The following is a 57,121-nucleotide window of genomic DNA, read 5'->3' as shown; positions in this document are numbered from 1 at the left end:
GGGCCGCTGGATGACGGCGCGGGCCAGGGAGAGCATCTGCTGCTCCCCGCCGGAGAGCAGGCCCGCGAGCTGCGTGCGGCGCTCCGCCAGGATCGGGAACAACTCGTAGACCAGGGCCTGCTTCTCGGCGATCGCGCGCCGCACGGCGCGCCTGCTCAGCCGCATCGCGGAGATCTGCAGATTCTCCTCGACCGTGAGCGGGCGCAGGACGCGGTGCCCCTCCGGCACGATCACGATCCCCTTGCGGACGCTGGCGGCCGTCGAGAATCCGTTCATCCGCTCGCCCTGGAAGGAGACCTCCCCCGACCTGGGCTTGAGGCCGCCGCTGAGGGCGCGCATCAGGGTCGTCTTGCCCGCGCCGTTCATCCCGACCAGGCCGAGCAGTTCGCCCTCGGCGAGGGTGAAGGAGACGTCGTGGAGTACGGGTTGGTGGTCGCCGTAGCCGGCCGTCAGGCCGGTGACGTCGAGAAGCGGCGTGCTCATCCGGGAACCCCCAGGTAGGCGGAGATGACCTCTTGCTGTGCGAAGACCTCGTCGGGCGGGCCCTCCGCGATGACCTGGCCGTGGTCCAGGACGTAGACGCGGTCGCAGGCGCTGGTGATCAGCGGAAGATTGTGGTCGACCAGGACCACCCCGAGGTCGCGGGCGCCGAGCGCGCGGACGGTCGCGGCGATCTCCTGGCGTTCGAACTCGGTCAGTCCCGCGCCGGGTTCGTCCAGCAGCAGGAACGCCGGGTCGAGCATCAGATTGCGGGCGATCTCGACCAGGCGGAGCACGCCGTACGGCTGGTCCGCGGCCAGGCTCCTGGCGCGGTCGGCGAGGGCGAGGTCGGTGAGCAGGGTCATCGCCCGGTCGCGTCCGGCCAGCGCCTGCTTGCGGGCGGCCGGGCTCAGCAGCGACTGGCGGAGCCAGCCGACCCTGCCGATGCCGTCCCCGGCGAGCATGACGTTCTCCAGCAGGGTCAGTTCGGGGATGACCTTCGGGCTCTGGAAGGTCCGGCCGATGCCCGCCCGTACGAGGTTCTGCGCGGGCGTGCCGAGGATCTCGTCGTCGCCGAGGCGCACGGAGCCGGTCGCCCGGACGTCCCCGGTGATCGCGTTCAGGAGCGTGGTCTTGCCCGCGCCGTTGGGGCCGATGAGTCCGATGACCTCACCGGTCGCGAAGGAGAGCGAGACATCGTTGACCGCGGTGTTGCCGCCGAAGGCGACCGACACTCCGCGCACCTCGACCCGTGCGTCCCGGTGCACGGCCCTGACCGAGTCCGCGAGGCGGTGGGTCACCTGGGTCACCGTCTCGGCGACGGCGAGGCCCGGTTCCCGCGGCTCCAACTCGCCGGTGGGTTCTGCCGCTTCGTCCGGCCGTCGGCGCCTGAGCAGCCACTTCACGAGGTTGTCCAGGCCGCCCGCGATGCCGCCGCGGGTGAGCACGACGAGCACCAGGATGCCCACGCCGTAGACCAGGTCCTGGGCCTGGCTGGTGGCCAGCGACAGCTCGTCCATCACCAGGATGGCGACGACGCCGAACACCGGGCCGAGGAAGTAGCCGCTTCCGCCGAGGATCGCGGCGAGCAGCAGCGCCACCAGGCGGGTGAAGCTGAAGGTCTCCAGGTCGATCACGAGCTGGAAGTGGGCGAAGAGCACCCCGGCGAGTCCGGCGAGGCCGCCGGAGATCGCGAAGGCGACCAGCCGCGTGGAGTCGGGCGAGACCCCCACCGAGGCGAGGACGCGCGGCCCCTCGCGCAGCGCGGTCAGTTTGCGCCGCATCGCCGACAGGTGGATGCGCAGGACGAGTTCGTACGTGAGCCACGCGAAGAACGCGGCGAGCCAGTAGTACGAGAGATAGCCGCTGATGAGCTGGTGGCCGAAGAACGTGGGCAGCGGAATCGAGTAGATGCCGATCGTGCCGCCGCTGAACTGGTGCCAGTTCACCATGACTTCGGCGAGCGCGAGCGCGAAGGCGAGCGTCTGGATGGCGAGGAACAGCTCGTTGAGCCCTCGGGTGGGTACCGCCACGAGAACGGAGAGCACGGTGGTGACCGCGACGGAGATCAGCAGCGCGGGCCAGAACGGCATTCCGAACCGGACTTCGAGATAGACGCTGGTGAAGGCCCCGACGCCGTAGGTGATGACGACCGAGAGATTGAAGATGCCCGCGTAGCCGTAGACGATGTTGAAGGCCGTCGTGAGGATGTACGCGATGACTCCGGCGGACGCCAGGTGGACGTAGTAGTCGTTGCCGCCGGCGACGAGTCCGACGATCACCAGGACCAGTGGGCCCGCGACGTGTTTGGCCCAGACCGAGGTCAGTGCCCTGCGTATTCCTTCGGGTCTCTTCGGGGCGCCGCTCACCTCGCGCGGTGCGGCCTTGTCCAGTCCGATGGTGCTCATACGCGCTCAGCCGTTCCGCGGAAGGTGAACAGCCCTGTCGGCCGCACGAGCAGCACCAGGGACAGGATCACGAAGAGTGAGGTCAGGTGGTAACTGGCGGCGATGTGCTGGTCGGTGAAGGTCATCACGAAGCCGGCCACGACGGCGCCGCCCACCGCGCCGAAGAGACTTCCGAGGCCGCCGATGACGGCGCCGACCAGGCTCAGGACGAGGAGGGTGGGCGCGACGTCGACCGAGACGCTGCCGAGCGAGGCCTGGAAGATGCCGCCGATGACCAGGCAGGCGCCCGAGACCACCCAGGCGAGCAGTTCGAACCGCATCGTGCGGACGCCGTAGACCTGCGCCAGTTCGTGGTCGAAGGAGACGGCGGACAGGTGGTGCCCGATGAGCGTCCGGTCGAACAGGAACCACATCACGAGCAGCAGGAGGAGCGACAGGCCGATGACCAGCAGCCGTTGCTTGGAGGTCTCGTAACTGCCGATCGAGACCGAGCCGTGGATCCAGGGCTGCACGATCGAGGGCTCGCCGCCGAACCACGTGCGGGTCAGGAAGTTGAGCAGGAGTCCGAAGCCGAGGGTGGCGAGGGTCAGGCCGATCACCGGCACCTTCTTGCGCTGCGCGGGCACGATCGCGATCGCGTAGCAGGCGGCGCCCAGGACACCGCCGACCACGATCGTCAGGACGACGCCGAGACCGCTGTTGCCGGCCCCCCAGGAGGCGCACGCGGCACCGGCGAAGACGCAGAAGTTCCCCGCGCCGAAGTTGACGACGCCGCTCACACGGAACACCAGACTCACCGCCAGGACCAGCGGAATCAGCACCGCCGCCTGCGAGAGGCCGGTCACGACCAGCGAGATCATTGCGCACTCCCTTGTGCCCAGGAACGGTCCGCACCAGAATCTTTCACATGGCTAACTGCTATGAGACTGAGGTCGCGGATCACCCCTGTCAAGGGGTCGTCGGAAACCTTCCGCGTCGGCTCGCGTCGGCCCGCGTCGGCACTGCCGGATTTACTTAGCATGATGTAACGTTCGTCGCCCGACCACAGAGAGGGGCCCTTCATGAGCACCGAGCCGCTGCTCCGGCTGTACCACACCGGCATGATCGTGGACAGCCTCGACAAGGCGATGACGGCCATGGGCGACGCCTTGCGTCTGGACTGGGCACCGCCGCTGACCTCGACCGTTCCGCTGGAGTGCCCCGACGGCGTCGTCGGGCGCGAGGTCCGCTTCACCTACTCGCTCCAGGGCCCGCACTTCATCGAGCTGCTGGAGCAGATCGACCCGGCGCCGTACCTCAACGTGACGGGCGGGCGCAGGGTCCACCACCTCGGCTACTACACCGACGACCTGCGCGCCGCGGCGGCGGCGCTGGAGGCCAGGGGATACCGGCGCGAGCTGAACGGCGTCGCCGAGGACGGCGGCATCGGCCGCGCCACCTTCCACTACAACCCCGAATCCCCCGGCATGTGGATCGAGTTGGTCTCGCACGAGGTGGCCGAGCAGATCGACGGCTGGATCGCCGAGGCCGCCGCCGCCAAGAACATCCCGTACGTCTCCCCGTTCGCATGAGCGGGCCGCTGACCGGACTCCACGTCCTCGACCTGTCGACGTACGTCGCGGGCCCCTCCGCGACGATGACGCTCGCCCAACTCGGCGCGGACGTCGTACGGGTGGACCCCGTCGGCGGGGCCACGGACACCCGGCGGCTGCCGCGCGGCGCGGACGGCACCAGCCTGTACTGGGCAGGGCTCAACAAGGGCAAGCGCTCGGTCGAGGTCGATCTGCGGTCGGAGTCCGGGCGCGACGTGGTGCGCGAGCTGCTGGCCGCACCGGGCGGCGGCCACGGCCTGCTGGTCACCAACGCGGTCGGCCAGTCGTGGCTGGACTACCAGGAACTGCGCCGCGTCAGGCCCGATGTCATCGTCGCCCACATCGGCGGGCGCGGCGACGGACGTCCGGCGGTCGACTACACGATCAACTCCGAGGTGGGCCTGCCCTGGCTCACCGGACCCGTGGACTCCTCGCTCCCGGTCAACCACGTCCTGCCCGCCTGGGACCTGCTCACCGGTCTGCACGTGGCGCTGGCCCTGCTGGCGGCGCACACCGAACGCGCCGCCACCGGCCGCGGCCGGCTCGTCGAGGTCAGCCTCGCCGACGTCGCCGCCGCGACCATGGCCCACCTCGGCTTCGTCGCCGACGCGGTGGTGAACGGCGCGGGACGGCTGCGCGACGGCAACTACCTCTACGGCAGTTACGGTTGCGACTTCGCGACCGGCGACGGCCGCCGGGTGATGGTCGTCGCCCTGACCGCCAGGCACTGGGACAAGCTCGTCGGACTGACCGGCACACGTACCGTCCTCGACAGCCTTCAGCGCACGCTCGGCGTGGACTTCGGCGACGAGGCGGCGCGGTACGAGCACCGGGACCTGATCTCGGCGATCCTCGCGCCGTGGTTCTCCGCGCACACCCACACCGAGGCCGTCGCCGCGCTCGACGCCGGGCACGTCCTGTGGGGCGACTACCGGACCGTCGGCGAATTCGTCCGCGATCCGCTCGTGACCGCCAACGGCCTGTTCCACCAGGTGGATCAGCCGGGCGTCGGCGTGTTCCCCGTACCGGGTCCGGTCACGCGGTCGGCCGGATGGGGGCAGGACACGCCCGCCCCCGCGCCCCGGCTCGGCGCCGACAACGACGCGGTCCTGCGCGAGTGGTCGCGGGCACCTGCCGAGAACCCGCGGGCCGAAAGCCGCCCGATATGAGCACCGACCGGCTCTTCCTCACCTTCACGCACCTCAACGACGCCACCCGGCACGCCGAGTACAACGCGTGGCACCAGCTCGACCACCTGCCGGAGAACGCGCTGCTCCCCGGCGTCGCCTGGGGGGACCGCTGGGTCCGCACCCCGCGGTGCGCGGCGGCCGGCCATGTCGGCGACGACGCCTACGCACCCGTCCAGTACGCCGTCGCCTACGGGTTCCGTGCCCCTCTGGAGTCCGCGCTGCGGGAGTGGACCGACCTCAACCAGCGCGCCCTGTGGTGGGGCCGCCGCCCCGAACTGCCCTGGACCGAACGACGCCCGGTCGGCTTCTTCCACCCGGTCAAGGAGTACGCGGCCCCGCGCGTCCTCGTCGCGGCGGCGGCGCTCCCGCACCGCCCGCACCGGGGCGTCCACCTCACGCTGTCCAGGACGGCCGCTCCCGCCGAGCCCGCGGGCGCGGCCCGTTTCGCCGCGCTGGACCGGGAGTTGATTCCGGAGGTGCTCGCGGTGCCCGGTGTCGCGGGCGCGGCGACGTACCGGTTCGCCGAGGGCGCGGGCGGGTTCGGGTCACCGGCCGGGAGCGCCGACGACGGTCTGACGGTGCGCGTGCTGTACCTCGACGGCGACGTCCTGGAGACAAGCGCTCGCGTCGAGGACGCGCGGCCCGACTGGATCGGGCGGGACAGCGCGCCCGGCGACGCGGAGCACGTCCTGCTGAGCACGCCGATGCTGTCAATCCGCCCGTGGGAGTGGGACTGGTTCGACGGCGGCCGGCCGCGGCTCTGACCGGCGCGCGCGGCGGCTCGGCACACAGCAGCTGACCACGACCGAGGCCGCGCAGGTGGCGGCGCAGGCGAGCGCGGCCCAGGTCAGCCCGGTCGTCGTCGCCTCCCCCGCCGGTCCGTGGGCCGCGCCGATCAGCGCCGCGGTGACCGCGCTGCCCACCGCGCCGCCGACCGCCCGCAGCAGGATGTTGACGCTGGTGGCGCTGCCGGTCTCGCCCGGTTCGACCGAGTCGACGATGAGGCCGGGCAGCGTGCCGAAGGTCGCCCCCGCTCCCCAGGACGTCAGGACGACCGCCGCCACCAGCAGCGCCAGGTGTCCGTCGACCTCGATCAGCATCAGCGGCCCGAGCGCGCCCACGACGCCTCCCGACGCCAGCGCGACCCGTCGGCCCCTGACCCGCGCCAGCGCCGTCGCGGTGCGGCTGCTCAGGTAGTTGCACAGCGCGATGGGGACCATCACCACACCGATCGCGCTGAGGCTGAGCCCCACGCCGTACCGCGTGTCGCGGGAGGCGAGACCGATGCGGGTGATGAGGACGGGCGTGTTGTACAGGCTCACGCCCATCAGCAGGCCGGTGAGGTGCGCGGCGAGGACGTCGCGCCGGGCGAAGAGCCGCAGTTGCACCAAGGGGTGGGGGGCGCGCAGTTCGAGCCGGATCCACCACAGCGACAGGCCGAGGGCCGCTGCGCCGAGGACGAGCACCCCGGCGCTCGACCAGCCCCAGGAGTTGCCCTGGCTGACGGCCAGCAGCGCGCACGCCGTGGCGGCGATCAGGACCACCGCGCCCGGCACGTCCAGCGGCGCGTCGCGGCCCACCGGCACCGTTCGCGGCAGACCGGCGGCCACCGCGAGCGTGACGAGCAGCGCGAGCACCGTGGCGCCGCCGTACGCCGCCCGCAGGCCGAAGTGGTCGGCCACGAACGTCGTGAGCGGGTAGGCCGCCCCGGCGCCGAGCGCCGTGGTGATCGACAGCAGCGCGACCAGGCGGGCCGTCGCGGGACCGGAGTACAGGTCGCGGGCGCACGCGATGGTCATCGCCACCAGCGCCACCGCGACGCCCTGGAGCGCGCGTCCCGCCAGGAAGACCCCGAAGTGGGTCCCGGCGGCGGAGACCGCGCATCCGAGGGTGACCAGCGCGCACACCACGACCATCGCGGGTCTTCGCCGCCGTCCGTCGGCGAGCCGGCCGAGCAGCGGGGTCAAGGTGGCGCCGACGAGCAGGGTGATCGTGTACGACCACTGGGACGCCTCGGTGCCGACGCCGAAGGTCTGCTGGACCCGCGGCACGAGCGGGGCGCCGAGGGTGACGACCGCCGCCGAGACCAGGGCGGCGGACACCAGCAGTGCCGACAGGGCACGCCCGCTCGCCCCCGGCCCCGGCGGCCGGTCGTTCAGAGGGTCACCGTCAGCCTGTCCACCGACCGCATCTTCAGGCCCGACCACGCGGGCTCGAACCCGTCGGCCAGGCGCATGTCGGGGAACCGGTCGAGCAGGACGTTCGAGGCCATCTCCAGCTCGGACTTGGCGAGCATCGCGCCGAGGCAGAAGTGCCGCCCCGAGCCGAAGGCGAAGGTGTCACCGGCCGCGGTGAACGTCTTGGCGTGGTCGAGGTCGGGCCGGTGGAAGTCGAAGGTGTCCGGGTCGGAGAACCGGTCCTCGTCGCGGTTGGCCGAGGCCATGAGGAGCATCACCAGGGTGCCCGCGGGCAGCAGGGTGCCCTTGACCTCGACGTCCTGGGTGACCTTGCGGCCGTTCATCTGGGACGGCGGGCTGATCCGCAGGGTCTCGCTGATCGCGGGGACGACCTGCGAGCGGTCGTCCCGTACCTCCTCGAACAGCGTCCGCTCGCGCAGCAGATAGGCGAACATACTGGCCAGCGCCTTGCCGGTGGTCTCGGACCCGGCGTTGAGCAACTGCGTGACGTGGGTGAGGATTTCGAGGTCGTCCAGGCGCTCGCCGTCGATCTCGGCGGTGATCAGCCCGGAGATGAGGTCGTCGCCGAGGTGCGAGCGGCGGTCCTCGATCACGGGGGCGAGGTACTCCCAGAGTTCCTTGGTGGCCCGGCGGCCGAGTTCGTCGATCTCCGGGTCGCGGGCGAGGTTGCCGAGGAAGGCCACGTGCCTGCTGTACCAGTCGAAGAACCGGTCGTAGTCGCTGTGCGGCAGGCCGAGCATGTCGGTGATCACGTAGACCGGCAGGTAGTAGCCGAAGTCGGCCAGCAGGTCGACGGTGTCGCCCGGCCGGAAGCCGCGGGTGAGGTGCGCGGACGCCGACGCGACGGAGCGGTCCAGGATCGTCGCGACATTGCGCGCGATGACCGGCGCCCACTTCTCCAGGCCCTTGCCGCGGAAGTACGGGGTGACCAGGGCCTTCTTGCGGCTGTGTTCGGCGCCGTCCATCTGGAGCATCGAGCGGCCGAAGACGGGCTGGAGGCTGACCTCGTAGTTCTGGGTGGAGAACAGCGGGTTGCGGTAGGCGGCGCCGACGTCGGCGTGCTTGCTGATCAGGTAGCCGCGGTAGCCGTCGTCCCAGTGCACGGGGGCCTCGGCCCGCAGCCGCCGGTAGAAGGCGTCGGGGTCGGCCGCGACCTCGGAGGAGAGGAATCCGGGCAGCGTCCCAGCGGTGGTGTCGGTCATCACGACGTCGCCTCCTGCGCGATCTCGTCGAGTCGGTATCCGGGTGTGCCCCCCGTGAGCGGCATGACGGTCAGCGACAGGCCGCCGTCGACGGGCAGGTCCACGCCGGTGACATGCCCGGCGCGCGGACCCGCGAGGTAGAGCACGGCCTCGGCGATGTCCTCGGCGCGCGCGATCTTCCGCATGGGGGAGACCGCTTCGCGGTAGCGCCGGTTCGCCGCCGCGGCCGTGTCCTCCGCGTCGCCGAACGATTTACGGGTCAGGCCGGTGTCCGTCGGGCCGGGCGAGACGCAGTTGGCCCGGATTCCGTACCGGCCCCATTCCACCGCCATCTGCTGGACCATCATCTTCAGCGCCGCCTTGCTCGCGCTGTACATGCCGAGCGGCGGTGTCGGATGCGTCGCGGAGATCGACGCGGTGGCGACGATCGCACCGCGCGACGCGCGGAGCGCCGGAAAGGCCGCCCGTGCCAGCAGGAAGGTCGCGCGGGTGTTGACGTCGAACGTGCGCTGGAAGGTCTCCAGGCTGAGGTCTTCGAGCGGGTCGGCCGAGCTGATCCCGGCGTTGCTCACGAGGGCGTCGAGGCCGCCGAAGGCGGAGACGGCCTCTTCCACCGCCTTGCCGACCGCCGCCGGGTCGCTCAGGTCGACGGCCAGCGGCACGCATACGGCGCCGGTCCCCCGGAGTTCGGCGGCGACCGCCTCGATGGCCCCGGCGTCGCGGTCGAGCAGCGCGAGCCGCGCCTGCCTGGCTCCTTCGCTCCCGGCCGCGCGCGCGGCCAGGGTCGCCACCGCACGTCCGATCCCACTGCCCGCGCCCGTGATGAGGTAGCGCACCGGAACCTCCCGATCATTCATTTAGCAATGTGAAATAACACGATAGGAGTGCTGCCCGCCACCGTCAAGGCACGGGATCGGCCGCCGTCACGGCATCCGATCAGCCCAGCAGTCGGACCGGCATGGCCAGTGGCGTACGCAGTGAACGGCCGCCCCAGCGCAGGTCGGCCTCGACCGGCCGCGCGCCGGGGAACCTGCGCGCGATCGTGCCGAACAGCGCCGTCGCCTCCATCCGCGCCAGACCGGCCCCCAGGCAGAAGTGCGGCCCGAGGCCGAGCGAGACGTGCGCGCGGCTGTCGGAGCGGGCGACGTCCAGCTCGTCCGGCCGGGCGAAGACCGCGGGGTCCCGGTTGGCCGCGGCGAGCACGCCGATGACGGTGTCGCCCGCCTCGACCGCGACGCCGTCGACCTCCCGCCCCTCCTTCGCGACGTACGGCAGGAAGTGCGCGGGCGTGACGAAGCGCAGCAGCTCCTCCACCGCCGCCGGGACCCGCTCGGGCTCCGCGACGAGCAGGTCCCACTGGTCCGGATGGCGCAGCAGTTCGAGCAGCCCGATGGCCAGCAGATTGCTGGTCGTCTCGTGCCCCGCGAAGATCATCAGCGCCATCATGGCCATCGCCTCCTCGTGGGAGACCACGCCGCTGTCCTCCGATTCCAGCAGGGCGGCCACGAGGCCGGTCTCGGAGCCGCTCGCGCGCTGGCGCGCCACGAGCACGTCGATGTACGTCATCAGGTGCCGGTACGCCTCGTCGGCCTCGACCGCCGCCCTCTCGGAGTCGGCGTTGAACTTGTTCTCGGCGATCTTCTGGGCCCATGAGTGGACCATGTCGAGGTCGTCGATCGGGATGCCCAGGAGGTCGCCGAGCACCTGGAGGGGAAGGGAGTACGCGAACTTCTTGAAGTCGGCCTCGCCGCCGCCCGCCGCCAGCGCGGTCAGATTGCGGTCGACCCGTTCGCTGACCTTGTCCTGCATCTCACGGGCCAGATTGCGCGCCGAGAACGGCGGCTGGACCGCCCGCCGCACCCGCGGGTGGTCCGGCGGGTCCATCCGCACCAACTGGTGGAACTCCTGGTCGAGGACCCGGCCGAAGGCGGCGCTGCCGTGCGGGCTGAACTCCCGCTTGGCGCGCTCGTAGCGCGCGGAGGTCTTCGTGCCCTGACGGCTGTAGAGGATGTTGTTGTCCCCGAGCAGTTGGTGCACGTGCTCGTGCCGGCTCAGGATCACCACGTCGCCCTGCTTCCAGACGGGGATCTCCTCGCGCAGCCGGTTCCAGGTGGGGTACGGGTCCGCGAGTCTGTCGCCGTCCCCGGCCAGCAGGGCGAGTACGTCGTCCCGCAGGGCGTCCGCGCCCGCGCTCGTACCGCTGCTCATGCCCGTACCTCCGCTCGTTCCCGCACCGCTGCTTGATCCCGCACCGTCACTGACTCCCGCACCGCCGCGTGATCCCGCACCGTCACTGACTCCCGCACCGTCGCTCACTCCCGCACCGCTACGACGAGCTTGCCGACGACGTGGCCGGTGAGCAGGTCGGCGAAGGCCGGGCCCGCGGCGGCCAGGCCGGGCGCCAGGTGGATCTCCTGGTCGAGGGCGCCCGAGGCGATCATGTCCGCGAGCGCCCGGCGCGCGTCGGCGTTCTCCGCGGCGAAGTCGGCCGCGCGGAAACCCTGGACGGTCAGCGAACGGGTCACCAGCCGGAACCAGTTGTCCAGCGGCAGCGGCGGGACCACCGCCTCGCCGATGCCGGACATCTGCCCGCACAGGGCGACGCGGCCGAGCGGTCGCAGCCGCTCGACCAGCCGCGCGGACGTCTCGCCCCACACGTTGTCGAAGACCGCGTGCAGCCCTTCGGGCGCCCAGCGGTCGACCTCGGCGGTCCAGTCCGGAGCCCGGTGGTCGACGGCGGTGATGCCGAGCCGCTTGAGGCCGTGCGCCTTGTCGGGGCCGCCCACGACGCCGAGGACGTCGGCGCCGCTCGCGGCGATGAGCTGCGCGGCGACCTGGCCCACTCCCCCGAAGGCGCCAGTCACGACGATCTTCTCGCCGCGACGCGGGCGGAGCACCCGCCGTACCCCGAAGTAGGCGGTCAGACCGGTCAGTCCGAGCAGACCGACCGCGTGGTGGAGGGCCACACCCTCCGGGGCGTCGTACCGCTCGGCGCTCGCGGCCGGGACGCGGACCGCGGTGGCCCAGGCGCCCGGCGCGGTCACCGTGTCCCCGACCTCGAACGCGTCGCTCCGGGACTCCACGACGGTGCCGACGACTCCGGCGGGCGGGACGAAACCGGCGCCCTCCGACCGGAGCCGGATCCGCTGCGAGGGATCGAGGGAGGCGTACCGGACCTCGACGAGGATCTCGCCGTCGACCGCCGGGGGCAGTTCCCGTTCGGCCACCTCGAACGAACCGGCGGTGAGGGGTTCCGCGCCGTCGTGGGTGAGCCGGGCTTCGTGTGTGGTGACCGACCCTGCCATGGGGGCCCCTTTCGGATTGCGCAATAAATTAGCATGGTTAATGGATTGTCGACAGAATCCACCGGCTCATCGGACGACTCGTCCGCCGACTCGTCCGTCAGCTCGTGCGGCGGCTCGTTCCTCAGCTCCTGCGGCGGCCGGGCGCCGGCTATTGCAGCGGGTTCACGGCCCGGTGGTCGCCGACCGCCGCCGCCAGGCGGGAGAGGTGGTGGCGCCGGTCGCCCAGCAGGTGCTCGATGGCGGTGAGCCGCATCGCGTAGTGCCCGACCTGGTACTCCATCGTCATGCCGATCCCGCCGTGCAACTGGATCGCCTCCTGGCCGATGTGCCGCCCGGACTCGGCGGCCCGGAGCTTGGCGCGCGACGCCGCCTCGATGCCTTCGGCCGCGCCGCTCTCCGCCTGACCGCCCTCCCGCTCCCTCTCGTCGCTTTCCGCGAGCACCATCGACGCCCACAGCACCGTGCTGCGCGCGAGTTCGAGCGAGACGTACATGTCGGAGGCGCGGAAGGTGAGGTTCTGGAAGGCACTCAGCGGTTTCCCGAACTGGCGGCGGTCGCGCAGGTAGTCGCGGGTGATCTCCAGCGCGCGCTCCATGGCGCCGAGCGCCTCGTGGGCGTACGCCACCTGCGCGCGGGCCCGGGCGTACGCGATCACGCCGGTCGCGTCGGCGGCCGGATCGCCCAGCGGCTCGGCGGCGGTCGCGCCGAAGGTCACCCGGGCGGCGCGTCCCCCGTCGTACGTACCGAACGGGGTCCGCTCGCCCCCGGCCGTCGTGAAGAGCGCCGGTGTTCCGCCGACGTCGGCGACCACCACGAGCAGGTCGGCACGGGCTCCGTTGAGTACGGGCGAGGCGCCGCCGTCCAGCACCCAGCGCTCGCCGTGGCGCCGGGCCGTGACGCCGGGACCGCCGACGTACGCCGGAAGGAGGGTGCCGTCCGCGATGCCGGACACGTCGCCGCCCGCCCGCGCGAGGAGGCCGCCGCACAGGACGACGGCCTCGACGAAGGGCTCGGGGGCCAGTACGCGCCCGATCTCCTCGGCCACCACGCCGACTTCGACCGGGCCCGCGCCCATGCCGCCGGCCTCTTCCGCGAACGGCAGTCCGAGGACGCCCATCGCGGCCAGCCGGGACCACATGGTCTCGTCGTATCCCGGTTCCTCGGCCGTGGCGTCACGGCGGCCCTGGACCGTGGCGTAGGCCGTGCCCAACAGACCGCGTACGGCGTCCCGCAGGGCGCGCTGCTCGTCGGTGCGGTCGAAGTCCATGTCTCACAGCCCCAGGATCGTGCCGGCGATGATCTGTCGTTGCACCTCGTTGGAGCCGCCGTAGATGCTCGCGGCCCGCAGGTGGAGATAGGCCGCGGCGGCCGGGCGGGTCCACGGTGGCGCGCCCGCGGCCGGGTCGCCGGAGAGCCCCTGCTCGCCCGCGAGGCCGAGGACGAGTTCGGTGACGGCCTGCTGGAGTTCGGATCCGGCGAGCTTGAGGACGGACGAGGCGGGCTGCGCCTTGCCGTCCGCCGAGTCGGCGGCGACCCGGATCGAGGTCAGTTCGACCGCCAGCAGGTCGTTCTCCAGCCGCGCGAAGTCCGCCGCGAGCAGCGGATCCTCGCGCAGCCGGTCCCCGGCCCATGTCTTGGCCTGCGCCAGCAGCCACTTGGTCCCGCCCACGCCCGCGATCCCCACCCGCTCGTTGCCGAGGAGGAATTTGGCGTAGTCCCACCCGTGGTTCTCCTGGCCGACGAGGTTGTCGACGGGGACGCGCACGTCCTCGAAGAAGACCTCGTTGACCAGGCTCCCGCCGTCGATGAGCTGGATCGGCCGGACGGTGACGCCCGGCGAGGCCATGTCGATCAGGAGGAAGGAGATGCCGGCCTGCTTGCGCGGGGCGTCCGGATCGGTGCGCACCAGCGTGAAGATCCAGTCGCCGTACTGGGCGTAGGAGGTCCAGGTCTTCTGGCCGTTGACGACATAGTGCGCGCCGTCGCGTACGGCCGAGGTGCGCAGAGCGGCCAGGTCGGAACCGGCGTCGGGCTCGGAGAAGCCCTGCGACCACCAGATGTCGACGTTCCGGGTGGGCGGCAGGAAGCGCTCCTTGAGCTCCCGCGAGCCGAACGCGGCGATGACCGGGCCGACCATCGAGGCGTTGAAGGTGACCGGCGGCGGAACGCAGGCCGCCTGCATCTCCTCGTGCCAGATGTGCCGTCGCAGCGGCGTCCAGTCCCTCCCGCCCCACTCGACCGGCCAGTTGGGCACCGCGATCCCGGCCGCGTCGAGCGTCCGCATCGACTCGACCATCTGCTCCTTGGTCAACTCCTCGCGCGCCGCCACCGTCTCCCGAATGTGCCCCGGCACCCGCGTGGTGAAGAACCGCCGCAACCCGTCACGGAAGGCCGCGTCCTCGGGCGACAACCTCAGCTTCATACGGCTCCTCGAGGAATCACTTAACATCCCTAAGTAATATCCTCACCGTGGCACGCCACCCGAACCCCCGTCAAGAAGCGCGAACGCCCCGGTGCCCGGCCCAGCCGCCGAGGACCGGGACTCCGCGACGGTCAGGTGCGCCGGGCCGGGCCGGTCAGGGCGGTCAGGGCCGCGCGGGCCTTGGGGGCGGCCAGGGGGCTGAAGTGGGGGTTGACGGACAGGGCTGTCGTGAGGTCGGTGCGGGCCGCCGCGGTGTCGCCGAGGGACCGTTCGATCATCCCGCGGTGGTAGCGGAACAGGGCGTTGCGGGTGCCCTGGGCGAGGGCCAGGTCGCTCTCGGCGAGGGCTTCGCGGTCGCGGCCGTTGGCGTGCAGGGCCCAGGCCAGGGCGTCGTGGGTGTCCATGAAGGGGCGGGACTCGATGCCCCGGCGGGCGATGGCGAGGGCCTGCGCGGCGTCGCCGTGGTCGGCTTCGAAGAGGGCCGCGTCGGAGTCGAGGGCGACGCCGTTGGCGGCGAAGAGCTTCTGCTCGGCGCGGAAGAGCTGGTACTGCTCGTCGGCCTGCGCGGTGCGGCCGAGGGACTGGTACAGCTCGCCGAACTGGAGCACGTACTCGGGCTGCGGGACCCGCTGGACGGCCCGGTTGAGGTCGGCGAGGGCGGCGTCGGTCCTGCCGAGCGCGGCCTCGGCCCTGGCCTTGGCCTGGAACAGCGAGGTGTACGTCGGCGCGACGCGCAGACCGGCGGCGGCCTCGGTCAGCTCGGTGGCCGGATCGCCGTTGTTGAAGGCGAGTTCGCCGAGGTAGTAGTGGGCGAACGCCTGGTCGGCCGGGCCCGCGGAGTCCTGGAGGGCGCGGCGCATGTCGGTTCTGGCCGTGTCGATGTCGCCGCGCAGTTCGGCGACGTACGACGCGCGCGCCAGCGAGGGCGCGCCGGGCCTGAGGTCGACCATGCGCTGTACGGCGTCGGCGGCCTCGTCGTAACGGCCGAGCTGGGTGAGGGCGTCGGCGAGGGTGCCGTACAGGGACGAGTTGTACGGATTGACGGCCACCGCCTTGCGCGACCAGGTGAGCGCCTGGCGGAAATCGTGCCGCCCGGCTTCCAGGGCGGCCATGCCGCCCATCGCGGTGAAGTTGTCCGTGGCGTCCACCGACAGCGAGCGCTTCAGGACGGCTTCCGCCTTGGGGTAGTACGTCGGGTCGGCAGTGTTCTTGGCCTGCTGGACGTAGTCGAGGCCGAGGGTGCCGAGCGCGACGGCGTCGCGCGGGCTCTGCCGCAGGTGGGCCTGGATGCCGTCGATGTCCTGGGCGAGCGGGTCCGCGCCGGCCGCCGGGGCCCCGGCCTCGCCCGTGGGACCCGCGGCGCGGTCGGCGCCCGTCACCGGCCAGGGGGCGAGGCCGAGGCCGCCGGCGAGGAAGAGGCCCACGCCGAGGACGGTGGTGACGGCGGCGGACAGCAGATGACGCCGGGGGCTCCGGCGGACGGACGTAGTCAATTCCCGCTCCGTTGGGGGGTCTTGGGGGTGGCGTGGGGGGACGGGCGCGGCGGCTTCGGGTCGGCGGGCGTGGCGTAGACGACGACGTTGTCGAGATAGCCGCCGCCCTCGGGTCCCGCGTACGCGCCGCCGCACGTGATCAGCCGCAGCGTGGGCGGACCGGCGGTCGCGTAGACCTGGTCGTCGGGGAACGCGTCCTTCTCGTACTGCCGCAGCGCCCGCACGGTGAAGTCCAGGTGGCTGTGGTCGGCGCGGTCGACGGTGATCCGGTCGCCGGGGCGCAGCGTGGACAGTCCGTAGAAGGCGGCCGGGCCGGTGAGGGAGTCGACGTGGCCGACGACGATGGCGGCGCCCGGGTCGCCGGGGCGCGGGCCGTCGCTCCACCAGCCGACCTGGCCGGGGTCCTCGGGCACGCCGAGGTGGCCGTCCTGCTGGACCTGGAGGCCGATCAGGGGGTGGTCGAGGCCGATGCCGGGGATACGGATCCGGACCGGCCGTGCGGCGGGCGCCGCGGGGGCGACGGCGGCGGCGTGGCCTCCCGCGGTCGCGGGGACCGGCAGCGTGCCGACGTCGACCTGCGTGGTCTTCGGCGGCCGGGCGGTGAGCAGCGCGCAGCCGCCCGCCGTCATCATGCCCAGACCGGCGAGGACGCCCAGCGCGGTGATCAGGCGCCAGGGCCGGGCGGGGCGGAATCCGAGGGCGCGCCGCAGCCGCCCGGCCTCCGGTGCGGAGGCCGGGCGGCCCGAAGTGGCGGGGGCGGTCACACCCGGTCGGCGCGCCTGCGGCGCAGCGCCAGGAGTCCGGCGGTGGCCAGCAGGGCGCCGCCGCCCAGGGCCGTCACCGGAACGGCGGGGAAGCCGCCGTGGAACGCGGTGCCGCCGAAGCCGGCGCCCACGCCGCCGTCGGGGTGCAGCGAGTCGGCCTGGTTGACCGCGGCGGTGTTGGGGAGCGCCACGTACGGGAAGGTCGAACCGGGCTGGCGGTAGGGAGTGTCGACGGCGTCGCCCGCGGCCAGCGCGGGCACGATCTTTCCGGTCTCCGCCGCGCCTTCCAGCGCCTGGAGCTCGATGTCGACGACGTCGTCGTTGAGCCGCCGGCCGTTGGGGAAGCCGGCCAGGTCCTGGCCGAGGACGCCGAGCCGGTTGGGGTTGGCGGAGGGCGCGACGGCCATGTTCAGCCGCAGTTCCTCGGACGGTGTGAACTTCGCCTTGTCCACGTCGGCGTTGAGCAACTGCGAGTTGAGGTCGGCCTGGACCGGTCCGCACGCCTTGCAGATTCCGGACAGGAAGATCTCGGCGAGGTCCTTGCGCGGGGTGGCGGGCGCCGGGACGCCGTAGATGCTCTGGATGAGCTTGGGCACGATCGGGTCCAGGACCTTGTCGACGACCGGCTGCACGGTGTGGTCCTGGTCCGGGTTGAGGGTGTTGAAGGCGTCCTTGTACTTCAGCGGGACGACGACCTCGTTGACCAGCGGGTTGCCGAGGCGCGAGACCTGGTGCCAGCCCGTCTCGCCGCCCTTGTCGGGCATCGGCGGGCCGCCCTTGCCCTCGTCCTGCGAGTCCGCGGCGCCCGCGGTTTCCCCGGCACTCCCGGCGCCCCCGGCACCCTCCGCGCCGTGGGACGCCATGCCCTCGTCGCCCTTGCCGGACGGCGCGGCGACCGCCGCGCCCTGCCGGTCGGTGGTGGACCAGACGCCGATGACGGGGTTGCGGGTGGCGTCCCCCTTCAGTGCCAGCGCGGACTTGGGCACCTGGAGGGCGATGGTGTTGACGTTGTAGCCGGCGAGCGTGTTGTGGCCGGTCTCCTTGAGGTTGCCGCCGTACAGCAGGTCGAAGACCCGCAGGTCGAGGAAGAACGGGTCGGACGCCTGCCCGGCGTAGGTCTGGCCGCCGTCGGGGAGGGCGACGGTGGCCTCCTTGCGCAGTGAGGCGTAGTCCGGCATCGACGCCTTGCCGACGTTGGAGGGGGCCGCGGGCGCGTCCTTGAGGAGCGTCTTGGTGTTGCCCTCCGCGTCGGTCACCGTCAGCGTGTACGTCTGACGGAAGTTCAAGGTGGTGTCGTCCAGCGACTTCACGACCCCGGTGTTGTACAGGAACTGGTTGGCTTCGTCCCGGTAGTGGTCGGTGAAGGACCAGGTGTACGTGGTGTCGGCCTTGCCGTCGCCGTCCGCGTCGATCTTGATGTTGTAGTGGGCGTCGTTGGCGAACGGGTAGAAGTTCGGGCCGCCGTTGGGCTCCTCGAACGGGATCCAGTTCGCCACCAGTGTCACGGTGTCGGGGTTGTCCGGGCTGGTGAAGGCGTAGACGTCGGTGTTGTCCGCCTTGGGGTCCCCGGCGATCAGCGGCGCCTCGCGGTGGCTGGAGGCGGAGCTGACACCGGGCGTCAGACCGGTCAGGACGACGGAGGACACCAGGGCCAGCAGGCCGGCGGTGGCGAGTGAGCGTTCGGCGGCGCGGGCCGCCGTGCGGCGGGGCGGGTGGGAAGACTGCATGGACCATCCGTTTCCAGGCGGGGCCGCCGCCCCCCGGCTGGGGGCGGGACGGCGCAGAGCGGGGACGGCTCAGCCCTGAACGGAACCTCGATGACCGCGCCGTACGGTGACGGCGACGGCACCGAGCAAGTCCGATATGAGGCTTAAGCTACGCATAAAGCACCATGCGCCGAGGGGGCCTGCAACGCGCCAGGTCCGAAATGCGGCAGAAGGGTTCTCGCTGTGGGCCACCACGGTCAACAAACCTGGATCCGCCGGTACTCGGGCCAGGGGCGGCGGTGGTGACGGGGCGACAGTGGGCTCCGGAGCCGGGGCTGCCTCCCTCCGCGCCCCGGCCCTGTGCGCCACCCCGGTGGCAGCGGTGAGCCGCCCGAGTGAGTGCGCGCCCGTGACAGGTGCGGGGTCGGCCCATCGGGTACGCGCGCGGCCCCGCCCGCGCCGCCGGGGCCGGGATTCGGCCTCCCCGCAGGCCCCGCGCCGGGCCTCCCCACAGGCCCGCGCCGGGCCTCTGCTTGCCCCGTTGGGGGATGCCCTGGTAGGACTGTGACGCGCCGTCACCGTCACATGTTCGATAACGCGGGGGTTCATGTGGTCGCCACGGCCTTCACGTCGTCGCCGCGACGACGCCCGGGAGTCCCGGGACCGGCCCGACGGCGGCTCCCCACGGTGGTACGGCAGGCCACGCAGCACGGGCTGGTGCTGGCCGCCGTCGCCGTGACCGTCCTGCTGTGCGCGACGGCGCTGGCCGCACTGGCGGCGCTGGCCGGGAGTTCGGTACAGGCGGGCGCCGTACGGCGGTTGGCCGCCGACCTCGACGCGCAGGTGACCGTCAACGCGCCCTTCCGCGCCGGAGGCATGGCCGTCGCCGACCGGGATGTACGGGCCGCCGCCGACCGGACGTTCGCCGGGGTTCCGCAGCACACCTATGTGGGGCTGCTGGGGTCTTCACCGGTCTCGGTGACGGGGATCGACGGGGTCACGGGCCCGCCGCGCGGCCCCGGGGGAACCGGATTGCACCCGGTCGCCGTCCAGGACGCGGGCAGATTCGGGCAGTTGGTCGCCGGACGGTGGCCGGTCGGCACAGCGGACGCGACGGCGGACGCCTTCACCTCGCTGCCCGACGTACGGATCGCCGCCGGGTCCACCGCCCCGGTCGACGCGGCGCTGCCGGACGCGCTGGCCAGGCGGCTGGGAGTCACCGCCGGTTCCCGCCTCCAGGTGCGCGACGGCTTCAGGCACTCCATGACGCTGCGGATCACCGGCGTCTTCCGGCCGACCGGCCCCGTCGGATTCTGGCCCGCGATGGCCGGCGACGTGACGGCGGACGAGACCGCCAGCCAGGACCTGCTCGTGGTCTCGGCGTCGGCTCTCAACGGGAGCGTCGTCCTGAACAGCCATCTGACGGCCCACTGGAGTATGCAGCCGGACTTCGCCCGGATCGACGCCGACAGCCTCCCCGGACTGCACGACCGGATGCGCGCCTTCTCCGGCAGCGCGAGCCGCGTGTCGGTGTTCGGCGGACGGCAGCCCGCTCTGGACGACCTGACGGTGGCCTCGGGGCTGCCGGGCGCGATCGACGGCCTGGCGGTGCCGATGGTGGCGGCCCGGTCCTCGCTGTACCTGCCGAGCGTGCTGCTGGCGGTCCTCGCCCTGGCCACCCTGGTACTGGCCGCCCGCCAGCTCACCGAGCACCGGCGCGACGAACTGGCACTCCAGCAGGCCAGGGGCGCGGGCACCCCGCGACTGCTGCGCGCGGCGGCGGCCGAGTGGGCGGTCACCGGCGTTCCGGCCGCGGCCGTCGCGCCGTTTCTGGCCGGGCTGCTGCGCCCGGGCAGCCGGGGAACCGCCGCGTGGGCGGCGGTGGGCCTGACCCTGCTGGTGCACGCGGCGGCGGTGCTGCTGCCCGTCCTGCGCTCGACGCGGTCCCGGCCGGCCCGCGGTGTACGCGCCGCCGCCCATCGGCTGGGCGCCGACCTGGCGCTGCTGGCCGTCGCGGCCCTGGGCTATCTGGAGCTGCGGCGGCACCATTCGCTGATCGCCGGCGTCGGCACGGGCGGCGCGGGCGCGGACCCGGTGCTGGTCCTGGTGCCCGCCCTGGTGGCCGGGGCCGCCGCCCTCCTGCTGCTGCGCCTGCTGCCGCTGACCTCCCTGCTCCTGGACGCGTTCGGCCGTCGCAGCCGGGGCCTGGCCCTCGCGCTGGCGGGCTGGCAGTTGAGCCGCCGGGCCGCGCGCAACGCGGGACCGGTCGTCCTGATGTGCCTGGCCGTGTCCGTGAGCGCCTTCGCGACCACCGCGCTGGCCTGTCTGGGCGGACTGGCGTCCGAGCAGGCCGCGTTCACCGTCGGCGCGGACGTACGCGTCCAGCCGTCGGCGGACGGCGGCTACCCCTCGTCCGTACTGGGCGCCGCCTATCGCGCGCTGCCCGCGGTGACCGCCGTGACCCCGGTGACGCAGTCGACGGTGAATCTGCCGGGCGACGCCACCGAGGGCCTGGTCGGCACGGTCGGCGGGCCCGCTCCCCCCACCCCGTCACCGGCCGTCTTCGGGGTGCCGCTCCCCGGCCGTCCGACCGCGCTGCTGCTGGACGAGCGGCTGCGCAGCGACGGCAGCCGCGCGGCGCCGAATCTGGAGTTGACCGTGCAGGACGCGTCCGGCCTCGTCAGTACGCTGGCGACCCGCCTGCCCGCCGCCGACGGCGCCCGGCACACCGTCGTGGTCCCCCTCGACGTGGCGCTGAGCGACGGCCACCCGCGGGCGTATCCGCTGACGGTGACCGCCGTGAACGTCCTGCCGCAGCCGAACGCGCGGCCCGCGCGGCTCGACCTGGAGCTGATCCGGGTCGGCGCGCGGGACAGCGCGGACACGTGGGTCACCGGCCTTCCCGGCGGCCAGGTCTGGGCCGACGGTACGACCCACGCCTCCGACGCCACCGCCGGGGCCTGCGAAGGCAAACCGGCGGGCGACTACAGTCCGGGCACTCCCGGGGTGTGCGCGATCACCCCGGGCCGCTCCGAGGTGCTCAGGACCACCGTCAGCACCGGCGTCAGGGCCTCGACCGCGACCGGAGACGCCTTCGGCGGCCTGGCCGACAGCGACTACGAGACCCGGCCCGGCAGCCAGGTGCGCCTCGTGGCGGGCCCGGCCGGCCGTCCTGCGCCGCTCCCGGTACGCGCCGACGCCGCCGCCCTGCGCGACACGCGCCTGAGCGTGGGCAGCACCACCACACTGGATCTGGGCGGCGGCCGGATCACCGCGACGATCGTGGGCCTGGTCGACTCGCTGCCGGGACTGGGCCGCGGGCAGGGGCATCTGATCGCCGATCAGCGCCAGCTCGCCGCCGCGATGACCGTGGCCGGAGTCGACCAGGAGGATCCCGCGTTCTGGTGGATCAGCAGCACCGACAGCGCGCGTACGGCCGCGGCCGCCGAGGCGCGGCCCGCGCTGGGCCGGGTCACGACAGCGGAACGGACCGCGGCGGCGCTGCGCGACGACCCGTTCCGCGCCGGGCTGCGCCGGGTGCTGGAACTCGTCCGCTACCTGGCCCCCGCTTTCGCGGTCATCGCCTTCACCGTGCACGCGGTGGTCTCCACCCGGCAGCGCCGCAAGGAATTCGCGCTGCTGCGGGCGATCGGCGTCCGGCCCACGGGCCTGTACGCGCTCTTGGGCGCCGAGCAGCTGAGTCTGGCGCTGTTCGCGGTGGTGCCGGGCGCGCTGATGGGCATGGCCCTGGCCTCGGCGGTGCTGCCGCTGGTCACCGTGGACGACAGCGGCCACGCCCCGTATCCCCCGCTGCCGAACGTCACTCCGTGGGGCACCGTGACGCTGACGGCGGTGGCGACCGCTGTGGCCATCAGCGCGATCGTGCTGGCGCTCGCCCGGCTGCTGGCCCGGGTGGACCTCGTACGCGTGCTGCGAGCGGGTGAGGACCGATGAGCCGGGCCGGACGCGACCGCGCGGGGCGGCGGAAACCAGCCGAGGGAACGGGCGCGGGGGACAACGGACTTGGGGAAACGGACGGGGCGGAGACGCGAGCCGAACGAACGGGCATGACCGGAAAGGGACTTGGGCCAACGGGTACGACAGAGACGGGATCGGCGGGACCGGCGGGAGCGGACACGGCGGTGAGGCGGCCGGGCGGTACGGGCGCCTCGGTGACACTGCGCCTGATACGTCAGGAGACCCGCGGTGACCTCCCGTTGCTGGTCTGCCTGACGGTCATGGTGATCGTGTTGACGGCGCTGTGCGCCTGGGCCCCGGCCGTCGTGGGCCGCCAGGAGGACCGGGCGCTGCGGCAGCGCGTCGCGGCGGCGCAGGCCGAGGCGCCGCTGATCAGCGTCAGCGCCACTCCGGAGGTCTTCGACACCGACCCGCCCGCGGTGGACATGGCCACCCTGCTGGGCGCGGGAAGCACCTTCACCGAGCAGCTCAGCGGCACCGGCGCGCGCCGCCTGACCTCCGTCGGCGGCGGTTACGACTACAACCCGGCGTCCCTGGTCGCACCGCCGCCTCCCGGCCCCGCGAACACCGCTACCAAGCTGGCGCTCAGCTACCTGCCGTCCGCGCGGGCCCATCTGCGCTACGTCAGTGGCCGCGCCCCGGCCGACCGCACACCGCTGGGCACCGCGCCCCAGATCGGGTTGTCGCAGGCCACGGCGCGGGCCCTGGGCGTCACGGCCGGGAGCCGGCTGACGCTGGAATTCGCCAGGACGCCCGCGGTGGGGAACGCGCCGCCCCAGGTCGACCTGCTGGTCAGCGGGGTCTACCGCACCACGGCCGCGGCCGACGGCTTCTGGGCCGGGCGGGCGTCGTTGGACCAGCCGACGCGCTACCCGGCGGAGCGCTCCGCCGGCACGGTGCTCGCCGTCAGCGGCCTCGTCGGCCTCGACGCCGCCGACCTGCTCGCAGGGGCCGGGGTCATCGGGCCCCGGGTGACCTGGCAGTTGCGGGCCGACCTGTCGGGAGCGGCGCTCGACCAGGCCCGCGCGCTGGCCGGGCCGCTGTCCCACTACGGCGCGGACCTGAGTGCCGCCCTGTGCCAGGGAACCGACTGGATCTCCGGCGACATCAGCTGCCACGTACGCGGTCAGGCCACCGGGTCCCTGCTGGTGACCGACTTCCTGACGCCGCTGCTCGCCGAGTTCACCGCTCAGGACCATCAGGCCAGGGCGCTGGCGATGTACGCCGTCGACGCGCTGGCCGCCGTCGCGCTGGCGACCGTGGCCGTCGCCGTACGGCTGTTGCTGCGCCGACGGCGGGCGCACCTGCGGTTGCAGCGCGCGCGGGGCGCGTCCACCGCGCGGCTGGTGCTGCTGCGCTGCGCCGTGGCCTGGCCGGTGGTGCTGATCGGCGCTGCGCTCGGCTGGGCGGCCGGTCGGGCCCTGGCTCCCGGCGGCACGTCCGGATCGCCGCAGCCGGTGCCCGCCGCGCTCGCCGCCGCGGTCGTGATGGTGACGGTGCCGCTGATGACGTGGCTCGCGGTCCGCGAGCCGCGCAGGCCCGGCCGACCGCGGCGCTCGCGCCGCCGCGCTGTCACCGGCCGCCGCGTGGTCCTGGAGCTGACGGTGCTGCTCGCGACGGCGGCGGGCGTGGTCGCGCTGCGTTCGCAGGGGCCCGACGGGATTCTGGGCGCGGTGCCGGTGCTGGTGGCGCTGGCCGTCGTGCTGCTCCTGCTGCGGATCTCCCCGCTCGCGCTGCGCGTGGTGCTGCGGCGGACCCGGCGCGCCCGGGGAGCGGTGGGCTTCATCGGGGCGGCACGGGCCGCCCACGACGCCCCGGCGACCGGGCTGGCGCTGTTCGTCCTGGTCCTGACCTTGGGAACGGCCGTGTTCGGCGGACTCGTACAGCGCACGATCGGCGACGGCCTGGCCGCGGGCGCGGACTGGACCACCGGCGCGGACGCGAGCGCGATCGTGGCCGGGACCGCGAACGGGGCCACGACCGGGACCGCCGCGCCGGGGACCGGCGCAGGCAAGGGCATACGGACCGTCGTCCAGCATCTGCACACCCTCGACCTGGTGGGACAGGTCGACGGCGCGCTGATCACGCAGGTCGCCGTGATCACCGTGGACCCCCGGCAACTGGCCGCCGTCGCACCGAAGTCGCCGCTGGCCACCGCCCTGCTGTCCGGGCTGGCCACCCCGGCGGGAACCCGGATCGACGCGCGCGTCCCGCTGCCGTCCTTCCTCTCGCCCGATCTGCGGGCGCGCGAGCGCACCGGTGGCTTCACCTCCAGCGTCTCGATCCTCGGGCGGCGCCCGGTGGACCTGGTTCTCACGCCGGTCGGCACCCTCACCGGCGCGGACCTGCACGACCCTCTCCTCGGGCCGGTCACGGCGCGGATTCCCGCCGGGACGCCGCTGCTGATCACCACGGCGGGCGCCGAGCACCTGATGCCCGAGCAGTCCTCGGGGAGCACCGTCATGCTGCTCAAGGGCGGCGCTCCCGACGGGACCGCCCCCGCCACGCCCGCCGCGCTGCGGTCGGCGGCGGCCCAGACGCTCGGGCCGCTGGCCCGGATCCGCGTCCGCTCCGAAACGCTGAGCGCCCTGCGCGCGGACGGGCTGACGCGGGGACTCGACACGGCCTACGCCGTCACGTCGATCCTGGCCGCGCTGGCCGGCCTGCTCACGCTCGCCCTGGAACTGACCCTCACCGCGCACGAGCGCGGTCGCACCGCCTCGTTCCTGCGCACGCTCGGGCTCGGCGGCAAGGAGGCCGGGGCGCTGCACTTCCTGCAACTGCTGCCGCTGGCGGTCGCCTCCGCGGTAGGCGGCACGCTGCTCGGGCTGCTCGAACCGCGGCTCATGGCACCGGCGTTGGACCTGCGGCAGTTCACCGGCGGCCCGGCCCAACCGGTCCTGCGCACCGACTACTCGCTGACGCTCGCCCTCGTCGTCGCCGTGACCGCGCTGATCCTGGTCGCCGCCGCGGCCGAGACCGTCCTCGCGCGTCGGCGGCGGCTGGGGGCCGTGCTGCGGCTCACGTGAACGGCCGCGGCTCAGGGTGCGGCCGTCGAGCGCAGGGCTTACGGGGCGCTCTCGGTGGACTCCGTGTCGCCCTCCGTGTCTCCTGCGCCCGCGGCGCTCTCCGCCGCGGACTTCGCCCGCCGCGCGGCCTCGTCCGGCCATACGCCGATGTGGTCGGTCTCCAGGGCCAGCCGCACCCGTTTGCGCATGTGCAGGCGCTCGGTGAACTGGCCGGGCAGTTGCAGCCGCCCGCTGGCGTCCAGTACCGCGAACTCCTCGGCGGTGAGCACCTCGACGCCGTCCTCGCCGGTGGTGACCCGGCGCAGCACCTCGGTCGAGGTGCGGCCGTTGCGGATCCGCACCGTGCGCTGGACCTGCTCGGACACCAGCGCGTCGTGGGTCACCACGATCACGGTGACGCCCAGGTCCTCGTTGGCCCGGCGCAGCGCCGCGAACACCTCGTCGCTGGTGGCGGTGTCGAGTTCGCCGGTGGGTTCGTCGGCGAACAGCACCTGCGGCTCGTTGGCGTTGGCCACGGCGACGGCGACCCGCTGCTGCTCGCCGCCGGAGAGCGTGTCGGGCGTACGGTCCCGGCAGTGTCCGACGGACAGCAGGTCGAGCAATTCCTGGGCCCGCGCCCGGCGTTGGGAGCGTTTGATACCGGTGTACGTCATCGGAAGCATCACGTTCTCGGCCGCCGAGAGGTAGGGCAGCAGATTGCGCGAGGTCTGCTGCCAGACGAAGCCCACGGTGCCCCGCCGGTAGGTGAGCCGCTCGCGGCGCTTCATCGTCAGCAGGTCGTGTCCGGCGACCGTGGCGGCGCCCGCGGTGGGCACGTCCTGGCCGGAGAGTATGCCCAGCAGGGTGGATTTCCCGGAGCCGGACGCCCCGACCACCGCGATCATCTCGCCCTGGGCCACGGCGAGATCGAGGCCCTGGAGCGCCTGCACCTCGACGCCCTCGGTCTGGTAGATCCGCACCAGGTTCTCGCAGACGACCAGCCCCTCCTCCCGCCGTGGCGCCGCGACGGCCCGCCGCCGCAGCTCGTCCAAGTCCGTCGCCCCGGTGGGCTGTTGGTGAACTGCCACGCGGTCCCCCGATAAGGTGAAGTCTGCGAATCCCACTGTCGGACAGCCGCCAGGGTAATGCGCGAACCCGCCCGGGAGCCGCCATCCGCGGGACCGGACCTCGATCAGGGGTCAGCGGCGCCGAGGTCGTCGCGTCCGCTTCGGCCCGCGTCACATCCGCCACGATCCGCATGCCGTCGATCGGACAGCGTGCCGTCAGACCGCGCGGGCGTCCCGCAAGAGTTCCCGGACGCCGCGAACAGGGCGGTAGCCGAAGGCGTTCGTTGCCGCAGTGGAGTCGTACACGCGGTCCAGACGATCCGGCACCGGCCACCCCTGGTCGCGGAACGCCTCGACCACGTCAGGAGCCCGACCGGCGAGGACCGCGCCCGCGTCGCGGTGGAGAGCGACGCAGTCCTCACGCTGGAACACGTGCGGCCCGGAGACGTTGAACGTGCCGGTCACCTCAGGGCGCGTCACGGCCAGGACCCCCGCCGCCGCGACGTCGGCGACGTCGACCGCCCGGTGGAGCAGATGGCGGGCGAGTACGGGCAGCGGCTCCGGAAAGCACCGCGCGATGCGCAGCGTGACCGCGGAGACGCCGGAGGCGGCGACCAGCCGTTCCGCGGCCAGTTTGGTCTCGTCGTAGATGTCCCGGGGAAGCGGCGTGAGGTGCTCGTCCACCCAGACGGCACGGTCGGCGGGCACCAGGGCGTGGCCGTAGACGCTGGTACTGCTGATGTAGAGAACGCGTCGGACACCGAGGCGCGCGGCGTCGTCGAGGAGTTCCGCGGTCATGCCGACGTTCACGGCACGGAACTCCTCATCGGCCACGCGCCCGACGTGCGGGGCGTGCAGCGCGGCGGCGTGGACCAGGACGTCGGCCGACCGCAGCGCCGCCCGCCGCTCGCGCGGGTCCCGCAGGTCGGTGACGACGCTCGTCCAGCGGCCGGCCACCCTGTCCACGCCGCGGACCTCCCGGCCCGCCGCGTCGAAGGCCGCGGCCAGGGCCGATCCGACCCGGCCCGAGCTTCCCGTCACGACAACCGCCCCGCCAGGGTCCCGCGTCCTCCGCTCGGCGCTCACACCCCGATTCTGCCAGCCCCGCGCGGATTCGGTCCGAAGCACCCTACCCGCCGTGCGATGCCGCGCCCGCCTCGACAGGAGACGCCGTCACCCGGCGGCAACGGGGCTGGTCGGCTTGGGCGTTAGGACCGCGAAGGCGAGGAGCCTGGGGCCGGACGGGCCCTAGGCCACGCCCGCGAAGCGGGCGGTCAGCCAGACGGGGTCGACGATGGCCGAGCCGACCACGACGGCGTGCGCGCCCGCGGCCAGGGCCGCGCGTACGTCGTCCGGCGTGGAGTAGCCGCGCTCGGCGACGACCGGCACCCCGGCGCCTGCGACGAGGGTGGCCACAAGTCCCAGGTCGGGCAGGGGCCCGGAGTTCGCCTTGGCGGGGTAGCCCATCGTGGACGAACTGACGATCGCGGCGCCCGCCTCCACGGCGGTGCGTGCGTCGTCGATCCCCGGCACGCCCGCCTTGACCGGCTTGCCCAGCGCGACGAAGGACGCGACGAGTTCGGCCAGGTCCTGGCCGTCGTGTCGGCGCGCCGCCGCGTCCGCTTCCAGTTCCACGACGTCGGCCCCGGCGTCCACCAGGGCGGCGGCGTGGTCGAGCGTCGGCGTGATGCGGACGACCCCGCCGTGCGAGCCGTCGATGCTCACGGCGAGCACGGGGAAGCCGGGGAGCGCGCGCTTCACCGCGCGTACGGCGTCCGGGCCGTCCATTTTCACGGCGACGGCGCCACCGGCCTGCGCGGCGGCGGCGAGCCGGACGACGTCGTCGATGTTCTGCCAGGGCGACTGGGGCGACGGGGTGAGCGAGACGATCAGGCCGCGAGGAAGGATGTTCACGCCGCGAACTCCTCTCCTGCGACCAGGACGCGCTCGACGGCGACGTCCTCGTCGGTGACGATCAGGTCGGCCGGGCCGCCGAGGGTGAGTTCCCCCGCGCCGGTGAGCCCGTAGAAGCGGGCGGGCGCTCGGCTGGCCAGGTTCACCGCCCGGTCGACCGGCCAGTCGTGCTCGACCAGCTTGCGTACCTGCTGGAGCAGCGTCACCGTACTGCCGGCGAGGGTGCCGTCGGGCAGGCGCGGCACACCGTCGGTGACCTCGACGGTGAAACCGCCCACGGTGAAGACACCGTCACCGGCCCCCGCGGGCGACGCGGCGTCGGTGACGAGCATGATGCGGTGCTCGGCGGCCTTGAGCGCGAACAGCGAGGTCTCCCGCGCCAGATGGATGTCGTCGGCGATGAGCTGGATGGCGACCTCCTCCCGGTTGAGCGTGGCGCCCGCGATGCCGGGCGCGCGGTGGCTGAACGCGATCATCCCGTTGAACAGGTGCGTGACCGCGCGGGCTCCCGCGTCGAAACCGGCGTACGCGGTCGCCGCGTCGGCGCCCGAGTGCCCGGCCTGCACGATGACCCCGTGGCCCGCGGCCCAGGCGATCAGCTCCGGCGCGCCCGGCAGTTCGGGAGCGACGGTGATCGTACGCAGCGGCCCGGCGTCGAGGAAGCGTCGCACGATGCCGATGTCGGGGTCGCGGAGGTACTCGGGCCGGTGCACGCCCCGGTGGTGCGGCGACAGGAACGGGCCCTCGGCGTGGACGCCGACGACCTTCGCGCCGGGAGGCGAGGACGCCTGGAGCTTGTCCAGCACGCCGAGCTGCCGGACCACGTTCTCCTCGGAGTCGGTGATGACGGTGGGCTGTACGTGGAAGACGCCGTCGCGGGTGAGGGCGGCGAGCGCCCGCTCGAACTCCTCGGCCGTGGCCGCGTTGAAGTCGACCCCGCCGTAACCGTTGACCTGGAGGTCGACCAGGCCGGGCAGGACGTACCCCGTGCCGGTCGAGGGCAGGCCGGTGCGTACCAGCCGTCCGCCGTCGACCTCGACGTCGCCCTTCACCCAGGCGCCTGCGACGACGGCGCCGCGTGCGGAAATTCTCATGGATACAACCTCGCTATATGGGGGGCTGGGCCGCGGCCGGTCGGCTCTGCGGCGGATTGATGGCGGTGCGCGCGGCCGGCCTGGCCCTGGAGGGCGGCGCGGAAGCGGTAACGGTCACCGCGGTAGACGCTGCGGCACCACTGCACGACCCGGCGGTTCTCGTCGAACGTGGTCTGGACGATCCCCAGGACGGGGTCGCCCGGAGCAAGGCCCAGGTTCTCGGCGATGTCGGCGGTGGCCCCGCGCGCCTCGATGACGCAGTCGGCTCTGACCGCGTGCAGGCCGTACTCGTCGGAGAGCGTGGAGTACAGGGAAGCGGTGGTGAAATCGTGGTCGCCGAGGCCCGGCGCCAACTGCTCAGGGATGAGCGAGAAGTCGATCAGGGTCGGGATGCCGTCGAGATACCGCAGCCGGACCAGGTCGACGATGGGTGCGCCAGGGGCGACACCCAGCAGGTCCGCCTCGTCGAGCGAGCTGGCGCGGGTCAGGCACTTCAGCACTTTCGAGCTGGAGGTCAGGCCGTTCGCCTCCGCGAGGTCGGAGAAGCTCACCAGGCCGGTGGCGCCCTCCTCGATCGACTCCGCCTCGTCCTGGTCCGCGGGCCGGGCCGGGGCCGGGGCGGGCGTCTGCCCGCGCACCCACCGGGCGCCCATGACGACGGTGACCAGGCCGGCCGCCTCCAGATCCTTCAGTGCCTGACGGACGGTGACCCGGCTGACGTCGAACTGCTCAGCGAGAACCCGCTCGGAAGGCAGTCTCGAACCGGGTTCGATCACACCCGATTCGATGCGTTCCCTGAGGTGCTGCGCCACCTTGCGGTGCAGTGCTGGCGAAGTAGACATGACCCCGATTGTGTCTCGTGGAGTTGGTGGGAATGAACGTAATCAGCAGCCCGTGTCGCACGGTGCGAAGGCGGCCGTACGGCCCTCGTACGGCCGCCCGGCCGGGCTATTCGCCGTCGTCGAGTTTGGTTCCGGTGTCGAGGAAGAGGAACTCGTCCGGATCGATCCCCCGCGCCCGCGCCGAGCGCAGCGCCACCTGTTGCAGCAGCGCCGCCACGAACACCGGTATCTCCAGGGGGTTGTGCGCCTCGACCGGCACGACCAGGGTCCGCTCGCCGTGGACGACGGGAGCGCCCGTCCGCAGTTCGACGATCTGACGGCCGAGCGAGCCGAGGGCGCGGAGGATCTGCCCGTCGTCGGGACCGTCGAGAACGATGTGCAGCGTCGAGGGGTGGGTGGACTCCATCAGCCCGTGCAGGTACTGCCGCGTCTCGAACGACGCCGCGGGGACCCGCGTCACCTCGCGCAGCAGCAGCGCGCCGCTCTCGGCGACCCCGTACTGGTCCGCGGGCGCCACCAGGTCGATGATCGACGCGGCCGACAGCCGGTCCGCGATCTCCTCGGCCTGCGCGGAGGTCGCGTCGAGGAACCCGGCGAGCCGCTCCCCCAGGCTGAGCCACGTCGGCGACGGTTCGCCGTCGGTCCAGGTCTCGGCGAGCATGGAGACGGCCATCGCCGAGGCGGTGAACCCGATCGTCGAGGCGAGGCTGTCGGGCAGGTCGCCGAGGGTCAGCACCGAGTCGGCGGCGGCGGCCATCGGCGAGTCGGTGACGTTGACGACCGCGAGCTTGCGGCCGGTGGCCGCGCGCATCACGTCGACCGTCTCGCGGCTGCGGCCCGACTGGGACAGCGCGACGAGCGTGGTGGTCTCGTCGAACGGCCCCGCCTGCGCCGCGTTGAGCCGGACGCTGGGGATGCCGCGCGCCGACAGGTGGGCGACCGGTGCGGCGAGCGCCGCGAGGCTCGCGCCGATGCCGATGAACGTGGCCTGGTCGGGGCGGCCGACCGCACCCGCCGCGGCGAGCGCCCGCTCGCGCAGCACCGGTGCGACCTCGGTGAGCCGGCTGGTCTGGCTCAGCACGCCCTCGTCGAAGGGGATGAACCCCTGGCGCAGAAACGCGTTGACACTCATCGGCCGCTGGCCGCCCTTCCTCGTCGTGCCAGGGAATCGATCACCACGGCGGCCACGAGTACGGCGCCGGTGATCACGTACTTGACGGCGGAGGTCTGGTTCAGCAGATCCATGCCGTTGGACACCGCTCCGATGACGAGCATGCCGAGCAGCGCGGAGTACGCGGTGCCGCGTCCGCCGAACAGGCTGGTGCCGCCGATGACCGCGGCGGCGATCGCGTTGAGCAGGATGTCGCTGCCGCCGCTGGCCTGGTTGACCGCGAACAGGCGTGAGGCCGCGAGCACACCGCCGAAGGCGGCGAGCGACGAGGCGATCGTGAAGGCGATGACCTTGACGGTGCCGACCTGGATGCCCGCCCGGCGGGCCGCCTCGGCGTTGCCGCCGACGGCGAACAGCTTGCGGCCGAAGGTCGTGCCGCGCAGCAGCAGGTCGACCAGGACCACGAGTCCGACGAAGATGATCAGCGACAGGGGTATGCCATGCCACCGCGCGAAGACGGTCGTCGCCGCGACGATCAGGACCGTGATCACTCCGGCGCGCACCAGGCCCCCGGTGAGCGGCCGTACGGTCAGGCCGCGTTCGCGTCGCCGTCTGGCGGTGAGGACCGTCCCGCCGAAGGCCGCGCCCGCGTAGACAGCGGCGATCACGTATCCGATCCACGCGGGGAGCGTGGTGTTGGCGAGCGAGGCGATGGTGCCGTCGTAGGGGATGTTGATCGTGCCCTGGTTGCCCAGGACGAGGAGTTGGCCGCCCTGCCAGGCGAGCAGGCCGCCCAGGGTCAGCACGAACGACGGAACGCCGAGCTTGGTGAAGATGAAGCCGTGGAACAGGCCGATCGCGGCGCCGAACACGACGGCCAGGACGATCGCGAGGACCGGCGGCCAGCCCTGGTTGATGCTCAGCACCACCATGGAGGCGGAAGTGATCCCGCTCACCGATCCGGCGGACAGGTCGATCTCGCCGATGATCAGGACGAACACGATGCCGAGCGCGATGACGCCGGTCGAGGCGATCTGCAGGCTCAGGTTGGAGAGGTTCTGCGGCGAGAGGAACCGCTGGTTGGCGATCTGGAAGACCAGCGAGATGACGACGAGGCCGAGGATGACGGGCAGCGCCCCGAAGTCGCCGGTACGCAGGCGCTGGACGCGCTCGCGCACCCAGTTCTCCTGCGCCGGCGGTCCTGGCGGCAGCACGCTCTGCCCGGCGGGGGCGGTTGCGGTGTTGGTGGTCACGGTCATCCTTCCTGAGCCCGGTCGCGGCGCAGCGTCCGGCGCTTTTGGGCACTGCTGTCGGCGACGCCGGTGATGGCGGCGACGACCTGTTCTTCTGTGGTCCCCTCGACGGGGAACTCGGTGACGCTGCGCCCGAGCCGCAGGCAGACGATGCGGTCCGCCACGTCGAAGACGTCGGCCAGGTTGTGGCTCACCATGAGGACGGCGTGCCCTTCGCTCCGCAGCCGCTCGATGAGTTCGAGCACTTCGGCGGTCTGCTCGACGCCGAGCGCCGCGGTGGGCTCGTCCAGGATGACCAGCCGCGGGTCGCCGAGCAGGGACCGCGCGATGGCCACCGACTGGCGCTGCCCGCCGGAGAGCGAGGAGACGGGCGCGCGCAGGTCCTTGATCTTGACCGAGAGCCGCTTGAGCAGCCCGACGGCGACCTCTTCCATGTCGAGCGCGCTCAGGAAGCCGCCGTGGTGCTTCTCGCGGCCGAGGAAGAGGTTGGCGACGATGTCGAGGTTGTCGCACAGCGCGAGGTCCTGGTACACCGTCGCGATGCCGAGGCGGGTGGAGTCCGTGGGCTTGCGCGGGGAGACCGGCTCGCCGTTCACCGCCATGGTGCCGCCGTCGCGGGGGTGCGTACCGGCGATCGTCTTGATCAGGGTGGACTTGCCCGCGCCGTTGTCGCCGACGAGCGCGACGACCTCTCCCGCGGCGACGGTCATGCTGACGTCGCTGAGCGCCTGAACGGCGCCGAAGCTCTTGCTGATGTGTTCGAGTTCCAGCACGGGCGGCGGGCGTTCTCCCGCCCGGTCGGCCGCCCTGTCAACGGTCGTTGTCATCGGCGGTCTCCTTTCATGCCGAGTCGGTCCGCCGCGGTGGCGACCGCGATCGGTTGGGCGAGGTGCCACGCGCCGGCGCCGACGAGACCGGCGTCGTCGCCGCACACGGCGGCGCGTACGTCGACGTCCCAGGAGACGTGCGAGCGCGCGGTGTCGCCGATGCGGCGGTCGAGCTCGTCGAGGAGCTGGGCGCCGGCCGCGCGGGCGAGGCCGCCGCCGACGACCAGTACGTCGGGTGAGACGACGTGGCACAGGAGGATCGCGGCGGCGGCCGCCGCGTCGGCGATGTCGGTGAGGGCGGCGGCGGCCAGGGCGCGGGGGTGGGGCGCGGTCGGTACGGGGTCGGCGCCGGGGGCGCCGTCGCTTGAGGCGAGGTCGGTCAGGGCGCGGTAGTCGACGTCCCTGCCCAGTTCACGCCCGGCCTCGCGTACGCGCTGTCCCGAGCCGAGGTCCTCGATCATGGGGCGCCCGGCGCCGAGCAGGTGCAGGAATCCGATCTGGAACCCCGACACGCGTCCGGACAGCACGCGGCCGTCGCTCACCACCGCCGCGCCGATCCCCGTCGAGAGGGTCAGATAGGCCGTCGTCCCCGCGGTGGACCCGGCGCCGAAGTACGCCTCGCCGATCGCGGCCAACTCGGCGTCACCGGCCAGCTCGACGGCGAGTCCGGTGGCCTCGGAGAGGTACGCGGCCGACAGGCGGCCGAGGTCGGTGGACGGCAGATTGCGCGCCACGTGCAGACGGCCCTCGACGTGGTCCACCCGTCCCGGCAGTCCGACGACCGCCGAGACGGCGTCCGTACCGGCCGCGATCCGCGTCATGAGATCGGCGACCTGCTCGTGCGCCGCGTCGTGCCGGACGGGCTCCTTGAGCCTGGCGGTCACGGTTCCGCCGCGGTCGACGAGCGCCGCGCGGGCGGTGGTGCCGCCCAGGTCGACTGCGACGACCTGGGCGGCATCGCCGGTGGAGAAGGAGGTCACTTGATGAGTCCCGCCTCGACGCACGCCTTCTTGTAGTTGGCCGTGCAGATCTGATCGACGGTCAGATAGCCGCTGTCGAGCAGGATTTCCTTCATGTTCTCCATCGTCACGGCGATGGATTCGAGCAGGTAGGCGGGCACCTTGCCCGCGCCGTCGTCGATGGTGCCGTTGAGCAGTTCGCCGGAGGGCTTCTGCCCGGTGGCGAGGGCGGCGGCGGCCTTGGCGCCGATCCGCGCCTCGGTCTCGACCGGCAGGTACGTGCTCTCGTACAGGTCGCCCGCGACCATGTTCTGGATGGCGTCGAGCTGCGTGTCGAGGCCCGTGACCGGCGGCATCGGCTTGATGCCCGCGCTCTTCAGCGCGGCGACGACACCGGTGGCCATGCCGTCGTTGCCCGCGTAGACACCGGCGATCTTGGACGCGCCGAGCTTGGTGATGGCCTGCTGCATCTGGTTCTGCGCGTTGGCCGCCGACCAGCCCTTGGTGTCGTACTCGGCGGCGACGGTGAAGCCGGACTTGTCGATGACGCTGTGCGCGCCGTCCTTCTCCGGCTTGGCGCCCGAGTCGACGGGGTCGCCGTTCATCATGACGACGTTGCCGGAGGTCTTGCCGTCCTTCTTCAGCTTGTCGAGCAGGGACTGCATGCCGACGGCGCCCTGCTGGACGTTGTCGAACTTCACCCCGTAGTCCACGGCCGCGTTGTAGATGACGCGGTCGTAGCTCATGACCTTCGCGCCCTGCCTGCGGGCGCTGGCGACCACGGCCCCGGCGGCCTTGGAGTCGACGGGGTCGATCACCAGGACGCTGGCCCCTTCGGTCAGCGCGGACTCGGCCTGGCTGAGCTGCTTGCTCGCGTCCCCGGCCGCGTTGTAGTAGCGGAGCTGACACTTGGGGCAGCTCTCCGCGAGCTGCTTCTCGAAGGTCGGCTTGTCCCGCGCCTCGTACCGGGCGGTCGCGTTCTCCGGGAGCAGCAGCGCCACGATCGGCTTGTCCTTGGCCTTGCCGCCGCCGGAGCCGCCGGTCGAGCCGGAGGTCGCGTCGGATGTGTCCGACGAGCACGAGGCCAGCATGAGGGCTCCAACTACAGCCACCCCCGCAACGGCCATGCGTCGGCGGTGTGAATGAGAAGTAACGTTCATGAGAGTTTCGTCCACCTCTGAGCCATGTGTAGCGGGGTGAGTTGCCTCAAGCTAGATCTGGTATCAACCAGTGGTCAACCCTCTGGTATTACAGCTCGATAACCTAAGCAAACCACTGGTATTATCCCGAGGTGACCAGCAAATTTCCCTCTGCCCCACCCGCACAGCCCGCGCCGCCGCCCCCGTCGACCCCAACTCCCCCGCGATTCCCCCCGACCCCCGCCCTCCCCCTGGTACGAACCACCGGTCGTATCCAATCCCACCCCGCCGCACCCACCCCCTCCGAACCGAAAGCCCCCGCAGACAGGAAGAGGCCGGCCCGGACGCGCCTCACCGGAGGCAAGCGAACTGGACGGCCTGTGGAACCTTGGGGACGCACGTGGGCCCAGCGGACGACAGCGCACGGGCGGCGGCGTGGACGAGGACCCGCAAGATGCCCGGCGAGCGGACGCGCGACCGGATCGGCGCAGCCTCCTCGGCTCACCGCAGGTGCCTCAGGTGGGCGAAGATCCATTCCCGGGCGGCTCCAAGACCAGCACCGACCCATGGCGGTTCCGCCGACTTCGGCGGCCCGCCCGCAGTGGCCAAGCTAGCCGGAAGGGTGAGTCAATCGGCTCACCGTTGCATAGTCGTCGGATGCGTGAACCGTAGCCAACAGGATAGCGCCGTCAGAACACTCGAGAACCGCTGGGTTGTTACCCGGGATCGGTGCATAGGCGGCTTCACCCGTGAAGGCATCGAGAATGTGCACAGGGCCCGCACCGGAAGACACGAACAGAAGCGCGGACTCATTCAAACAGCCCGCGGCGATGGCACCGACGTCCGGGCCCATCGACAAAGCAGGACCCAGCGGCTCACCAGTCACCCCGTTATACCGAGACAAGTTTCCATTCATGTCGAGTGACGCCAGGACAGCCCGGCCGTCGGGATGCGTCAGCGCGGTCATCCTCATGTTGTATTCGCCAAAGCCATGAATATGTGATCCGAATGGCTCGCCGGTCGAGGCGACCCACCGATACACAACTCCAGCCTCGTCCTCCGCTGCGATGAGGACCGTGCCGTCCTTGAGCGACAGTGACGTGATGGTCTTCAGCGGATAATCCGGCCCCGTCAGTTGAGGGCTCAACGCTTCGCCGGTAGTCGCGTCCCAATAGTGGATGAACGGCTCACACTGCGCGGCAACAGCGATGAACGCTCGCCCACCGGGCAGCGGCCCACTGGTGACGTCCCAAGCGGTGTCATCAAACTCAGCCATCGCACCAACGGGCACGGGCCTGCCACTTGCAGCATCAACCCGCACCACCCCGATATCCGTGGCCACCGCGACGACGGCATCACCATTCGTCGGGGTGGCCACCGCAACCGTCGATATCAGATCCTCACCCGCAAACCTCCAGAGCATTTCACCGGTGCGAGGGTCCCAACGCCAACAATCGTAGCCGGTACCGTTTGAGAGCAATATGGGCGTATCACTCTCACCTTGAGCCAAAACCGGCACGACGCCGTCCGGAGCTTCTTCCGCAAACACTGTTTCCAGGACCACATCTAGCAATTCGAGCACAACGCCTCCCAATCTCCGCATTACGCGGCGCCGACACATCTCCAGAGCTCCGACGAGCGGAGGCCGCATCCCAGAATTCCCCACCCGACCCCTGACGGATCGACGCACCTCGTTGAAGGCGACTATGCGCGATGGAGAGTGTCACCGTCAGCCGCGAGCCATGGTGGCGGGAGGGGGCGGCGGAGGGATGAGTCGGGCTTCGGCTCGGTCGAGGCGTCTGGTTGTGCGGCTGTGGGCGGCCCGGGCGGCGGCGAGGAGGACGCCGATCGTCAGGCAGAAGACACCGAAGCCGGTGGTACCCACGATCAGGAGGATGGTGCCGAGGACGAGATAGAACCCGGCGAGCCAGGGCAGCCACCGAAGGCCGCTGCGCGCTGCCTTGCGTTGGCGTCGCAGAAGGACGGTCATGGCGTGCCGTACGGCCGGGTCCGCGGGAACGTGTCCCTTGCGCAGGCGGCGGGCGATCACCGGGATCTGCCGGGGCCGGATTCCGGCCTCCTGGGCGAGGTGTCGCCGGAAGGTCCGTTGCCGCCACAAGCCCGCCGTGGCGGCGCCCAAGCCGCCCGCGAAACCGCCGAAGTTGAAGCCCAGCCAGAACCACAGCGCGGCGTACATCACCGCGAGGAAGGCCACTGCCGTCCCGACACGCACCCACAGGCGGTCGTACCAACGGCGTTCACCGTCCCAGTCCACATCCCCGTCTTGGCGGTACTCGCTGCTCATCCGCGCCCCCAACTGCCGTCGCCACGACGACAGTCGTCTACCCCCGAGGATCGCTCGAACGCGTCGTCACGATGTCAGGCCCGGTGCCGGTGCGGCCCCCTCCGAAAGGTCTTGGCCCGTACAGGTCACTGCCCGTACGGACCCCATCCCGGTGTGCCGCTGGGCCCCCGGGGTCATCGGTCATCCCTGGAGGAAACAGCCCCAAGCTGGTCCCCGCGCACCTGTCGGGGACCGAGCCCGTCGTCGGGGGCAACTCGTCCTGGGGCGGCGTCAGCGGGGGCGTCGGCGGGTGTGCTTGTCGCCGAGGGTGGAGGGCAGGAAGAGGATGTCCTTCTGGTTGAGGTTGACCCCCGGCGGGACGATCTCGTCGATGCGGTCCAGTACGTCGTCGCTGAGTGCGACGTCGGCGCCGGCCAGCAGGTCGGTGAGCTGCGCGGGGGTGCGCGGACCGAGCAGGACCGAGGTGACCGCCGGGTGGGTCAGCACGAACGCGGTGGCCAGATGGGCGAGTTTCAGCCCCGCTTCGGCGGCCAGTTCGGTGAGCTCTCCGACGGCCTTCGCCTTGGCCCGGTTCCCCGGTTCCGCCTGGTCGAACAGGGGCGTGGCGGCTCCCGCGTTGCGGTGACCGGCGGTGGGATCGGCGCGGCCGGAGAGCCAGCCGGATCCGAGCGGGCCGAAGGTGAGGACCCCCATGCCGTATCGCTGGGCGGTCGGCAGCGTGGTGGCCTCGACGCCGCGCAGCAGGACGTTGTACGGCGGCTGCTCGGACCGGAAGCGGTGGTGGTGGCCGCGCTCGGCGGCCCACTGCGCCTCGACCGTCTGCTCCGGGTGGAACAGCGACGAGCCGATGGCCCGTACTTTCCCGGCCCGGATCAGGTCCGAGAGCGCGGAAAGCGTCTCGTCGAGGTCGGTGAACGGATCCCAGCGGTGCATCTGGTAGAGGTCGATGCGGTCGGTGCCGAGACGGCGCAGGCTCCCTTCCACCGCCTGGGTGATCCACCTGCGCGATCCGCCCCGCCGGTTGTCGTCCGATCCGATCGGCAGCCCGAATTTGGTGGCGAGGACGACCTCGTCGCGCCGCCCCTTCAGCGCCTTGCCGACGATCTCCTCGCTCTCACCCGCGGAATAGACGTCCGCGGTGTCGATGAAGTTGATGCCTGCGTCCAGCGCGGTGTGGATCATCGCCACGGACTCGCCGTGGTCGGTGTTGCCCATCGCGCCGAGCATCATCGTCCCGAGGGCGAATTCGCTCACCGACATACCCGTACCGCCGAGGACTCTGCGTTTCATGGTGCGCTCTCCACTGTCGTGCCGGTCTCATCCGGCAATACGTCCGGCACTTCGTACGGCGACTCGTCCGACCACCGTCCGGCTACGGCGGCCGGCCCGCCCGTCGTCAGCCCTCGACGCTCGCGGGGACCTCACCAGGGCGGTCGACCACGCCGCGCCGCATGACGGCATTCACGCCGTACAACGTCTCGACGGCGGTGCCGTCGCCCTGGTGACCGATCATGTAGGACCGCGAGCCCAGATACGTGAGCGTGGCCTTGTCGAAGATCCACGTGTCGCGGGTGGCGGCTCCGGGGTCGTGGCGAGTGATGCCGAAGCCGTGCCGGCCCGCCGCGTCGACGGCGTCGGGCACCACGCGGACGCCGGGGATCTTCTCCACGACCTGGTACAGCGCGGACGCGGTGGCCGGGGGCATGATCGCCGTGCTCAGCATCCCGCCGATGTTCGAGAAGACGGTCTCGTCCAGCGAGGAGGTGCCCCACGGCTCGGTCTCGGCGTAGAGCAGCGCGCGCAGCGCCTCGGGGTCCGTGGGCAGCGTGGCCAGCCACTTGTAGGTGGGGTGGTCAAGTCCCGCGTACACGGGCGAGGTGGCCACCATGGGCCCCAGCCCCGGCATCACCGCGTCCTTCCCCGATTCACGGATCCAGCCCTCCTCCGTCATGGGGCCGGGGCGCTGGACGGTCCAGTACTCCTGCTTGTGCAGCGCGCCGAGCCGGACCTGGCCGCCGAACGCGCCCTTGTTCCCCCGGGTCAGCGTCTCGACATACACGAGCTGGTCGTCCTTCACCGGCGTCACGTTGCCCGTCATGGCGACGGCGGCGATGCGGCTGAGCGTGGCGGACGCGCTGTTGTAGTGCGCCGGAGGGGCCGCGGGGAAGTGCCCAGGGGTGTGTCCGCCGCCGGACGCGGTGACGACGAGCACAGCGGTCAGTGCGGCCGCCACGGGAAGCACCATCATCGGACGCGGTTGCCGGCGGCGGCGCTGTGGGGCCGCCGCCGTCGCCACCATCGGCGGCGTCGTCGTCGCCGTCGTACGGGTCCCGCGGGCGAGGTCCTGGTCGATCCGCCGCATCAGAACGTCCTTGAGGTGCCGATGGCGGCTCGGCGAAAGGTGGTCCCAGGCGGCCGAGGCGGCCAGCAGTTCTTCCGCCTCGGCCGGGACGGTGGCGGGCGCGTTGTCAGCCTTCATCGGGTTTCCTCCTGCAAGAAGAGCGCCGCGAACACGGCCTCGCCGTCTTTCTCTCCGGGAACGCGGTCCGGTTCCCCCGCCGTGTCGCGTGCCGGTACGGCGCTCAGCTCGGCCAGTCGCTTGCGGGCGCGCGAGAGCCGCGAGCGCACGGTGCCGACCGGGATGCCCAGTGCCTCGGCGGCTTGCCGGTAGTCCAGCCCGGCCGCCACGCACAGGGCGATCACCTCCCTGTCCTGGCGGCGCAGTCGGCGCAGCGTCTCGTGGACGGCGGCCAGCTGTCGCGCGTCGTCGATCCGGCCGATCGCCTCCTCCGCGAAGTCCTCGACAGCGCGGGGCTCCGGGCTGCGCGCGAGGAAGGCGAGCCTGCGCCACCGTCCGCGGTTGGCGTTGTGCGCCTTGTGCGTGGCGATGCCCAGGAGCCATGGCGTGAGGGACCCGCCCTCCGGCTCCACGGTCTCCCGCCCGCGCCAGGCGGCCAGGAAGGTCTCGGACATCACGTCCTCGGCCTCCGGCCAACTCCCGGTCAGCCGCAGCGCATGGTTGTAGACCGCCCGCGCGCTCTGTTCGTACAGCTCGGCGAACGCGGAACGGTCTCCGGCACGGATCCGCCCACGCAACGGCTCCGCTGGTTCTGTTTGCGTCACACTCATTACTCTCCGCAGCACCGGCCGAGTTCCTGTGTCCGCCGTCACAGCCGCCCGCCCGCTTCCCGCGCCCGAGAGTAACGGTGCGTCCGGTTTGCACAAAGGGCTGACGGTGCGCTCCCTTATCCGGTGAAGTACGGGTCTGCCGGGCCCGCAAGGGGGGTGCCCGGCCTCGTTCTCGACGTCTGCTCCTACAACAACGCCCGCGTCGCCTTCACGACCTGCTGACCGGGGCCCGCGGCGCTCCGTCCCGCCGCCGACGGAGCGCCGGGGCTCGTATGACGGAATCCGCCCTCGCGGCTCAGGGCCGAGAGAGGTCCCTGCGGGATCAGGGCCTTGCGGGGGCGTCGGCGAAGTCGGGGAGGTCGGGGGTGAGGAGGTCCGCGACGGCGCCGTCGAGGAGTTCGGCGGTCTCGGTGGAGCGGGGGAGCATGGTGCTCTCGTAGGCGCGGACGGCGTCGGCGACGGTGGCCTCGGTGGCCAGGGCGACGGCGAGTTCGCCGGCGTCGAGCATGGCGAGGTTGACGCCGACGCCCAGCGGGGGCATGAGGTGGGCGGCGTCGCCCACGAGTGTCACGGTGGGGTGCGGCTCCCAGGCGTGCGGGACCGGCAGGGCGAAGATCGGCCGCTGGACGTAGGGGCCGTCGTTGTCGGTGATGAGCCGGCGCATGGGCGCCGACCAGTGGGCGAACCGCTCATGGAGCAGGGCGCGGACGGCGTCGGTGTCGTCCGCGGCCAGGCCGGCGCGGCTGATCCAGTCGGCCGGGACCTGCTGGACGATGTAGACGCGGATGTGGTCGCCGCCGTTGCGCTGGGCCACCAGCGCGCGTTCGCCGTCGCCCGCGTGGGCCATGCCCTGGCCGACCAGTTCGGCGATCTCGGGGTGGCTGTTGTCGACGTCGTCGAACCAGGCATCCAGGAAGCTCACCCCCGTGTACGCGGGGACGGCGGGCGAGACAGCCGGGCGTACGCGTGACGAGGCGCCGTCGGCGCCGATGACCAGGTCGGTCTCCACGGTGGTGCCGTCGGTGAAGCGCAGCAGCCGCGGTCCCTCGGCGGGACCGCCGACGGACTCAAGTCCCTTTCCCCAGCGGATCGTTCCCGGTTCGACCGACCGCAGGAGCAGGTCACGCAGCACCCCGCGGTCGATCTCCGGCTTGAACAGCTCGTCGGCTTCCGGGACGTGCCGGACGGTGATCGTGCCGTCCGGGTCCAGCAGCCGCATCTCCTGGCCCTCGGGCCGGGACAGCGCGAAGAACTCCTCCAGCAGACCGGCCTCGCGCAGGGCGATCTGGCCGTTGTCGGCGTGCAGGTCCAGGGAGCCGCCCTGGTCGCGGACGTCGGGACCGGCTTCGCGGTCGTAGACGGTGACGGCGAGGCCGCGCCGCTGGAGGATGCGGGCGCAGGTCAGGCCGCCGGGTCCCGCGCCGATGACGCTGATCCTGGCCTGGGCCGGTGCTACGGGGTTCGTGGGGTTCATGGGTGGTTCCTCTCGCCGACGCCGGACGGCCGCGGCCCGATGCCGCAGGCATGTCCGGCGCCGTCACATTATTCGAACGCCTCCAAACATACAACGACTCTAATAATGGTGCGATGGCAACTTTCGGGGTACGGTCGGCGCATGGACGACACCATCGGCCGGGCCGCCCCCGCCGGAAGGCGCGAACGCAAGAAGGCCGCCACCCGGCAGGCGATCGCCGACGCCGCGCTGCGGCTGTTCCTGGAGCGCGGATACGACCAGGTGAGCGTCCGCGAGATCGCCGAGTCCGCCGATGTGTCGGTGTCGACGGTGTTCAACTACTTCCCCGGCGGCAAGGAGGCCCTGGTCTTCGACGAGGACGCCGGGAACGAGGCCCGCCTGGTCGCCGCGGTAACCGACCGCCCCGCGGACCGGACGATCCCCGAGGCCCTGCGCGCGCACTTCACGGGCTTCGCCACCTCGCCCCACACGCGTGACCCGCGCTTCGCCGACCTCCAGGAGCTCGTCCGGCAGACCCCGGCTCTGCGCGAGTACGCGCGCGCGATGACCCTGCGCCACGAGAACGCCCTGGCCGTCGCCCTCGCCGAGCAGACCGGCCGCCCCCACGACGACCTGCTCTGCGCCGCCTACGCCCGCTTCACCCTGGAAACCCTCGCCTTCGCCGGTTCCCGTCCCGATCCCGTCGCCGCGATCGACGAGGCGATGCTCCTGCTCGACCGGGGATGGACGGCCGCGGTCGCCCCGCCCGGCCCCGCCGCCCCGACGGCGGGTCAGATGTTGTAGTGGTTCTCGTAGTACCGAGCCACCAGCTCGCGGTAGTGGGTATCACCGGTGTGCTCGTCCACGACGAACTCCGGGGAGCTCTTGATCTGGTCCTTCGTGAGATCGACGAAGATCTTCTGGTCCGCCGTGTCGATCGACCGTACGGTGCCCGCGGGGAGCAGTACGTGCTTGCCGAAGATCCACACGCCGGTATCGACGACCAGATACGCCGAGTCGAAGTCGTCGGAGTGCTTGTCGACCTTGCCGATGTGACCGTCCGTCGCCTCGACCTGGTAACCGATCAGGTCGGTCCCCGCCGTATGGCCGGTGGTGTGCTGATAGCCCCAGATGTTGTCCCTCATGTCGCGGCTCCTCCATCGGAAACGTCGCGCCCCGAGTGACGAGAATGCCGTCGCGGCATCTGCTCGCCGGTGACGCGTACTCAGACGGTCGCGTGCCCGCCCGCCCCGCGCCCACACCTCAGGCCCCGACTCGCCCGCCCGGACGGCTTCAACTCCCGAACGACCTCAGAGATCGAACGGCCTCAGCGATCGGCGAGCAGCTCGCGAGCCGCGCGGGCGCCGGAGGCCATCGCCCCCTGGACCGAGCCGGTGGCCCGGTGATCGCCGCAGACGTAGCGGCCGGGCGAGACCCGCGTGGTACGGCTGAGCGGCCACGGCGGCGGCATGGCGGGCAGCGCTTCGGCGACGCGGTAGGCGGCCACCGGCTCCCACGTCGTGGTGTCGGTCTCGTAGAGCTCGGCCAGTACCCGGCGCACCTCCGCCTCGCCGCCCTCGGTCTCGTCGACTCCGAGCACGGAGGTGGAGACCAGGGCCCGGCCGGGCGGCGCGTAGGTGGGACTGACCTCGCTGAGCACGACGGTGTTGAGCACGCGCCGTGCGGTGTCCACGATGAGCGTCGGTTCGGCCCGCGGTCGTTCAGGAGCCGCGTGGTAGTACGTGGTGACCGATCGCGTAGCCGGTACGCGCAGGCCGGGTACGAGTGAGGCCGCGGCGGCCGGGCCGGCGGCGACGACCACCGCGGGCGCGGCCAGTTCGTCACCGCGGGCCGTCAGCACCCCGTCGTCGGTGAGCCGTTCCACGGGGACGTCGAAGGCGACGGTGCCGTCCGGCAGCGTGGCCGCCATCAGCTCGGGCACCGCGGCGACTCCCCGAGCGGGCAGGCACAGCGTGCCGCGCAGCATGGAGCGCCACACCAGGTGGAAGAACCGGCTGGAGGTCTCCAGCTCGTCCTCCAGGAAGACTCCCGACAGGAACGGGCGGAATAGGGTTTCGACCAGTTCGTCGCCGATGCCCGCCTGCGCGAGCGCGGTGCGGGTCGTGCGGTCCGTCTGGCGTTTGAGGACGCGGGGCGGCGCCAGCAGGTCGCGGCCGCTCATCATGGCGAGTCCGGCGAGATCACGCAGCGTGGCCAACCGCCCGGGCCGCAGGTCGGCCGCCATCCGCGGGTGACGCGTCGGGTCGCCCAGGCGGAGCTTCCCCTGAGGGGTGTGCACCAGAAGGCCGGGCGTGAACGGCCGCAGGCGCAGCTCGCTCAGCCGCAGGCGACGGCGCAACTGCGGGTAGGAGGTGTTGACCACCTGGAAGCCGCGGTCGAAGCGGAACCCGTCGCGTACGTCGGTACGCATCCTGCCGCCCGCCGCGTCCGACGCTTCCAGCACTCGCACGCGCAGCCCCGCGGCCACCAGGTCCTGCGCGCAGGCCAGCCCCGCCACACCCGCGCCGACGACCACCACGTCGACGGCGCCTTCACTCGCTCCGCGTGTCATTCGAGCCTCCCGCCCCGCGACGGGCAACGCGGATTCGGCGACGCGCTGCCTCTTCCTGCGGATCATGGCAGGCCGTCGGCGGCCCCGCACGTCTGCCACGGCCTGTGAGCCCGTGGGATCACCGGCTCCGCGCGGGCGCCCGCCGGTGGACGGGTCCTGCCACCGCCGTGACAGGACCCGTCTTCACCGTCGGCCGGAGGGGGAGGCGGCGGACGGGTGCGCGGTGGTCAGCCGCAGGGAAGCGCCCCGGGGGTCAGGGTCACCTGGTGGCTGAGGTCACCGTCGAAGCGGAAGGTGTTCACGGCGGTGCCCTGGCAGGTGTAGCGGACGATGCCGACGCCGTACGCCACCGCGGTGATCGTGCCCGTACTGCTGACCTTCTCGATCACGGCGTAGGCGGGCTGGCTGACGCCGTTGCAGACCTTGCTGTTGTAGATCGAGAGCTGGCCGTAGATGAAGTCGAAGTCGGTGTAGTACTGGCAGCCGCTGGGCCAGTCCGTGGTGCTCGCGGACGCGGTGGCGGCGCCCGGTACCAGCAGGGCGGCCAGGGCCGCGGTACACGCGGCGGCGGTCAGACGGAGCTTTCTCACAGGTCGTTGTCCCTTCGGTGGGCGGGGGGAGCGGAACGAGCCGGAAGCAGCATCCGTGGGACGGGGCGGGGTCTCCGCGCGCCACCGATCGTAGATTCGGCGACACAGTCGCGCAATAAGCCGGGCAAGTGAAAGAAATTTCCGTAACTCAGCCTGAAAAGAAGTGAGTTCAGTGATGCGTCAGGGGCGTCGGAGGATGGCGGGAGGGGCTGCCGGGGACACCGGGGCGCGAGACGCCGGGACGCGAGACGCCGGGGCGAGGTGAGGCCGCGGTCGGTCGGCCGCGCGGCAGCGCGCCGACCGGGCAGGACGGGATGTCCTGCCCGGTCGGCGGGCTCGCTCGGAGGGAATGCGGCCTGCTCGGAGAAGCCTCGGCCCGCTCAGAGAAGCCTCGGCCCGCTCAGAGGAAGTAGCGGAGCCAGATGTAGAGCCAGGCGATCACGCAGCTCATGGTCGTCACGATGATGCCGTAACGGGTGAACTGCCAGAACGAGATGCGGTGGCCGCTGCGGGCGGCGATGCCGATCGCCACCACGTTGGCGCTGGCCGCCACCGCCGTGCCGTTGCCGCCGAAGTCCGCGCCGAGGGCGAAGGCCCACCAGATCGCCTGACCGGTGCGCTCGTCGGGCGCCTCGGCCACCAGCCCTTCGACCACCGGGGCCATGGAGGCGACGTACGGGATGTTGTCGAAGAAGGCCCCCAGGATCGCCGAACCGAACAGCAGGGCGGTCGCGGCGCCGAAGAAGTTGCCGTCCACCTGGCCGACCACCCAATCGCCGAACGTGCTGATCACCCCGGTGTGCCCCAGACCGGCGACCATCACGAACAGGCCCATGAAGAAGACCAGGGTGGGCCACTCGACCTCGTTGAGCACCTCGGTGACGTCCATCCGGGAGACCAGCAGCATCAGCCCGGCGCCGACCAGCGCCACCACCGAAGGGTCGAGGTGCAGCACGGAGTGCAGCGAGAAGGCGACCACCACCAGCGCGAGTACGGCCAGGCAGCGCACCAGCAGCCGTACGTCCGTGATCGCCCGCCGCTCCTGCAACGCCAGGACAGCGTTGACGTGCTCCGGGTTGTACCGGAACGACTTGCGGAACAGCACCCGGGTGAAGAGCACGAAGACCGCGAAGATCACGACGACGATCGGCGCCATGTGCACCAGGAAGTCCGTGAAGGTCAGCCCGGCGCGGCTGCCGATGATGATGTTCGGCGGATCGCCGATCAGGGTCGCGGCGCCGCCGATGTTGGAGGCCAGGATCTCCGCGATCAGGTACGGCTGCGCGGGGATGTGCAGCCGGTTGCAGACCACCACGGTCACCGGGGCGACCAGCATGATCGTGGTGACGTTGTCCAGGAACGGCGACGCGACAGCGGTGATCAGCATCAGCATGACCATCAGCCGGTACGGCCGGCCGCCCGACCGCTTCGCGGACCAGATGGCGAGGTAGTCGAAGAGGCCGGTCTGCTTCAGCACCCCGACGATGATCATCATCCCGAGCAGCAGGAGGATGACCTCCCAGTCGACCCCGGCGTGCTGGGAGAACCACACCTCGGCTCCGGGCGCGAGGCCGAACACCAGCATCACGGCGGCCGCGACCAGTACGACTTTGACCTTGTCGACCTTCTCGGTGGCGATGAAGAAGAACGCCACCGAGAAGATGGCCAGCGCGACGACGGCGCTCACCGGTCACCCCCCGACCGGCTCGCGCCGCCGCACAACGGGATCAGCCGTCCCGGCGCCATGAGACGTCCAGCCGGACTCAGCCGTCCCGGCGGGAGCAGACGTCCGGGCGCGATCAGCCGTCCCGGCCCCATCAGACGTCCGGGCGTGATCAGACGTCCGGGTGGGCCACCGCGAATTCGGCGATCACCCGCTCCAGCGTGATCGCCCCGACCAGCACACCGGCGTGGTCGACCACCGCCACCAGCGGGCTGCGCTGCCCGGCCATCAGGGCGGCCACTTCCAGCAGCGTCCCGTCCAGGCCGACCGTGACCACCCGGGCCAGCCCCTGGTGCAGGCAGTCGCCCACGGTCAGGTCGCCGAGTTCGTCCCAGTAGTGATCCGCGTGCGCCTCGTCGATGGCCCGGGCCAACGCCCGGTCCGCCCGGTAGCTGTCGGGCACCGCCATCCGCAGCACCTGCGTGCCCGGCAGCACCGTACGCGGTCGGCCCCGGTCGTCCACCACGATCATGCCGGGCAACCGGCGTAGCGCCATCAACCGGACCGCGTGGGCCACGGAGTCCCGAACGGTCACCGTCGGTACGGTCACGGCGATCTGCTGTGCCTGCATTCCACCAACTCCCCTGGCCTGGACCAACCTTCGGATACGTCCTGATCACGCGAACCCGCCCTGGAGCTCGGCGAGCCGGCGTTCCAGGCTCGCCAGCCGGTCGGCGACCGAGACGCTGTGCAGCACCTCGGCGACCTGGTCGGCCTCGTCGAGGTCCAGTTCGATCTGGTTGACCGGTACGTCCGGATCGCCCGCGCCGTAACAGAGCAGCGATCGGCGGCCGGACTGATGCACAAGTACGCCGAAGCGCTGCCCTTCACGGGTCGAGAAGTGGTTGACGACGCCGACGCCGAAAACACTGGTGCGGGTGATCTCCACTGAGGGCTCCTTCGGGTCATTCGAGCAAGGGAGGCTGGTCCCCCTCTACGTTTCGGGAATTCGGCCGGCCCGGCCATGGGGTCCGACACCCATCTCTGCCCGCGCGGAACATGCAGGTGAAAGGGGTTGTGGATGGGTGAGCGACCCGATGGACAAACGGGCCGCTCCCGAGCGAGGCTGGCACGGTGACCAATTCCGCTGACCGGGCAGCCATCCCCGAGCCCGGCCGCCGAGAGGAGCCCGGGCACCGAGAAGAAGCCGACCGCCGAGGGACGGACGGACGCCGAGAAGAGGCCGACCGCCGAGGCAAGGACGGGCGCCGGGACGAGCCCGGCCGCAGGGCACCTGCCCAGGCGTTGTTCCGCCGCCTGGTCGTGCTGAACGGCCTGGTCTTCACGATCGGTACGCTCGTGCTCGCGCTCTCACCGGCCACCGTCTCCTCACGGGTACGGCTGGCCGAGATCCCGGTGCTGATCGTCGGACTGGCGCTCATCCTGACGGTGAACGCCCTGCTGTTGCGGGCCAGCCTGGCCCCGCTCGAAGCGCTGACCGCGCTGATGCGCCGGGTGGACCTGCTGCGCGGCGGGGACCGGCTGGCGGACTCCGGCAACGGTGACCTGGCGGACCTGATCGCGACCTTCAACGCGATGCTGGACCGGCTGGGGGCCGAACGCAGCGCCAGCAGCGCGGACGCGCTCGCCGCCCAGGAGGCGGAGCGGCAGCGGATCGCGCGGGAACTGCACGACGAGATCGGGCAGAGTCTCACGGTCGTGCTGCTCGGCCTCAAGCGGGCCGTGGACCGGGCCCCGGACGACCTGCGCGACGACCTGCACGCCGTGCAGGAGACGGTGCGGTCCAGCCTCGACGAGGTGGGACGGGTGGCCCGCAGGCTCCGCCCGGACGTGCTGGAGGATCTCGGGCTGCTCAGCGCGATGAACGCGCTGGCGACGGAGTTCTCGCAGGTCAGCGGGGTGCCGGTGGTCCGGCGGGCGAAGCCGGACCTGCCCGCGCTGAGCACGGAGAAGGAACTGGTGATCTACCGGATCGCCCAGGAGAGCCTGACCAACGTGGCCCGGCACGCCCGGGCCGGCCGGGTCGAGCTGTCGCTGCGGCCCGAGGCGGACACGGTCGTGCTGCGGGTCGCCGACGACGGCCTCGGCGAGGTGAGCCGGGAGGGCGCCGGTATCCGGGGAATGCGGGAACGGGCGCTGCTGATCGACGCGCGGCTGTCCATCACCGCCGTGCCCGGCACCGGCACCGAAGTCCGGCTGACCGTTCCCGCCGACGGCCCGATTCCGTCGGCGGCGCAGAGGAATCGGGGGTAAGCGTGTCCACGACCAAGACCCGGATCATGCTGGCGGACGACCACGCACTGGTCCGGCGGGGCCTGCGACTGATTCTCGACGCCGAGCCCGACATGACGGTGGTCGCCGAGGCCGCCGACGGGGCGGAAGCGGTGGAGATGATCCGCGGGTCCGAGATCGACCTGGCGATTCTGGACATCGCGATGCCGCGGATGACCGGCCTGCAGGCGGCCCGTGAGATCTCCCGGCGAGCCCCCGGCGTACGCATCCTGATGCTCTCGATGCACGACAACGAGCAGTACTTCTTCGAGGCGCTCCGGGCCGGCGCGTCCGGATACGTGCTCAAGTCGGTCGCCGACCGGGACCTGCTGGAGGCGGTCAGGTCGGCGATGCGCGGCGAGCCGTTCCTCTATCCCGGCGCGATCACCGCGCTGATCCGGGACTACCTGCATCGGGCCAGGCAGGGCGAGAAGCTGCCGGAGAGCATCCTCACGCCGCGGGAGGAGGAGGTCACCAAGCTGATCGCCGAGGGGAATTCGGCGAAGGAGATCGCCGAGACGCTGGTGATCAGCGTGAAGACCGTCGACCGGCACCGGGCGAACATCCTCCAGAAGCTCGGCATGCGCGACCGGATCGACCTCACCCGGTACGCGATCCGGGCCGGCCTCGTCGAACCCTGAGGCCCGGGGCCGCGGCTGGGTCCGGCACCGGCCAGGGGTCCGGCACCGGGCAGGGGTCCGGCGCCGGGTCCGGGTCCGGCGCGCCGCACGCGGCGACACCAGCGGCGCTTCCCGATGGCCACCACGGGATCCGCCGACGCCGCGCCCGCCTGGTCGTGGCAGACCGGCCACATCTACCGGCTCGAATCGTTGTCTCCGGACGCGGGCAACACCTGCATGCAGGACTCCCGCGAGTTGACCACCTATCACGGGCATCCGGTCGACTGGGTCCGCAACGCTCCGTGCGATCTCTACGACACGTCGTACCGGTGGCAGGTCGTCATCAACGCCAACGGCTGGGCGAACCTGGAGAACGTGGGCAGCGGCAACTGCCTCGACTACTCCCAGGAATACGGATTGCGCGGTTTCCCCTGCTACAACACCAGCTACACCGGGGGATGGCAGGAGTGGCGGCTCGTCACCCGCCAGGCTCACGGCATCACCCAGGTCGTGCTCCAGAACGGGCGGTACCAGGAAGACCACGCCAACATGTGCGCCGATCTCTCCCTCCAGTACGGCCTGCGCGGCTATCCGTGCAATGGAACGTCCCAGGACTCGGGATACCAGGCGTGGCTCGTCTTCGACGTGGCCACCTGAGTCCGCCTGTCGACGGAAGCCGCCGTCGAAGGAAGTCCCCTGTCCAAGGCCGTCGTCCGGCTGGTGACGGACACCGTCCGTACCATCAGCACCTTTTCCCACGAAACGGGGTAACAGATGAGAAAGCCGCTCTCCGGCCGCCGCCTCGCCGCCGCCGCGCTGTCCGCGGTCGCTCTCGCGGGCTGTGGTCTGGCGATGGCGCCTGCCGCCTCCGCCGCCACGGCCCCTGCTGGCGCGCCCGCGGCGCAGGTGAAGCCCGACGCCAACCCGAACTCCTGCATCAGCACGCTCACGCAGTGGGGTTACGCGGCCACCACGACGCGGATCATCATCTGCAACACGACCGCTGTCGCCGCCTTCGTCAACGCGGAGAACGCCTTTGTCGCCTGTGTGCCCGCATTGGCCGCCACGATAAAGGACGTCAATGACAGGAACTATGACGTTCTGACGTCCGCGTGCTTCCTCGCGGCGTATGGCTGAACCTGCACCCCTGCGGGCCACGGGGCGGCGCTAAGATCGGTCTGATGCCGGGTCAGACGGGGGTCCGGCACTGATCGTGGAGTGCCGGGGGCATGAGATTCGGCGTGCTGGGGCCGTTGCACGTCCAGGTCGCGGGGTGCGAAGTCCGACTCGACGGAGCGCGGCAGGCGAAGATGCTTGCCGCGCTTCTGGTCGGCGCGAACAACCTCGTCACCATGGAACAGCTCGTTGCCGTGATGTGGGACGGGAAGGTCCCCGCCACCGCGGTCCGCCAGGTCCAGGACGCCATGTCCGGACTGCGCCGCAACCTCGCCGCGTGCGGGGCGTCGCGTTCCCTGATCAGCACCCGGCGCGGCGGCTACCAGATCCACCTGGAACGGGAGCAGTTGGACCTGCTGGAATTCGACCACCAGCGGCAGCTCGCCGAGCGGCACACCTCACCGTTGGAGACCGCCGTCGCGCTGCGGCGCGCGCTGGCCTGCTGGCGCGGTGACGCCCTGGTCGGCATGGCGAGCCGGGTCCTGGAGCTGGACGCGGCACGGCTGAACGAGAAGCGCGCGGCCACGCACAAGCTCTGCCTGAGCATCGAGGTCGGCCTGGGGCGCCATCGTGAGGTCATCGAGGAACTGACCGCCCTGCTAGGGGAGTTCCCCTTCGACGAGCAGGTCGCCGAGCACTTGATGGTCGCCCTGTACCGGTGCAGGCGGCAGGGCGAGGCGTTACAGGTGTACGAGCGGCTGCGCCGGACGCTCGCGGACGAACTCGGCGTCGATCCCACCCCGCCGCTCCAAGCCCTGCACCAGCGCATTCTGGCCGCCGACCCGTCCCTGGCGGCACCCACCCCGGCCCCGGCCCCGGCGAGCGGCCCCGCGACCACCGGACCGGACGGGCCCGGCGCCGCCGCCGAACCGGCCATGGCGCTGCCGGTACGCCAACTGCCCCTCGGCGTGCACGACTTCGTGGGCCGAGCCGACGCGCTGGCGCAGGTCGCACGGCAGTTGGACGTGTCGGCGCCCGACCGGGCCCCGGTGGCCGTCGTCGTGGGCGGTCCCGGTGTCGGCAAATCCTCCCTGGTGACGCACGCCGCGCGGCTGGCCAGCGCCTCCTTTCCCGACGGCCAGCTCTACCTCGACCTCGCCGGAACGTCGGACGCGCCACGGGACCCGGCGCTGATGCTGGCCGAGGCACTGCGCGCCTTCGGGGTCGGCGGCAGCGCGATCCCGACCGGCCTGCCCGAACGGGCCGCGCTCTACCGGTCGTTACTGGCGGACCGCCGGATGCTGGTGGTACTGGACGACGCCGGTCACGCCAGTCAGGTGCTGCCCCTGCTGCCGGGCTCCGACGGCTGCGCGGTGCTCATCACCAGTCGCATGCTGCTGACGCAGCTTCCCGGCGCCCGGCACATCGACCTGGACGTGCTGAGGCTGGCGGAGGCGCGGGAGTTGTTCACCGGCATCGTCGGGCGGCGGCGGGTCGAGCGGGAACCGGCGGAGGCCGACGCGATCCTCGCCTGCTGCGACAACCTGCCGCTGGCGATCCGGATCGCCGGCGCCAAGCTCACCGGCCGCCCGGCCTGGTCGCTGCGGGTGCTGCGGGAACGGATCGAGGACGAGTCCCGCCGACTGGCCGAGCTGAGGATCGGGGACCTCAGCGTGCGAGCCAACGTCGAACTGAGCGTGCGGCTGCTCCCGCCCGACGCGGTACGCGCGCTGAGCCTGCTGGGGCTGCTCGGCGCGTCCACCCTGCCCGGCTGGGTGGTCGGCCCGCTGCTGGACCGCCGCGACGCCGACGACGTGCTGGACACCCTCGTCGACGCCAGCCTGGTCCGTCTCACCGCCACCGACGCCATCGGCCAGCCGCGCTACCGGCTGCACGACCTGATCAGGACCTGTGCCGTGGAGCTCGCCGCACAGCTGCCGGAGGCGGACAGGCGGGACGCGATGGTCCGCGTACTGGCCACCTGGCTCGACCTGGCCGGGCGCGCCACCGATCGGCTGCCCGCAGGGCTGCTGGTCGCCGAACCCGGTTCCGCGCCGCGCCGTTCGCTGCCAGACGCGGTCGTGGACCGGCTGATGGCCGACCCGGTCGCCTGGTTCGACGCCGAACGCGACACCCTGCTCGGCGCGGTCCGGCTGGCCGTGGACTGGGGACTGGACGAATTGGCCTGGGAGTTGGCGGCAGGTCCCGCGACCTACTACGACCACCGGTGCCTGTACCAGGACTGGGAGCACGGGCACCTGCTCGCGTTGGGAGCGGCCGAGGCCGCGGGCAATACGCGCGGCGCGTCGGTGCTGCTGCGCGGCCTTGGCCAACTGAACATCTACCGCGACGAGTTCGACGAGGCGACCCGCGCCCTGGAGTCCTCCGCCGCCCTGTGCCAGAACGGCGAGGACAAGCGCGGCCAGGCGTTGGCGATGGCCATGCTGAGCACGATCAGCCGGGTGCAGGGCCGTTACGACGAAGCCGCCGCCCGTATCGAGCGGGCCCTGTCCATCGCGGTCGGTGAGGGCGACCGCCACCTCGAAGCCCAACTGTCGTGTTCGATGGGCGTGATGCGGCTCATGCAGGACGAACTCGACGAGGCGGAGTCCTGGTTCGGCGAGGCGTTGCGCCAGGCCAGGGCGCTCGACGACGGGCATCGGGTGGCGGTCGTGCTGCGGCGGTTCAGCCGGCTGCACGACCGGCGCGGCGATCCGGACGAGGCGCTGCGCTGCCTGGGGCAGGCGCTGGCCGCCTTCGAGGAACTGGCCGACGAGCGGTGCGCCGCGTACACACTGCTGGAAGTCGGCCGCGTGCACGCCGGCCGGCACGACCGGGACCGGGGAGGCCCGGCGCTGGAGCGCGCGGCCGGAATCTTCCAACGACACGGCGACCGCCACGACGAAGCCGCGTGCTGGCAACTGCTCGGCGACCTGGACGCCGCCGCCGGAGCCCACGACCTGGCACACCGCCACCACGAACGCGCACTGCGGCTGTGGCAGACCATCGGTGACGCGCACCGGACGAAGGCCCCGGCGCCCCCGTCATCACCATGACGACGCCGCGCGGTCCGTCCGTACCGCCACCCAGGGGAATTCCAGGTCACGGGGCGTGGGCCACCGGGGGCGGCGGGGTCGGGGTGGGTAGTCTCGCGCTGCCCCGGGTGCAGTTCCGCCTGCGCGCCGACCGATGGAGATGACCTATCGCCGAGTCGAAGGCCGCCACCGCGGGGGCCTCCCCCGGAACCCAGCCGCCCGAGGCCGAGCGGCTGCGGACGATGTTGCGCGACCCCGCCTACCGGCGAGCGCTGCTCTTCTGCGCCCTGATCGGCATTCCGGTGTCCGCGCTGGCCTTCTGGTTCCTCGCGGCGCTGCACGAGTTGGAGCAGTTGGTCTGGACGGACTGGCCCAAGGATCTGGGGTGGCCGCACGCACCCTGGTGGTGGCCCTTTCCGGCGTTCGCGCTGGCGGGACTGGTCGTCCCGCTGGTGGCGGGCCGGTTGCCCGGCCGCGGCGGACACGTACCGGCGGCCGGGTTGCACTCAGGTGGGCCAACGAGGGCAGCGATTCCCGGTGTGATCATCGCGGCGCTGTTCAGCCTGCCGCTGGGCGCGGTGCTGGGACCCGAGGCGCCGCTGATCGCGCTGGGCGGTGGGCTGGCCCTGGTCTTCCGTGACCTGGCGCGCGCGCCGGCCTCACCGCAGAGCACCGCCCTGCTCGGTGCCGCCGGTTCCGCGGCGGCGATCTCCGCGATCTTCGGCAACCCGCTGGTGGCGGGCATCTTGCTGATGGAGGTGGCGGGCGTGGGCGGGCCGCAGCTCTTCGCCGTGATGCTGCCGGCCCTGCTGGCCAGCGGCATCGGATCGGTGATCTTCAGCGGGTTCGGCCAGTGGACCGGCTTCAAGACCGGGAGCCTGGCGGTCGGTCTGCCCGCCCCTCCCGTGCTGGACACCGGCGACGTCGTCTGGTCGCTGTTGATGGGGCTGGTCATCGGAGCGGCCGTCCACGTACTCGTGGTGGGCGGACGGTACGTGGCGGTCTTCGTGTCCGGCCGACTGCTGCCGCACACGACGCTCAGCGCGCTGGCGGCCGGCGGGTGCGTCGCGCTCTTCGCGGTCAGCACCGGCCGCTCGCCGTCCGAGGCGGCGCTGTCGGGCCAGGCGACGCTGTCGCAGTTGGCCAAGGACCCGCATGCCTGGTCGGTGGGGGCGCTGGTGGCGGTGCTCGTCTTCAAGGGGGCCGCCTACGTCCTGTGCCTGGGGAGCCTGCGCGGCGGCCCGGTCTTCCCGGCCCTCTTCCTGGGCGGAGCCGCGGGCGCGCTGCTCGCCCCGCTGCCGGGGCTAGGCCTGGTACCCGCGATGGCGGCCGGGATGGCGGCGGCGGCCACATCGGCGCTGCGGCTGCCGGTCAGCAGCGTCGTACTGGTCGCGATCATGCTCGGCCACTCCGGCTCCGTGCCGGTCATCGTCCTCGCCTCCGTGATCTCCTTCATGGCCGCCGAACTGCTGCCGCAGGGGCCCGTTCTTTCCGGACGACCCGCGTGACCCCGGCCCCGGTCCTGCTCCCCCTCCTGCTCCTGCTCCTGCTCCTGCTCCTGCTCCTGCTCCTGCTCCTGCTCAGCGGACGCGGTGGTCAGGACGCCGCACAGGGGTCCGGTCGGGGACGGGGAATTCGTCTCCGGCGAGCACGAGCGTGCAGGTCGGAGGCTGGGATCGGTGGTGCGGTCGCCCCTCCACGCGGACGGCGAAGGGCCGGGGCGGGTCCTCCGGCAGTTCCCCGGAGAGCGTGAGCCGGTCGGCGTTCCGGTCCTCGCGGTGGCCCACCTCCCGCCCGTCGACGAGGAGTTCGACCTCTCGGTGGTGTCCGCCGCTGACGTCCACGCTGATCGAGTGTCCGGCGTGTTCGATGTGGAAGTGGTGGAGCTGGTTCATAGCGGCCTCGTTCAGGCGCTGGAAAGTGATCGGGGGGCGAGACGCCCGATCCGTCGGCGGACCTCTTCGCCCGCGGGTCGCGCTCGGCGGCGAGAGCGCCTTTCCATCAGATCACGGTCGGGACGTCGCCGCGCGGCGGCCCGTGGCCAACGTACGCATCACCGCACGCGCGGACCCGGCCCCGCGTGACGCGGGACCGTGCGGAGAACCATGGCCCGGCTCAGCGGATTCCACCGGCTCCACCGCCGCTACGCGGGCGAGGCGACCCGCTCCCCCACCGGCTCGGCCTTCCCGTTCCTGACTCGCCCCAGCAGCCCCGCCGCCTCCGGCACCCGCTGGAGCGCCCTCAGCAGCAGCACCCACAGGTCGTGCAGCCGCTCCTCGATCTGGTCGCGGCCGTCCAGCGCGTCGGAGACGGTGTGGAGGCCGAAGAAGGCGTAGACGACACCGGGGGCCGCGACCGCCGGGGCGACACCGTCGGCCAGTTCCCCACGGCGGCCGGCCTCCTCCAGCAACGCGGTCACCGTCTCGATCCAGGGACTGAACGGGGTCGGCAGCCTCGCGTCGATCGCCTTGCGCTCCATCCACAGCCGGGACCCGGCGCGCACGACGACATCGTCGCGGAAGGCGCGCGCCACGGTGAAGCTGAGCGCGACGAGTTTCTCCAGCGCGGGCGCGTCGGCCGTCCGGGCGCGGTCGACCAGTTCCGGCCAGGTCGCGAAGTGCGCCTCGACGACGGCCAGCGCGAGTTTCTCCTTGTTGGCGAAATGAAAGTAGATCGCTCCGCTGGTGCGGCCGGACAGCGCGCTGATGTCGCTGATACTCGTCCCCGCATAACCACGTTCGTCGAACAGACGCGCCGCGGCCTCCAGCAGAAACCGCCGTGTCGTCTCCGCCCGCTCCTGCACGTTCACTCCGCCTGCCGCGCCGTCACCAACAGCAGGCAATCTACTACCTCCGCGTAACATCCACGAAGCAATGCGCGTGCAAATCCCCAGGG

49 protein-coding genes (1 of these 49 cut by a window edge) are annotated in these 57,121 nt (G+C 72.0%); 12 read left to right on the top strand and 37 right to left on the bottom strand.

The features are described from left to right. The 3 genes in view from ACFY9V_RS25300 to ACFY9V_RS25290 are tightly spaced (each overlapping or abutting the next) and all read right to left on the bottom strand, a layout consistent with a single transcriptional unit that may run on beyond the window. Nucleotides 1-483 carry the 5' portion of an ABC transporter ATP-binding protein gene (locus ACFY9V_RS25300; RefSeq protein WP_355342465.1) on the bottom strand. 240 nt of this gene lie to the left of the window's left edge, so only the first 483 of its 723 coding nucleotides appear in the window; it begins with the start codon at nt 481-483; its stop codon lies beyond the left edge, outside the window. Next, nucleotides 480-2,387, bottom strand: coding sequence for an ATP-binding cassette domain-containing protein (locus ACFY9V_RS25295; protein ID WP_391163027.1), 1,908 nt, complete (start codon nt 2,385-2,387; stop codon nt 480-482). Before ACFY9V_RS25295 ends, ACFY9V_RS25300 begins: the two co-directional genes overlap by 4 nt. After that, nucleotides 2,384-3,247, bottom strand: a complete 864-nt coding sequence (locus ACFY9V_RS25290; RefSeq protein ID WP_355342471.1) for a branched-chain amino acid ABC transporter permease — start codon at nt 3,245-3,247, stop codon at nt 2,384-2,386. The genes ACFY9V_RS25295 and ACFY9V_RS25290 overlap by 4 nt, the downstream gene beginning before the upstream one ends. Nucleotides 3,248-3,448: 201 nt before the next feature. Here ACFY9V_RS25290 and ACFY9V_RS25285 point away from each other — a divergent pair, with 201 nt between their 5' ends. The 3 genes from ACFY9V_RS25285 to ACFY9V_RS25275 are packed head-to-tail and all read left to right on the top strand — an operon-like array spanning nt 3,449 to nt 5,933. Further along, nucleotides 3,449-3,958, top strand: a complete 510-nt coding sequence (locus ACFY9V_RS25285; RefSeq protein ID WP_391163026.1) for a VOC family protein — start codon at nt 3,449-3,451, stop codon at nt 3,956-3,958. Then, nucleotides 3,955-5,148 carry a CoA transferase gene (locus ACFY9V_RS25280; protein WP_355342475.1) on the top strand — a complete coding sequence of 398 codons (1,194 nt, stop codon included), beginning with the start codon at nt 3,955-3,957 and terminating at the stop codon, nt 5,146-5,148. Before ACFY9V_RS25285 ends, ACFY9V_RS25280 begins: the two co-directional genes overlap by 4 nt. Then, nucleotides 5,145-5,933, top strand: coding sequence for a hypothetical protein (locus ACFY9V_RS25275; protein WP_355342478.1), 789 nt, complete (start codon nt 5,145-5,147; stop codon nt 5,931-5,933). The genes ACFY9V_RS25280 and ACFY9V_RS25275 overlap by 4 nt, the downstream gene beginning before the upstream one ends. On the opposite strand, the gene ACFY9V_RS25270 is transcribed toward ACFY9V_RS25275, so the two are convergent. The 10 genes from ACFY9V_RS25270 to ACFY9V_RS25225 form a co-directional block, all read right to left on the bottom strand. After that, a complete protein-coding gene (locus tag ACFY9V_RS25270; protein WP_391163025.1) occupies nt 5,880-7,271 on the bottom strand; it encodes an MFS transporter in 1,392 nt (463 codons plus the stop codon). The two genes, ACFY9V_RS25275 and ACFY9V_RS25270, sit on opposite strands and share 54 nt — an antisense overlap. A 53-nt stretch (nt 7,272-7,324) precedes the next feature. Continuing rightward, nucleotides 7,325-8,569, bottom strand: a complete 1,245-nt coding sequence (locus tag ACFY9V_RS25265) for a cytochrome P450 (protein WP_391163024.1) — start codon at nt 8,567-8,569, stop codon at nt 7,325-7,327. Then, a complete protein-coding gene (locus ACFY9V_RS25260) occupies nt 8,569-9,426 on the bottom strand; it encodes an SDR family oxidoreductase (protein ID WP_391163022.1) in 858 nt (285 codons plus the stop codon). Before ACFY9V_RS25260 ends, ACFY9V_RS25265 begins: the two co-directional genes overlap by 1 nt. A 79-nt stretch (nt 9,427-9,505) precedes the next feature. Next, nucleotides 9,506-10,777 carry a cytochrome P450 gene (locus ACFY9V_RS25255; protein ID WP_391163021.1) on the bottom strand — a complete coding sequence of 424 codons (1,272 nt, stop codon included), beginning with the start codon at nt 10,775-10,777 and terminating at the stop codon, nt 9,506-9,508. Between the two features lie 104 nt (nt 10,778-10,881). Then, a complete protein-coding gene (locus ACFY9V_RS25250; protein ID WP_391163020.1) occupies nt 10,882-11,874 on the bottom strand; it encodes a zinc-binding dehydrogenase in 993 nt (330 codons plus the stop codon). Between the two features lie 148 nt (nt 11,875-12,022). Continuing rightward, nucleotides 12,023-13,141, bottom strand: coding sequence for an acyl-CoA dehydrogenase family protein (locus ACFY9V_RS25245; RefSeq protein WP_391163019.1), 1,119 nt, complete (start codon nt 13,139-13,141; stop codon nt 12,023-12,025). Nucleotides 13,142-13,144: 3 nt separating this feature from the next. Beyond that, complete coding sequence (locus tag ACFY9V_RS25240) at nt 13,145-14,296, bottom strand: acyl-CoA dehydrogenase family protein (RefSeq protein WP_391163018.1); 1,152 nt, start codon at nt 14,294-14,296, stop codon at nt 13,145-13,147. A 131-nt stretch (nt 14,297-14,427) separates the two neighbouring features. After that, nucleotides 14,428-15,789, bottom strand: coding sequence for a tetratricopeptide repeat protein (locus ACFY9V_RS25235; protein WP_391163017.1), 1,362 nt, complete (start codon nt 15,787-15,789; stop codon nt 14,428-14,430). Next, the gene (locus tag ACFY9V_RS25230) at nt 15,786-16,553 is read right to left on the bottom strand and encodes a class F sortase (RefSeq protein ID WP_391163016.1); all 768 of its coding nucleotides are present in this window, start codon (nt 16,551-16,553) and stop codon (nt 15,786-15,788) included. Before ACFY9V_RS25230 ends, ACFY9V_RS25235 begins: the two co-directional genes overlap by 4 nt. After that, nucleotides 16,550-18,280, bottom strand: a complete 1,731-nt coding sequence (locus ACFY9V_RS25225; protein ID WP_355342507.1) for a DUF4331 domain-containing protein — start codon at nt 18,278-18,280, stop codon at nt 16,550-16,552. Before ACFY9V_RS25225 ends, ACFY9V_RS25230 begins: the two co-directional genes overlap by 4 nt. Nucleotides 18,281-18,946: 666 nt before the next feature. Between ACFY9V_RS25225 and ACFY9V_RS25220 the strand changes: the two genes are divergently transcribed. Both ACFY9V_RS25220 and ACFY9V_RS25215 read left to right on the top strand, forming a co-directional pair. Further along, entirely contained in the window at nt 18,947-22,213 is a 3,267-nt protein-coding gene (locus ACFY9V_RS25220; RefSeq protein ID WP_391163015.1) for an FtsX-like permease family protein, read from the top strand. A 218-nt stretch (nt 22,214-22,431) separates the two neighbouring features. After that, entirely contained in the window at nt 22,432-25,266 is a 2,835-nt protein-coding gene (locus ACFY9V_RS25215; RefSeq protein WP_391163014.1) for a hypothetical protein, read from the top strand. Nucleotides 25,267-25,304: 38 nt separating this feature from the next. Here ACFY9V_RS25215 and ACFY9V_RS25210 read toward each other — a convergent pair whose 3' ends face one another. The 16 genes from ACFY9V_RS25210 to ACFY9V_RS25135 form a co-directional block, all read right to left on the bottom strand. Continuing rightward, nucleotides 25,305-26,297, bottom strand: coding sequence for an ATP-binding cassette domain-containing protein (locus tag ACFY9V_RS25210; protein WP_391163263.1), 993 nt, complete (start codon nt 26,295-26,297; stop codon nt 25,305-25,307). A gap of 231 nt (nt 26,298-26,528) precedes the next feature. Next, entirely contained in the window at nt 26,529-27,353 is an 825-nt protein-coding gene (locus tag ACFY9V_RS25205; protein ID WP_391163013.1) for an NAD-dependent epimerase/dehydratase family protein, read from the bottom strand. Nucleotides 27,354-27,560: 207 nt separating this feature from the next. Beyond that, entirely contained in the window at nt 27,561-28,226 is a 666-nt protein-coding gene (locus ACFY9V_RS25200) for an N-acetylmannosamine-6-phosphate 2-epimerase (protein WP_391046085.1), read from the bottom strand. Beyond that, nucleotides 28,223-29,320, bottom strand: coding sequence for an N-acetylglucosamine-6-phosphate deacetylase (nagA, locus tag ACFY9V_RS25195; RefSeq protein ID WP_355342522.1), 1,098 nt, complete (start codon nt 29,318-29,320; stop codon nt 28,223-28,225). The genes ACFY9V_RS25200 and nagA overlap by 4 nt, the downstream gene beginning before the upstream one ends. Beyond that, nucleotides 29,317-30,162: a GntR family transcriptional regulator gene (locus ACFY9V_RS25190; protein ID WP_355342525.1), complete on the bottom strand. Its 846-nt coding sequence runs from the start codon at nt 30,160-30,162 to the stop codon at nt 29,317-29,319. The genes nagA and ACFY9V_RS25190 overlap by 4 nt, the downstream gene beginning before the upstream one ends. A 106-nt stretch (nt 30,163-30,268) precedes the next feature. Then, entirely contained in the window at nt 30,269-31,294 is a 1,026-nt protein-coding gene (locus tag ACFY9V_RS25185; RefSeq protein ID WP_355342528.1) for an SIS domain-containing protein, read from the bottom strand. Next, on the bottom strand, nt 31,291-32,532 hold the full coding sequence (locus ACFY9V_RS25180) for a sugar ABC transporter permease (RefSeq protein ID WP_391046090.1): 1,242 nt from the start codon (nt 32,530-32,532) through the stop codon (nt 31,291-31,293). Before ACFY9V_RS25180 ends, ACFY9V_RS25185 begins: the two co-directional genes overlap by 4 nt. Next, nucleotides 32,529-33,353 carry an ATP-binding cassette domain-containing protein gene (locus ACFY9V_RS25175; protein ID WP_188280229.1) on the bottom strand — a complete coding sequence of 275 codons (825 nt, stop codon included), beginning with the start codon at nt 33,351-33,353 and terminating at the stop codon, nt 32,529-32,531. Before ACFY9V_RS25175 ends, ACFY9V_RS25180 begins: the two co-directional genes overlap by 4 nt. Beyond that, nucleotides 33,350-34,333, bottom strand: coding sequence for an ROK family protein (locus tag ACFY9V_RS25170; protein WP_355342535.1), 984 nt, complete (start codon nt 34,331-34,333; stop codon nt 33,350-33,352). The genes ACFY9V_RS25175 and ACFY9V_RS25170 overlap by 4 nt, the downstream gene beginning before the upstream one ends. Then, nucleotides 34,330-35,403, bottom strand: a complete 1,074-nt coding sequence (locus ACFY9V_RS25165; protein ID WP_366823751.1) for a substrate-binding domain-containing protein — start codon at nt 35,401-35,403, stop codon at nt 34,330-34,332. Before ACFY9V_RS25165 ends, ACFY9V_RS25170 begins: the two co-directional genes overlap by 4 nt. A gap of 658 nt (nt 35,404-36,061) precedes the next feature. Continuing rightward, complete coding sequence (locus tag ACFY9V_RS25160) at nt 36,062-37,033, bottom strand: PQQ-binding-like beta-propeller repeat protein (protein WP_391163012.1); 972 nt, start codon at nt 37,031-37,033, stop codon at nt 36,062-36,064. Nucleotides 37,034-37,180: 147 nt separating this feature from the next. Then, nucleotides 37,181-37,756 carry a hypothetical protein gene (locus tag ACFY9V_RS25155; RefSeq protein ID WP_391163011.1) on the bottom strand — a complete coding sequence of 192 codons (576 nt, stop codon included), beginning with the start codon at nt 37,754-37,756 and terminating at the stop codon, nt 37,181-37,183. A gap of 270 nt (nt 37,757-38,026) precedes the next feature. Then, nucleotides 38,027-39,046, bottom strand: a complete 1,020-nt coding sequence (locus ACFY9V_RS25150) for an aldo/keto reductase (protein ID WP_355342545.1) — start codon at nt 39,044-39,046, stop codon at nt 38,027-38,029. A gap of 106 nt (nt 39,047-39,152) precedes the next feature. After that, entirely contained in the window at nt 39,153-40,235 is a 1,083-nt protein-coding gene (locus tag ACFY9V_RS25145) for a CU044_5270 family protein (RefSeq protein ID WP_391163009.1), read from the bottom strand. Further along, a complete protein-coding gene (locus tag ACFY9V_RS25140; protein ID WP_391163006.1) occupies nt 40,232-40,885 on the bottom strand; it encodes a sigma-70 family RNA polymerase sigma factor in 654 nt (217 codons plus the stop codon). The genes ACFY9V_RS25145 and ACFY9V_RS25140 overlap by 4 nt, the downstream gene beginning before the upstream one ends. Before the next feature lie 322 nt (nt 40,886-41,207). After that, on the bottom strand, nt 41,208-42,359 hold the full coding sequence (locus tag ACFY9V_RS25135; RefSeq protein ID WP_391163003.1) for an FAD-dependent monooxygenase: 1,152 nt from the start codon (nt 42,357-42,359) through the stop codon (nt 41,208-41,210). A gap of 141 nt (nt 42,360-42,500) precedes the next feature. On the opposite strand from ACFY9V_RS25135, the gene ACFY9V_RS25130 reads away from it, so the two are divergent. Continuing rightward, nucleotides 42,501-43,142, top strand: coding sequence for a TetR family transcriptional regulator (locus ACFY9V_RS25130; protein WP_391163002.1), 642 nt, complete (start codon nt 42,501-42,503; stop codon nt 43,140-43,142). On the opposite strand, the gene ACFY9V_RS25125 is transcribed toward ACFY9V_RS25130, so the two are convergent. The 6 genes from ACFY9V_RS25125 to ACFY9V_RS25100 all read right to left on the bottom strand — a co-directional run bounded on the left by ACFY9V_RS25125 (nt 43,130) and on the right by ACFY9V_RS25100 (nt 48,112). Further along, on the bottom strand, nt 43,130-43,483 hold the full coding sequence (locus tag ACFY9V_RS25125) for a PRC-barrel domain-containing protein (RefSeq protein WP_355342557.1): 354 nt from the start codon (nt 43,481-43,483) through the stop codon (nt 43,130-43,132). The genes ACFY9V_RS25130 and ACFY9V_RS25125 overlap by 13 nt on opposite strands. 182 nt (nt 43,484-43,665) lie before the next feature. Continuing rightward, nucleotides 43,666-44,910 (bottom strand): FAD-dependent oxidoreductase, encoded by a 1,245-nt coding sequence (locus ACFY9V_RS25120; protein WP_391163000.1) that lies wholly within the window; start codon nt 44,908-44,910, stop codon nt 43,666-43,668. A 227-nt stretch (nt 44,911-45,137) separates the two neighbouring features. Next, the gene (locus tag ACFY9V_RS25115) at nt 45,138-45,500 is read right to left on the bottom strand and encodes a hypothetical protein (RefSeq protein ID WP_355342563.1); all 363 of its coding nucleotides are present in this window, start codon (nt 45,498-45,500) and stop codon (nt 45,138-45,140) included. A 400-nt stretch (nt 45,501-45,900) separates the two neighbouring features. Beyond that, on the bottom strand, nt 45,901-47,187 hold the full coding sequence (locus ACFY9V_RS25110) for an ArsB/NhaD family transporter (RefSeq protein ID WP_355342566.1): 1,287 nt from the start codon (nt 47,185-47,187) through the stop codon (nt 45,901-45,903). Between the two features lie 148 nt (nt 47,188-47,335). After that, nucleotides 47,336-47,794 (bottom strand): CBS domain-containing protein, encoded by a 459-nt coding sequence (locus ACFY9V_RS25105; RefSeq protein ID WP_355342569.1) that lies wholly within the window; start codon nt 47,792-47,794, stop codon nt 47,336-47,338. A gap of 45 nt (nt 47,795-47,839) precedes the next feature. After that, nucleotides 47,840-48,112 (bottom strand): hypothetical protein, encoded by a 273-nt coding sequence (locus ACFY9V_RS25100; RefSeq protein WP_188280217.1) that lies wholly within the window; start codon nt 48,110-48,112, stop codon nt 47,840-47,842. 356 nt (nt 48,113-48,468) lie between these two features. On the opposite strand from ACFY9V_RS25100, the gene ACFY9V_RS25095 reads away from it, so the two are divergent. The 6 genes from ACFY9V_RS25095 to ACFY9V_RS25070 all read left to right on the top strand — a co-directional run bounded on the left by ACFY9V_RS25095 (nt 48,469) and on the right by ACFY9V_RS25070 (nt 55,734). Further along, on the top strand, nt 48,469-49,437 hold the full coding sequence (locus ACFY9V_RS25095) for a histidine kinase (protein WP_391163261.1): 969 nt from the start codon (nt 48,469-48,471) through the stop codon (nt 49,435-49,437). Between the two features lie 26 nt (nt 49,438-49,463). Next, the gene (locus tag ACFY9V_RS25090; RefSeq protein ID WP_188280250.1) at nt 49,464-50,096 is read left to right on the top strand and encodes a response regulator transcription factor; all 633 of its coding nucleotides are present in this window, start codon (nt 49,464-49,466) and stop codon (nt 50,094-50,096) included. A gap of 114 nt (nt 50,097-50,210) precedes the next feature. After that, nucleotides 50,211-50,732 (top strand): hypothetical protein, encoded by a 522-nt coding sequence (locus ACFY9V_RS25085; RefSeq protein WP_391162999.1) that lies wholly within the window; start codon nt 50,211-50,213, stop codon nt 50,730-50,732. A 117-nt stretch (nt 50,733-50,849) separates the two neighbouring features. After that, nucleotides 50,850-51,212: a hypothetical protein gene (locus tag ACFY9V_RS25080; protein ID WP_355342575.1), complete on the top strand. Its 363-nt coding sequence runs from the start codon at nt 50,850-50,852 to the stop codon at nt 51,210-51,212. 92 nt (nt 51,213-51,304) lie between these two features. Continuing rightward, nucleotides 51,305-54,247, top strand: a complete 2,943-nt coding sequence (locus ACFY9V_RS25075) for a BTAD domain-containing putative transcriptional regulator (RefSeq protein WP_391162997.1) — start codon at nt 51,305-51,307, stop codon at nt 54,245-54,247. Nucleotides 54,248-54,468: 221 nt separating this feature from the next. Further along, a complete protein-coding gene (locus ACFY9V_RS25070) occupies nt 54,469-55,734 on the top strand; it encodes a chloride channel protein (RefSeq protein ID WP_391162996.1) in 1,266 nt (421 codons plus the stop codon). A 72-nt stretch (nt 55,735-55,806) separates the two neighbouring features. Here the strand turns inward: ACFY9V_RS25070 and ACFY9V_RS25065 are convergent, their stop codons facing one another. Together ACFY9V_RS25065 and ACFY9V_RS25060 are read right to left on the bottom strand one after the other, a co-directional pair. Continuing rightward, nucleotides 55,807-56,121 carry a hypothetical protein gene (locus tag ACFY9V_RS25065; protein WP_391162994.1) on the bottom strand — a complete coding sequence of 105 codons (315 nt, stop codon included), beginning with the start codon at nt 56,119-56,121 and terminating at the stop codon, nt 55,807-55,809. A 248-nt stretch (nt 56,122-56,369) separates the two neighbouring features. Next, entirely contained in the window at nt 56,370-57,029 is a 660-nt protein-coding gene (locus ACFY9V_RS25060; protein ID WP_391163259.1) for a ScbR family autoregulator-binding transcription factor, read from the bottom strand. Nucleotides 57,030-57,121 lie beyond the last annotated feature (92 nt).

The sequence above is a fragment of the Streptomyces sp. NPDC008317 genome (assembly GCF_042955955.1).
GTDB lineage: Bacteria > Actinomycetota > Actinomycetes > Streptomycetales > Streptomycetaceae > Actinacidiphila.
This window is presented reverse-complemented; position numbering and strand designations above follow the sequence as displayed.

What these genes read in the sequence shown, in the direction of transcription:
- ACFY9V_RS25295 (WP_391163027.1), bottom strand. Translation starts at nt 2,387, where the DNA reads ATGAGCACCATCGGACTGGACAAGGCCGCACCGCGCGAGGTGAGCGGC.
- ACFY9V_RS25290 (WP_355342471.1), bottom strand. Translation starts at nt 3,247, where the DNA reads ATGATCTCGCTGGTCGTGACCGGCCTCTCGCAGGCGGCGGTGCTGATT.
- ACFY9V_RS25285 (WP_391163026.1), top strand. Translation starts at nt 3,449, where the DNA reads ATGAGCACCGAGCCGCTGCTCCGGCTGTACCACACCGGCATGATCGTG.
- ACFY9V_RS25280 (WP_355342475.1), top strand. Translation starts at nt 3,955, where the DNA reads ATGAGCGGGCCGCTGACCGGACTCCACGTCCTCGACCTGTCGACGTAC.
- ACFY9V_RS25275 (WP_355342478.1), top strand. Translation starts at nt 5,145, where the DNA reads ATGAGCACCGACCGGCTCTTCCTCACCTTCACGCACCTCAACGACGCC.
- ACFY9V_RS25265 (WP_391163024.1), bottom strand. Translation starts at nt 8,569, where the DNA reads ATGACCGACACCACCGCTGGGACGCTGCCCGGATTCCTCTCCTCCGAG.
- ACFY9V_RS25260 (WP_391163022.1), bottom strand. Translation starts at nt 9,426, where the DNA reads ATGAATGATCGGGAGGTTCCGGTGCGCTACCTCATCACGGGCGCGGGC.
- ACFY9V_RS25255 (WP_391163021.1), bottom strand. Translation starts at nt 10,777, where the DNA reads ATGAGCAGCGGTACGAGCGCGGGCGCGGACGCCCTGCGGGACGACGTA.
- ACFY9V_RS25250 (WP_391163020.1), bottom strand. Translation starts at nt 11,874, where the DNA reads ATGGCAGGGTCGGTCACCACACACGAAGCCCGGCTCACCCACGACGGC.
- ACFY9V_RS25245 (WP_391163019.1), bottom strand. Translation starts at nt 13,141, where the DNA reads ATGGACTTCGACCGCACCGACGAGCAGCGCGCCCTGCGGGACGCCGTA.
- ACFY9V_RS25240 (WP_391163018.1), bottom strand. Translation starts at nt 14,296, where the DNA reads ATGAAGCTGAGGTTGTCGCCCGAGGACGCGGCCTTCCGTGACGGGTTG.
- ACFY9V_RS25225 (WP_355342507.1), bottom strand. Translation starts at nt 18,280, where the DNA reads ATGCAGTCTTCCCACCCGCCCCGCCGCACGGCGGCCCGCGCCGCCGAA.
- nagA (WP_355342522.1), bottom strand. Translation starts at nt 29,320, where the DNA reads ATGAGAATTTCCGCACGCGGCGCCGTCGTCGCAGGCGCCTGGGTGAAG.
- ACFY9V_RS25190 (WP_355342525.1), bottom strand. Translation starts at nt 30,162, where the DNA reads ATGTCTACTTCGCCAGCACTGCACCGCAAGGTGGCGCAGCACCTCAGG.
- ACFY9V_RS25185 (WP_355342528.1), bottom strand. Translation starts at nt 31,294, where the DNA reads ATGAGTGTCAACGCGTTTCTGCGCCAGGGGTTCATCCCCTTCGACGAG.
- ACFY9V_RS25180 (WP_391046090.1), bottom strand. Translation starts at nt 32,532, where the DNA reads ATGACCGTGACCACCAACACCGCAACCGCCCCCGCCGGGCAGAGCGTG.
- ACFY9V_RS25175 (WP_188280229.1), bottom strand. Translation starts at nt 33,353, where the DNA reads ATGACAACGACCGTTGACAGGGCGGCCGACCGGGCGGGAGAACGCCCG.
- ACFY9V_RS25165 (WP_366823751.1), bottom strand. Translation starts at nt 35,403, where the DNA reads ATGCTGGCCTCGTGCTCGTCGGACACATCCGACGCGACCTCCGGCTCG.
- ACFY9V_RS25155 (WP_391163011.1), bottom strand. Translation starts at nt 37,756, where the DNA reads ATGAGCAGCGAGTACCGCCAAGACGGGGATGTGGACTGGGACGGTGAA.
- ACFY9V_RS25150 (WP_355342545.1), bottom strand. Translation starts at nt 39,046, where the DNA reads ATGAAACGCAGAGTCCTCGGCGGTACGGGTATGTCGGTGAGCGAATTC.
- ACFY9V_RS25145 (WP_391163009.1), bottom strand. Translation starts at nt 40,235, where the DNA reads ATGAAGGCTGACAACGCGCCCGCCACCGTCCCGGCCGAGGCGGAAGAA.
- ACFY9V_RS25140 (WP_391163006.1), bottom strand. Translation starts at nt 40,885, where the DNA reads ATGAGTGTGACGCAAACAGAACCAGCGGAGCCGTTGCGTGGGCGGATC.
- ACFY9V_RS25135 (WP_391163003.1), bottom strand. Translation starts at nt 42,359, where the DNA reads ATGAACCCCACGAACCCCGTAGCACCGGCCCAGGCCAGGATCAGCGTC.
- ACFY9V_RS25130 (WP_391163002.1), top strand. Translation starts at nt 42,501, where the DNA reads ATGGACGACACCATCGGCCGGGCCGCCCCCGCCGGAAGGCGCGAACGC.
- ACFY9V_RS25125 (WP_355342557.1), bottom strand. Translation starts at nt 43,483, where the DNA reads ATGAGGGACAACATCTGGGGCTATCAGCACACCACCGGCCATACGGCG.
- ACFY9V_RS25120 (WP_391163000.1), bottom strand. Translation starts at nt 44,910, where the DNA reads ATGACACGCGGAGCGAGTGAAGGCGCCGTCGACGTGGTGGTCGTCGGC.
- ACFY9V_RS25105 (WP_355342569.1), bottom strand. Translation starts at nt 47,794, where the DNA reads ATGCAGGCACAGCAGATCGCCGTGACCGTACCGACGGTGACCGTTCGG.
- ACFY9V_RS25090 (WP_188280250.1), top strand. Translation starts at nt 49,464, where the DNA reads ATGCTGGCGGACGACCACGCACTGGTCCGGCGGGGCCTGCGACTGATT.
- ACFY9V_RS25085 (WP_391162999.1), top strand. Translation starts at nt 50,211, where the DNA reads ATGGCCACCACGGGATCCGCCGACGCCGCGCCCGCCTGGTCGTGGCAG.
- ACFY9V_RS25080 (WP_355342575.1), top strand. Translation starts at nt 50,850, where the DNA reads ATGAGAAAGCCGCTCTCCGGCCGCCGCCTCGCCGCCGCCGCGCTGTCC.
- ACFY9V_RS25075 (WP_391162997.1), top strand. Translation starts at nt 51,305, where the DNA reads ATGAGATTCGGCGTGCTGGGGCCGTTGCACGTCCAGGTCGCGGGGTGC.
- ACFY9V_RS25070 (WP_391162996.1), top strand. Translation starts at nt 54,469, where the DNA reads ATGTTGCGCGACCCCGCCTACCGGCGAGCGCTGCTCTTCTGCGCCCTG.
- ACFY9V_RS25065 (WP_391162994.1), bottom strand. Translation starts at nt 56,121, where the DNA reads ATGAACCAGCTCCACCACTTCCACATCGAACACGCCGGACACTCGATC.